Raw genomic sequence first — 55,715 nt, 5'->3', positions numbered from 1 at the left:
GTGACCACACCACCGGTCGTCCCCCGGCCGCGCGATGGCGGCGCGTCCGGAGGCCGGACGCGCGACCCGTACTTCGACAACGCGAAGTACCTCACCATCGTGCTGGTGGCGTGCGGCCACGCATGGGAGCCGCTCACCTACGGCAGCCGGGCGGCCACCGCGATCTACCTGATGGTGTACGCGTTCCACATGCCCGCGTTCGCCCTCATATCGGGCTACTTCTCGCGGAGTTTCGACATGGCGCCGGGGCGGGTGAAGCGGCTGCTCACGGGTGTCGTGGTGCCGTACGTGGTCTTCGAGGTGGCGTACACGCTCTTCTACCGCTGGGCGCAGGACGATCCGGGCTATCCGATCAGCCTGCTGGACCCCTGGTACGTGATGTGGTTCCTGGCCGCGCTGTTCATCTGGCGGGTCACCACCCCGCTGTGGCTCGCGCTGCGCCATCCGGTGCCGGTCGCGCTGGCGGTGGCCGCGCTGGCCTCCATCTCACCGGAGGCCGGCGGGGATCTCGGTCTCCAGCGGGTGCTGGCGTTCCTCCCGTTCTTCGTGGTCGGGCTCACCCTGCGCCCGGACCACTTCACCCGGCTGCGGACCCGGCGGGCCCGGTTGGTCGCCCTTCCGGTGGCGGCCTTCGCCCTGTGCACGGCGTACGCGGTGGCGCCCTGGATGGACGCGGAGTGGTTCTACCACCGCAAGAGCGTCGCCAAGCTGGACGGCGTACCGTCCTGGGCCGGTCTGCTCACCACGCCCGCCCTCTTCGGTCTGGCGCTGGTGCTGACGGCCTGCTTCCTTGCCTGGGTGCCGGGTCGCCGGACCTGGTTCACCGCGCTCGGCTCGGGCACGCTGTACGGCTATCTGCTGCACGGCTTCATCATCAAGTCGTCCCGCTTCTGGGACTGGTACGACCATCCGTGGCTGCACACCCCGCTCGGGGAGCTCACCGTCACGGCGGCCGCGGTGCTCATGATCACCGCACTGTGCACGGAACCGGTGCGACGGGTCCTGCGCGCTCTGGTGGAGCCACGCATGGACTGGGCGTTCCGGCGCACCGGTTCGTCAGCCGCTCCCTGAGGACGGCGAGGCGCTTCCTCGTCGGCGGACGGGAAACGCCGTCAGCGGCGGCGGACCTTCACGGTGTTGTCGGTACGGGTGGCCGGCTTTCCTTCGGGGTCGGTCACCTTCTCCTCGTGCACCTCGCTGACGAGGACGTCCCACTCCCCGTCCACGAGGTCCAGCCCGGCGAGCACCTCCTCGGGGGTGGGGAAGTGGACGTCCGGATCGGGGTCCGTCACCCAGGACGGGAATCCGGCGTGTCCGGTGATCAGCAGCACTCCGCCGGGTGCGACGGCGCCCGCGGCGCTGCGCAGGATCCGCTCCCGGGGCAGCTCGAGCCAGGAGTGGAGGAAGTGGGTGGAGACCAGGTCGAAGGTGCCGGCCGGGAAGGACACGGACAGGTCGTGCCGCTGCCATGCGATGCGGTCGCCGACGCCTTCCGACGCCGCGTGTCCGGCGCCGCGGTCCAGGGCCACCTGGGAGACGTCGACGGCGGTGACCCGCCAGCCCTGCCGGGCGAGCCAGATGGCGTCGGCGCCCTCGCCGCAGCCCAGGTCCAGTACGTGGCCGGGGGTCAGCCCGGTGACCTCACGCACCAGGGCGGCGTTGGGCTTGCCGCTCCAGACGCGGTCCTCGGCGCTGTAGAAGGTGTCCCAGAACTCCCCGGGCGTGGTGTCGGGCGAGATGTCGTGCGGCTTGGTGGTCATGTCGGATGCGCTCCCTTCGTTGGGTCAAGAGAGTGCGTCCGGCCGTGGCCACTTGACAAACTTCTTTGCCGGGGTGGCAAATGAAGGTATGGCTGACGAAGACCTCACCGAGGTGCTGACCGCCGTAGGACCCCGGCTGCGGGCGCTGCGGCGCACCCGCGGCACCACCCTCGCCCAGCTCAGCGAGACGACGGGCGTCTCGCTGAGCACCCTGTCACGGCTGGAGTCGGGGCAGCGCAAGCCGACCCTGGAGCTGCTGCTGCCGCTGGCCAAGGCGTACGGAGTACAGCTGGACGAACTGGTGGGGGCGCCGGCCACCGGGGATCCCCGCGTCCATCCACGGCCGTTCACCCGGTACGGCCAGACGTTCATTCCGCTGACCCGCTATCTGGGCGGGCTGCACGCGTACAAGCAGATCATGCCGCCCCGGCCGCAGGGCGCGCGCGATGAACCGCTGGAGCAGCGGGTGCACGAGGGCTATGAGTGGCTCTACGTGCTCTCCGGGCGGCTGCGGCTGGCGCTGGGCGAGCACGACCTGGTGCTCACGGCCGGTGAGGCCGCCGAATTCGACACCCGCACCCCCCATGGTTTCGCCAGCGCCGGGGACCAGCCGGTGGAGTTCCTCTCCCTGTTCGGGGCGCAGGGCGAGCGCATCCATGTCCGCGCCCGCCCCGCCGGTACCTGACCCGTCCCCGTGTCACCCGGGGCGTTCACCCCGAGGGCTCGTCCGGGACGGGCTGCTCGGGGTGCACGCTCCCGGTCTGCGGCCTCCCCTGCCGTCCGGTGCCGGACTCGTCCGTCTCGGGGATGTCGTCCACATCGTCCGGCTCATTGCCGGCGCCCGCCACGTCCAGGGGGTCGGGCCCGTCCTGCGCCTGCTGGTCGGGGAGGTCCCTGGGGATCCCGCCCCGCTCCTCGCGCTCCTCCGGTCGCCGGTCGTCGCTCACGATGCCGCTCCTTTCGTCGATGGAGGGGGCACAGCAGAGGCGATTACCCACGAGCGCCGGGCGGATGCACGGTCAGCCGGTCCGATACGGCCATCCGTGCGCGCGGCCGGTCACTCCCCGCGCTCCGGCACATACAGCTCCGGCAGGTTGACCACGATGGCCTCCTGGGTGCTGCGGGCGATGACCACCACCGCCTCGTCGTCGGGGTCCGGATTCTCCTCCCGGTGCGGCACGTAGGGCGGTACGAAGATGTAGTCACCCGGCCGGGTGCGCAGCCGGACCTCCTCGACGTGTCCGTCCCGCTCCTCGGCGAAGACGAACTCGGGGTGGCCCCGCACCACGAAGATGGCCGTCTCGGACTCGCCGTGGTGGTGGTTGGCGGAGGCGGTGTCCGGCGCCACATGGGTCTGGCCCATCCAGAGCCGCTCGGACCCCACCGACTGGCCGCTGATCGCGGCGAACCGCCGCATGCCCTCGGTCTGGGCGGTGCCGGGGTCGACGTCCTCGGTGCGGATGTGGTGCAGACGTGACCGCGATGGACCGTCGGGGGCGGTGGCCTTCAGATGCGGATGGAACGCGTCGTGCTGCTGCGCGGGGTCGCCGCCGGGCGTCGTCATGCCACCGACCGTAGAAAGCACCGGTAATGGATGTCAACAGGTGTCCTTTCGCTCACCAGGCACAACACCGTGAAATCCACGCTGCATAATGGCCGTATGCAGATCTCGGCGAAGGCGGACTACGCGGTCCGGGCGCTGGCGGAGCTGGCCGCGGACACCGGCAGGCCGCTCACGTGTGAGGCGATAGCGACCTCCCAGGACATCCCCTTCCGGTTCCTCAAGGCCGTCTTCCGCGATCTGCGCCAGGCCGGTCTGGTGCGCAGCCAGCGCGGCTGCGAGGGGGGCTACTGGCTCGCCCGGGACCCCGCCGAGACCACGCTCGCGGACATCGTGCTCGCGGTGGACGGAGCGTTCCTGACGCTGCGCGGCGAGCGGCTGGACGACGTCGGCTACCGCGGTCCGGCGGCCGGGCTGCCCGGGGTGTGGCGCGGGATGGAGGCGCATGTGCGCCAGGTGCTGACCTCCACCGCCCTGAGCGATCTGGTGCGCGAGCGGCTGGCCGCATGACGTCCGCGAGCCCGGACCGGCCCCGCACCGGACCGGCGCTCCGTGCTCGGACCCGCCCTGGGGGCGGGTGGCTCCCCGCTGCTGCCCGCCTGCGGCGGGGTGGCGACCACCCGCGCACGGTGGGCCGGGGGCGCACGGCCGCCCGCCACCGGGCGCCCGAGTGGCGTGGGCTGATCGCCGCCCCGGTCGCCGCGCGGCGGCCGCCGGAGACCGGGCTGCTGGAGGCGGCCCCGTAAAGATCTCCTAAACCACGCTGAACGCAACTCGTGCGCCGCCCGTATCCACTGCCGGGTCGTGCTCGTCGCGGATGGGCGGATCCCGCAACCCCCAACAGGAGGTCATGAGTTGAGCCATAAACGGGTACCCAAGCGAAAGATCGTGTTCGCGGGGGCCGGGGCCGCCGCCGTGGCGGCGGCCGCGATCATCCTGCCCAACGCCAACGCCTCTCAGGACGACAAGGCCGAGGCGGCCCAGCCCAAGAAGGTGGACGCCGCGTCGGCGGCGGACATCGCCGCGGAGCTCGCCTCGCGGCTGGGCGAGGCGTTCGGCGGGGCCTACTACGACAAGGACAAGCAGCAGGTCATCGTCAATGTCGTCGGCGACAACAACAATGTGAACGTCCAGGTCAAAAGCGCCGGGGCGGTGGCCAGAAAGGTCGACAACAGCACCAAGGCGCTGCAGACCGCCGCCAAGACCCTCAAGACCAAGGCGACCATCCCGGGCACCGCCTGGTCGGTGGACCCCAAGACGAATGAGCTGCGGGTCACCGCGGACTCCACGGTCACCGGCGCGAAGTGGGACACCCTCGAGTCCACCGTGAAGTCGCTGGGCGACGGTATGGCCACCCTGAAGAAGTCCACGGGCGAGTTCAAGCCCTTCGTCGCGGGCGGCGACGCCATCTTCGGCGGCGGCGCACGCTGCTCGCTCGGCTTCAACGTCACCACGGACAGCGGTGCCCCGGCGTTCCTCACCGCCGGTCACTGCGGCGTGGCCGCCGAGCAGTGGTCGGACTCGCAGAACGGCGCGGCGATCGGCACCGTGCAGGACGCCACCTTCCCCGGTGACGGCGACTTCGCGCTGGTCACCTACGACGACGCCAACACCGAGGCCCCCAGCACGGTGAACACCGGCGACCAGACCGTGGACATCGTCGGGCCGGGCGAGGCCACGGTGGGCCAGCAGGTGCAGCGCATGGGCAGCACCACCGGGCTGAACGACGGCTCGGTCACCGGTCTCGACGCGACGGTCAACTACCCCGAGGGCACGGTCAGCGGGCTCATCCAGACCGATGTCTGCGCGGAGCCCGGCGACAGCGGCGGCCCGCTGTTCAGCGCGGACGGCCAGGCCATCGGCCTGACCTCCGGCGGCAGCGGTGACTGCACCTCCGGCGGTGAGACCTTCTTCCAGCCGGTGACGACCGCGCTGGAGGCGGTCGGTGCGCAGATCGGGGACGGTGGCGCGGCCGGAGGCGGCGGCGCGGCGGACGACGGTGGCGCGGCGGACGGCGGCGCCGCTGACGGCTCCGGGACCGCCGGTGACGGCGCGGGCGCGGACGGCGCCGGTGGGGCAGCCGACAACGGCTGATCCCACGCGACCGGGTGTCCCGCGCCGTCACCGCGGGACACCCCGGGAGCAGCGACACCCCGGGCGGCCGCTCAGCGGGCGGACAGTCCCGCGGAGAGCCCCGCGCGCACCCGCTCCACCGTGATCGGCAGATCGCGGACCCGCACCCCCGTGGCGTGGTACACCGCGTTGGCGATCGCCGCCGCCGTGCCGACGATGCCCAGCTCCCCGATGCCCTTGCTGCCCATCGGGTTGAGCTCGTCGTCGTTCTCCTCGAGCCAGTGCGCCTGGACGTCCCTCACATCCGCGTTCGCCGCGATGTGATACGTGGCGAGGTCGTGGTTGGCGAAGTCGCCGAACCGCGGGTCCGGCTCCAGGTTTTCGTGCAGCGCCATCGACAGCCCCATGCACATGCCGCCGCGCAACTGCGAACCCGCCGTCCGGGGGTTGATGACACGTCCGGCGGCGAACATCCCCAGCAGCCGGTCGACCCGCACCTGGCCGGTGACGGCGTCCACCCGCACCTCCGCGAACTGGGCGCCGTAGGCGTGGCGCGAGAACGCCCGGCGCGCCTCCACGTCCTCGGTGGTGTCCGCCCGCTCCTCAAGACCGCCGGGCGGGATCGCGCCGGAGCCCTCCTCCAGCCGCTTGGTCAGCGCCCGGCACGCCTTGGAGACCGCCCAGCCCCACGAGCTGAGGCCCATCGAGCCGCCCGCCCACGGCGCCTGGCCGTAGGCGCTGCGGCCGATGTCGAGGGTGACCCGGTCGATCCCCACACCGAGTTCGTCCGCCGCCACCTGGGTCAGCGCGGTGCGGGCGCCGGTGCCGATGTCGGCCGCGGCGATCCGTACGATGAAGCCTCCGCCGGGCTCGGCGCGGGCGGTCGCGGTGGACGGCCAGGTGAGGGCGGGGTAGTTGCACGCCGCCACTCCGGTGCCGGCCAGCCACCGCCCCTCCCGGCGGCGCCCCGGCGCGGGGTCGCGGCCCGCCCAGCCGAAGCGCGCCGCGCCCTCCCGCAGACAGGCCACCAGATTGCGGCTGCTGAAGGGATGACCGGTCCCGGGGTCCACGGACGGCTCGTTGGCCACCCGCAGATCGATGGGGTCCATGCCCAGCTCCACGGCCAGCTCGTCCATCGCGCTCTCCAGCGCGAACATCCCGGGCGCCTCGCCGGGGGCGCGCATCCACGAGGGCGTCGGCACATCCAGCTGCGCCAGGCGGTGGGTGGTCCGGCGGTGGCGCGCGGCGTACATGACGCGGGTGCAGGTGACCGTCTGCTCGCAGTACGGGGTGAGCGTGGAGCTCTGCTGGAGCGCGTCGTGCCAGATGGCGGTGAGCCTGCCGTCCCGTTCGGCGCCGAGCCGGATGCGCTGGAGGGTGGGCGTGCGGTACGAGACCATGGTGAACATCTGCTGCCGGGTGGCCGCCACCTTGACCGGGCGGCCCACGGCGCGGGCGGCCAGGGCGGCGAGCACCGTGGGCGGGCGGGGAATCGCCTTGGAGCCGAAGCCGCCACCGGTGTGGTCGGCGACGATCCGGACGGCGCCCTCGGGCAGGCCGAACAGCTCGGCCACCCTGGCGGCCGTCATCCAGGGGCCCTGGTCGCCGTTGTAGAGGGTCAGCGTGTCCCCGTCCCAGACGGCGATGGTGGCATGCGGTTCCATCGTGGCCGTGTGCTCGGGGGGCGTGGTGTACGTGGCGTCGAGGACGACCGGCGCCGCGGCGAGTGCGGCCTCCACATCGCCGGTCTCCGTGTGCCCCGGATAGCCGCCGTTGACCGTGTCGGGGACGAAGATGCGCGGATCGCCGTCCATCAGCTCGGCGTCGTGGTCGTCCACGTCGTACTCGACCCGCACGGCAGCCGCCGCCTGACGGGCCGTCTCGAAGGTGTCCGCCACCACGGCCGCCACGATCTGCCCCCGGTAGGCCACCTCGGGGGACTGGAGAACGGCGAGTTCGGGGGTGTCGGTCGGGCGCAGCCGGACCACGTTGTGGCTGTCCAGCACCGCCACCACGCCCGGCAGGGACAGCGCCGCGACGGTGTCGACGGCGCGCACCGTGCCGCGCGGGACGGTGGACTGCACCGCCCACGCGTACAGGGCGTCCGGCACCGGGTACTCGTACGCGTAGAGCGCGGCACCGGTGACCTTCTCGCGCCCTTCGACACGGGTCACCTCCGCGCCCACGGTCCGCTGGAGCGTGGTCATCGCCGCTGCCCTTCCACGAGGTCGCGCACGGCCGCGGTGATGACGTCCACGGCGAGGTCGATCTTGAACGCGTTCCGCGGCAGCGGGCGCGCCGTGGCGAACTCGGCCCGGGCCGCCTCCCGCAGGCGCTCCTCGGTCGGCTGCCGGCCGGTCAGCAGCCGCTCGGTCTCGCGGGCCCGCCAGGGGCGGGTGCCCACTCCGCCGAGCCCCAGCCGGATCTCCCGCAGTGTGCCGTCGGCCTCGGTGGCCACGACGGCGGCCACCGACACCAGCGCGAAGGCGTAGGACCAGCGGTCGCGGACCTTGCGGTAGGACATGGCGGCGCCCTCGGGGGGCGGTGGCAGCTCGACACCGGTGATCAGGTCGCCGTGCTGCAGCACCGTCTCGCGGTGCGGGGTGTCACCGGGCAGCAGATAGAAGTCGTTCAGCGGCACCGTACGGGGGCTGCCGTTCACCCGCCGCAGATGGACGACCGCGTCGAGCGCGGCCATCGCCACCGCCATGTCCGAGGGGTGGCCCGCCACGCAGAAGTCGGAGGTGCCGAGCACGGCCAGGTCGCGGTGGAGGCCCTGGACCGCCGAACAGCCGGTCTCCGGCCGCCGCTTGTTGCAGGGTTTGGTCACGTCCTGGAAGTACACGCAGCGGGTGCGCTGCAGCAGATTGCCACCGGTGGTGGCCACGGTCCGAAGCTGCCCGGAGGCCCCCGACAGCAGCGCTTCGGCCAGCGCCGGGAACCGCTCGCGGATGCCCAGGTCGCCGGCGAGGCGGCTGCCCGGGACCAGCGCGCCGATGAGCACACCGCCGTCCGGGCGGTGCTCGACGGTGTCGTACGGGAGCCGCGTGATGTCGACGAGCAGGGCGGGCTCGGTCACCCCGAGCTTCATCAGGTCCACCAGATTGGTGCCCCCGGCCAGGTACACCGCCTCGGTGGAGTCGGCCACGAGCGTGGCGGCGGCCTGGGGGTCGGTGACGCGCTCGTAGCCGAAGGGCTTCATCGCGCCCCTCCCGCCACGCCGGCGCGGGCGGGCGGCCCGCCGCCGTCGGCCCCGGCGACCTCGCGGATGGCGGCCACGATGCCGGGGTAGGCCCCGCAGCGGCACAGGTTGCCGCTCATCCGCTCCCGGATCTCGTCGGCGTCCAGCTCACCCGGCGCGCCGACCCCGGCCGCCAGGTCCGCGGTGACATGGCTGGGCCAGCCGCGCGCGGCCTCGGTGAGCGCGCCGATCGCGGAACAGATCTGGCCCGGTGTGCAGTAGCCGCACTGGAAGCCGTCGTGGTCCAGGAACGCCCGCTGCAGCGGGTGGAGTTCCTCCGGGGCGGCGAGCCCCGCCACGCCCTCGATGGTGGTGATGTCCCGGCCCTGGGCGGCCACGGCGAACACCAGGCAGCTGTTGACGCGCTCCCCGTCGATCAGGACGGTGCAGGCCCCGCACTGCCCGTGGTCGCACCCCTTCTTGACCCCGGTCAGCGCCAGGTGTTCGCGGAGGGCGTCCAGCAGGGTCACCCGGTGGTCGAGGGTCAGAGGGCGGTCGGCACCGTTGACACGCAGCGCGAAGTCACTGTGAAACGCGTGAGCTGTCACACCCCTCAGCCTGGCATCGGGGCGTGCGCCCCGCATCTTCAGCGCCGGCCGTCGGGCCCCGGCTCCGGTGGGTCGTCGGATACCGGGGGCAGCCGCAGATGTGCCAGGTCCGGCGGGACCGGTGAGCTGGGGCGGTAGAACGGCGGGGCCACGTCGGCGGCGGGCGAGTCGGCCAGCCGGAAGCGGTCCCGCAGCCGGTGGTAGAACTGCGTCGGCACGAGCCGTACCAGCCGCAGCCGGACCGGTGCCCGGTAGGCCGCCACCCAGTCGCCCGGCTCCAGCACCCCGCGCAGCTGACCGTCGAGGCTGACCGCCACCCGCCCCGAGGTCGGCAGGACCCGTACGGCGATGGGTTCGTCCACCGCGGCCACCACGGTGCGGTCGAAGGCGATGTGCGGGGCGACCGGGGTGAAGACCACCGCGTCCATGAACGGGGAGACCACCGGCCCGCCGGCGGCGAAGCTGTAGGCGGTGGAGCCGGTCGGGGTGGCCACGATGATCGCGTCGGCCGAGTACGAGGCGAGCAGTTGCCCGGACACATACACACCAAGACCGGCCTGGCGGTCGCGGGCGAGCTTTTCGAAGACCACGTCGTTGACGGCGTTGACATCCAGCGGAATGCCCCAGCCCACCTCCTCGGGACTGCGGCCGGGACGGACCTTGGGCGGGGGCGGTACGGGGCCGCGCCCGTAGCGCAGCAGCGCCTCCATGCCCTCGGGCATCTCCAGCGGCCGGGACGCCCGCAGGGTGAGCAGCATGCGCTCCTCGATCGTGGCACGGCCCTCGTGGACGGCGTTCAGCGCGTCCTCCACCTGGTCGACGCTGATCTCGGTGAGGAAGCCGACCCGCCCCACGTTCACACCCAGCGCCGCGGCCCCGTTCCTGGCGGCGAGCCGGGCGCCGCGCAGAAAGGTGCCGTCGCCGCCGAAGGTGACGATCAGATCGGGGTGGCCGGCGGCCGCGGACTCCTCCTGGGCGCTGCGCCGGGGCTGGTCACCGCGCCAGACGTCCAGTTCGAAGCAGGAGATGTCATGGGCAGCGGCCCATGCGCGGGCGGTGCGGGCCGCCGCGAGCGCGGTGGGACGGGCCTGGTGGACGACCATGCCGAGCCGGTTGACAGCCATGGCCCTTCCACCGTAGATCGGCCGGCCCCGAAGCGCCCATCGGGCGGACGCGGAGCGGGTCGGGGCGGACGCGGGGCGGGTGCCCTGGAGCCGAACATCCGTCCTGATCTATGGTGTTCAGCGGCACAGAGACCCGCGTGGGAACCACACCGCATCCGTACGGAGCCAGGGGGATGGTGCAGCAGATGGCGAGTGAGAGACGAACCGCGCTGGTCGAGGAGCTGATGGGGCGTTTCCCCCAGGTGCCCCACGAGGCCGTGCTCAAGGAGGACCTGCTGCGCGGCGGCATGGCCTTCGACGAGTCCGCGCTCAGCGGCAACGAGGACGGCGACGTCAAGCCGAAGTCGTACTTCATCTTCTCGTTCGACCACCGCACCCTGCCGGAGCTGGGCGCCGCGGCCCTCAATCGGCCGCCCGAGGAGATCGTGCTCACCGGCGGGCCGTACGAGCTGCGCCGCACCGTGGTGTCCGTCCGCGTCAACCCCGCGTCGCCGTATGTGGTCCGGGCCGGGGAGGACGGTGCGCTGGGGCTGTATCTGGACGGTGCGCGCATCGCCGACGTGGGGCTGCCGCCGATGCCGGACTACTACCGCCACACCCTGTCGAACGGCAAGTCGGTGATGGAGGTCGCGCCCACCATCCAGTGGGGCTATCTGGTCTATCTGACGGTCTTCCGGGTGTGCCAGTACTTCGGTGCCAAGGAGGAGTGCCAGTACTGCGACATCAACCACAACTGGCGTCAGCACAAGGCGGCGGGCCGCCCGTACACCGGGGTGAAGCCGGTCGAGGAGGTGCTGGAGGCGCTGGAGATCATCGACCGCCATGACACCGCCCGCACCTCGCAGGCGTACACCCTCACCGGCGGCGCGATCACCTCGCATGTGGGCGGCCGTGACGAGGCCGACTTCTACGGCCAGTACGCGAAGGCCATCGAGGAGCGCTTCCCGGGGCGGTGGATCGGCAAGGTGGTGGCGCAGGCGCTGCCCAAGGAAGACGTCCAGCGGTTCCACGACTACGGGGTGCGGATCTACCACCCCAACTTCGAGGTGTGGGACCGGCGGCTGTTCGAGCTGTACTGCCCGGGCAAGGAGCGCTACATCGGCCGGGACGAGTGGCACCGCCGGATCCTGGACTCGGCCGAGGTGTTCGGCGCCCGGAATGTGATCCCCAACTTCGTGGCGGGCGTGGAGATGGCCCAGCCGCTCGGCTTCGCATCCGTGGCCGAGGCGATCGACTCCACGGCCGAGGGGCTGCGGTTCTTCATGTCGCACGGGGTCGTGCCCCGGTTCACCACCTGGTGCCCCGAGCCGACGACACCGCTGGGCAAGGAGAATCCGCACGGTGCCCCGCTGGAGTACCACATCCGGCTGCTGGAGACCTACCGGGCGACGCTCGAGGACTTCGGGCTGTCCTCGCCGCCCGGATACGGCCCGCCGGGGCCGGGCCGGGCGGTGTTCTCGGTGAGCTCGTTCATGGACAGCCTGCCCGCCGTGGACCCGGACCCGGAGCCGGTGGCACCCTGACAGACGCTGATGGCGCCCTGACACCGACGGCGCCCTGACGTGGCGGCCGCCCCGGCTCGGCGGGACCCGTTCAGCCGACGTGGACGTGGGGGCGGCGGCCGCGGTCGGGCTCGGCCTCGCGGAGCACCTCACGGGTGACGGGGGCGACCTCTCCCTGCCCGAAGAGGAAGAAGCGCAGGAAGTGGGCCAGCGGATGGCCCTCCGTCCACTCGAAGTAGATGTGCGGGTGCTGCCCGGTCATGTCACGCACCCGCAGCAACAGCGCCGCCAGCGCGTTGGGGATGGTGGCGCTCTGCAGGGTCAGCACGCGGTAGCGGCCGTGCACCACCTCGCCGCACACCCGCAGCTCGCTCTCGAACTCGGACGGGTCGGCCACCGTGACCTCGACGAAGATGATGTCGTCCTCGGGCGGGATGTCGTTGTCCGCCCGGATCTGATGCTGCTTCTCGCGGTATTCGGCCAGGTCTCGGCGTTCCGGTTTGTTGGCGATGAAGCGGATCCTGCGGTGGGCGGTGTCACGGACGAACCGCTCGGCCAGGGGGTCGAACGTCACGCTGGTGACCCGTAGCTCGAACGCCCTGGCCACCCTGGACAGCAGCGATACGGCCAGGATGCCCGCGATGAAGCAGGCGCCGATCTTGACGCCGTCGGGCCGCTCGATGACGTTGACCGCGGTGGTGTACAGGAAGATCAGCGAGATGACGCCGAAGCCGACGGTCCAGCCGCGCTGCCGGGCCCGCCGGGCGGCGATGGTGACGGCGATGGCGGCCGAGGTGATGAGCACGAGCACTCCGGTGGCGTAGGCGCCGCCCTGGGCGTCCACATCCGCCTTGAAGATCCAGGTCACCAGGAACGCGATGGCGATGAACACCAGCACCATGGGGCGGACCGCGCGCGCCCAGTGGGGTGCCATGCCGTAGCGCGGCAGGTAGCGGGGCATCAGATTGAGCAGTCCGGCCATCGCCGAGGCGCCGGCGAACCAGAGGATGGCGATGGTGGAGGCGTCGTAGACGCTGCCGAACGCCGAGCCCAGATACTCATGGGCGAGATAGGCCAGGGCGCGCCCATTGGCCTCGCCGCCCGGTTCGAACGCCCGCTGCGGGATCAGCAGGGTCGTGATGAAGCTGGAGGTGATGAGGAAGATGCTCATGATCACCGCGGCGGTGGTCAGCAGCTTCCTGGCGCCCCGGACGCGTCCTGCGGGGCGCTCCTCGGTGTCGCCCGGCTTGCCCTCGATATGCGGCATGACGGCCACGCCCGTCTCGAACCCGGACAGGCCCAGGGCCAGCTTCGGGAAGATCACCAGCGCCACGCCGACCATCACCAGGGGACTGCCGCGCTCGGCGACCAGCGCATGGGACCAGTCGGGGACCACATGGGGCGCGGTGCACACATGCCACAGCCCGGCCACCACCACGACGGCGTTGAGCAGCAGATAGGCGGCGACCAGCGCCACCGCGATCCCGATGGCCTCGGTGAACCCCTTGAGGAACACCGCGCCGAGCATTCCCACCAGGATCAGGGTGATGGCCACCTCGTGGCCGCGCAGGGTCGCGGTGAAATGCGGGTTCTCCACCAGGTGGGCGGTGGCGTCGGCCGCGGAGAGGGTGATGGTGATGAGGAAGTCGGTGGCCGCGAAGCCCAGCAGGGTGAGGACGAACAGCTTGCCCTTCCAGAAGGTCAGCAGCCGCTCCAGCATCGCGATCGAGCCCTGGCCGTGCGGGCTCTCCTCGGCCACTCTGCGGTACACCGGCAGCGCGCCCACCAGGGTCACCACCACCAGCACCACGGTGGCCAGCGGGGAGAGCAGCCCGGCCGCCAGGGCGGCGATACCGGGCTGGTAGCCGAGGGTGGAGAAGTAGTCCAGACCGGTCAGGCACATCACCCGCCACCACGGCCGCCCCCGGTGTGCGCTCTCCGGCTCGGCGTGCGGGCCGGGCTGGCGCTTGGCGATGTCGGTCAGGCCCTCCAGCAGCCATGCGCGCAGCCGGTCCCGTGCCCCGCCGTCGGAGGCGGCGCCGCCAGAGGTGGAGGAGACCACGAGGTGCTCCCGTCGTACGACGAGGGGGTCCCCGACCGTCGGTGAGACCCTTGGGCCAGCGTATGCGGCCCGCCCGGCCACCACCCGGCCGGTGCCGCCGCCCGAAGGACATCGCTTTCTCAGTGGGTTTTCATCTTCGGTCCGTACGGTTGCGGCACATGGACACCACCAAGACCGACCAACCGACCGACACCGCGGCTCAGCCCGCAGAAGCCGAGGAAGCCACGGCGGAAAGTGTCCCGAACGCTGTTCCGGACCAGCGGGAAACCCCGGACCCGCTGGAAACGTCCGGCCCCGCCGACGACATCGCGACCCCTCCCCCGGCCACCACACCGGGGGTCGTCCCCGGCGCCGCCTCGGTCGTCGCCGCGGGCCTCGGGCTCGCCTCGCTCTCCGGCACCTGGCTCGGCACCATGCTCCAGGAGCGCAAGCAGCTGACCGGCCAGATCAAGGCCCAGTCCGGGTCGGCCGCCGATCAGATCTCCGCGGTGTACGGCACTCCGTGGCACACCACGGCCCTCGTCAACGGGCTGTTCGCGCTGGCCGCCGTGGTGATCGCCGCCGTGGTGCTGTTGCGGCAGCGGCGGCCCGTCACGACCGGGGCACCCTGGGTGACCGCGGTGGCCTGGGGAGCGGTGGCGCTGGGCGTGATCGGTCTGCTGATCGCCGCCGCCATGGGGCTCGACGTCTTCAGCGACCTGCCGAAGGTGCCCGCGTCCCCGAACGCCCCGGCCGGCTGACCCATTCGAGCGCGCCCCGTGGACCGGATGGATCCGGGCGGGGTGCGCTCCCTCGGCGGGCACAGCACGATTGAGGTCCCGACATCGGGACACACGCGAAGGGGACAGGCCGTCCGGCCGCCCCGGCGGAGAGGGCCACAGGGACGGCACGGACTTCCCGCATACGGAGTTTCCCGCCGATGAGCCGTTCCACCACGCACTCCTCCGACCGGCACGGAACACCGCGTACGCCGGGTACGCCGCGTACATCGCATACGCCGGACCCGCCCGAGACCTCGCGCGCACCGGACGCGCCGAACGCACCGAACGCACCGAACAGGGACCACGGGCCGGACGGGTCGGGCGGGCGGCAGGGCCAGGACTCCCGGACCGCCGTCACCGTCTTCGTCGCGCTCGGCGCCAATCTGGTCATCGCGCTGGCCAAGGCCGCCGGCGGGATCTTCGCCGGCTCCCCCGCACTGCTCTCGGAGGCCGCTCACTCCGTCGCGGACAGCCTCAACGAGGTGTTCCTGCTCGCCTCCCTCAAACGCAGCAAGCGGGCCCCCGACGACCAGCACCCGTTCGGCTACGGCAAGGAGCGCTACTTCTGGGCGCTGCTGGCCGCCGTCGGCATCTTCGTCATGGGCGGCTGCTTCTCCTTCTTCCAGGGCGCCGAGGCGCTGAGCTCGGGCAGCTCCGAGGACCACAGCGGCTATCTGGTGGGCCTCGCGGTCCTGGGCGTGGCGCTCATCGCCGAGGGTTCCTCGCTGGTCCGGGCGCTGGTCCAGGTGCGCGGGCACGCCCGGGAAGCGGGCCGCGGCATGGTGACCGAGCTGCGCAGGGGTGACGACCCCACGCTGCGCACCGTTCTGGCCGAGGACTCCACCGCCTGTCTCGGCGTGGTGTTCGCCCTGCTCGGCATGTGGCTGCACATGGTGACCGGCCAGGTGGTCTACGAGGCCACGGCCTCCTTCCTGATCGGGGCGCTGCTGGTCTATGTGGCCTACCGGCTGGCCAGGGAGTCGAGCGGGCGGCTCATCGGCGAGGCGATCGACCCGGTCCAGCGCCGGGAGCTCCGCCGGTTCCTCGAGACGCAGCCGGAGATCGACACCGTGACCACGCTGCTGACGATGCGTCTGGGCAACGACTCGACGCTGGTGGCGGCCCGGATCGATCTCAACCCCGGTCGGGACAGCGAGGAGGTCGAGGAGGTCCTGGTGCGCGTCAAGACGGCGATGGCGGAGATCTGGCCGCATGCCGACCAGGTCTTCCTCGATGTCACCGACGCCTCGGCCGGGGACCGGGCGAAGGCGCGTGCGGACCGCCAGGCGCTGGAGGAGGCGGTGGCGGCCGTGGAGCGCGAGGACGGCGGGGCGTGAGATTGGCCCCGGCGGGCCTGGGTACTCGGTGACGACCAGCCCACAACAGCGAACTCATGTACGGAGGCAGAACTGATGGGCCTCGGCGGTTGCATTTTGATGATCGCGGTGGGAGGGATCCTCACCTTCGCCACCGACTGGAACGCCAACGGCTTCAACGTCCACTTGGTCGGCCTGATCCTGATGGCAGTCGGCATCATCGGCACATGCGCGTATGTGAGTGTCTACAAGCGCCGGCGCATCGTCGAGCCGGGCGCCGTGGCACCCCCGGTGGTCGAGGAGCCCGAGCATCACCGGCACCACCACCACTACGACTACTGAAGTCCGGCCAGTCCCCTTTCCGACGAGGTGGTCCCCGCCGCGGGCGGGGGCCACCTCGTCGTTCGTACGACTCCCCCGGGAGGACAGACGCGATGAACAGCGAACGCACCTCGGACCAGGACGCCCGTGGCCGCCGGGCCGCGCTGTTCGATGTGGACGGCACGCTCGTGGACACCAACTACCTGCACACCGTCGCCTGGTGGGAGGCGATGCGGCAGGCGGGGCACACGGTGGGCATGCGGGAGATCCACCACACCATCGGCATGAGCTCCGACAAGCTCATGGACCGTCTGCTGCCGGAAGACCGGGACCGGTCGGGGGACGAGCGGATCAGCACCGCTCACAAGACGCTGTACGCGGAGTACTTCCCCCGGCTGCCCGCCCTCGACGGCGCGTCGGACCTGCTGCGCACCCTGGCCGACCGCGGCTGGTACCTGGTGCTGGCCAGCTCCGCCTCGCAGGACGAACTGGCCGCGATGCGTGCCACGATCGGCGCCGACGAGGCCATCGGGGCCGTGCTCAGCTCGGACGACGTCGAGGAGGGCAAGCCCGCGCCGGATCCGGTCCAGCAGGCCCTGGAGCACGCCGGGGTGCCGGCCCGGGACGCGGTCTTCGTCGGTGACACCGTGTGGGACGCCGTGGCGTGCGTGAAGGCCGGGGTGCGCTGTATCGCGCTCCGGTCCGGTGGCATCCCGCCGGAGATGCTGCTGGAGGCCGGTGCGGACGAGATCTACCGCGATCCCGCGGATCTGCTCCACCACCTCGACGACAGCGCGCTGGGGCGCTGAAGGCCCCCAGCCCTCTGCGGGACCCTTGACAGTTCCCTGTTGGAAACTGTCAGAATCTGTTGCGCAAAGAGCTGTTGTGGTCGGTCAACGGCACTCCCGCATCGCACAAGCGCTTGCGCATCACACAATCGAAGAGAAGGGGATCGCGATGGCGGTCACTCGCAGATCGTTACTGATCGCAGGCACCGCCGCCCCGATGGCCGGGGCACTTGTCACGGCCGGTCCCGCCCAGGCCGCCACCGCGTCCCGCGCCATGGGAGGACGGACCATCCCGCTCACGGACGGCTGGCGCTTCGCACTCGTCAACCCCGGCGGCATCACCGACCCGACCGGCGCGTACGAACACGCCCATGACCCGGCGTACGACGACTCGGCCTGGCGCGAGGTCGCGGTTCCGCACGACTGGAGCATCGAGCTCACCCCCACCACCGACCACGGCACCAGCGGCGGCACCGGCTTCCTGCCCGGCGGCCTCGGCTGGTACCGCACCACCTTCACGCTGCCGCGCGCCCTCGAGGGCAAGCGGATCTCCGTCGAATTCGACGGCGTCTACATGGACTCGTCCGTGTACTGCAACGGACGGCTCATCGGCGAGCACCCCTACGGATACACCGGCTTCGCCCTCGACCTCACCGAGGTGGCCCACACCGACGGCGCCACCCCCAACGTCCTCGCCGTCAAGGTGCGCAACCGGCTCCCCAGCAGCCGCTGGTACTCGGGCAGCGGCATCTACCGCCACGCCCGGCTCCAGGTCACCGACCCGGTCCATGTGGCCCGGTGGGGCACGTACGTCACCACCCCCGGCCTGGCCACCACCCTGCGCGCCGGGCATGCCACGGTGCGGGCGCGGACCCTGGTGGTCAACGAGTCGGACGGCCGGAAGCCGGTGACGGTGGTCTCCACGGTCAAGGACCCCGACGGGCACATGGTGGTCCAGGCACACTCCACCCTCACCGTCGGGGCGGGTGACTCCCGTACCGCCACCCAGGAGCTGCGGATCGACCGGCCGCGGCTGTGGTCGTTCGACACCCCGCGGCGCTATGTCCTGGAGACCGAACTGCGGGTGGGCCAGGACACCACCGACCGGTACCGCACCCCCTTCGGGCTGCGCCACGCCACCTTCGACCCCGACCGCGGATTCTCGCTGAACGGCCGGTACGCCAAGCTCCAGGGCGTCGATCTCCACCACGACCTGGGAGCGCTCGGCGCCGCCGTCAACGCCGACGCCGTGCTGCGCCAGCTGACCATCATGAAGAGCATGGGCGTCAACGCCCTGCGCACCTCGCACAATCCGCCCGCGCCGGAGGTGATCGAGGTCTGCGAGCGGCTCGGCATCGTGATGCTGGTGGAGGCGTTCGACTGCTGGCGCACCGGCAAGAACACCTATGACTACGGGCGCTTCTTCGACGAGCACTGCGAGGCGGACATCACCGAGATGGTGCGCGCCGCCCGCAACTCCCCCGCCGTCGTCATGTGGTCCATCGGCAATGAGATCCCCGACTCCACCAGCGCCCCGGGGCTGGGGATGGCCCAGCGGCTCATCGACGCCGTGCGCGCGGCCGATGACACCAGGCCCGTGGTGATCGGCTCGGACAAGTACCGCACGCTGCCCGCCGAGGGCTCCCCCGCCGATCTGATGCTGACCAAGCTGGACGGGCTGGGCCTCAACTACAACACCGCCGCCTCGGTGGACGCGCTGCACGCCCGCTATCCGCATCTGTTCCTCTTCGAGTCCGAGTCCTCCTCGGAGACCTCCAGCCGAGGCGCCTATCAGGAGCCCGAACACCTCAACACGGGCGAGAACCACACCCCCGGCAGGCGCGAGACCTCCTCTTACGACAACAACCTCGCCTCCTGGACGATGAGCGGCGAGTACGGGCTGAAGAAGGACCGGGACCGGAAGTTCTTCGCCGGGCAGTTCCTGTGGTCGGGCATCGACTACATCGGCGAGCCCACGCCGTACGACGTGTTCCCGGTGAAGGCGTCGTTCTTCGGCGCGGTGGACACCGCGGGCTTCCCCAAGGACATGTACCACCTCTTCAAGAGCCAGTGGACGAGCGAACCGATGGTCCATCTGGTCCCCATGGACTGGACCGGCCACCGGCCGGGCGAGACCGTGGAGGTGTGGGCCTACTCCAACGTCGCCACGGTGGAGCTGTTCCTGGACGGCCGATCGCTGGGCGTCCGCGAGTTCGACACCAAGAAGACCCCGGATGGCCGCGCCTACCTGGAGACCACCGAGCCGACCGGCGACGACAAGACCGTCACCTCCGGCCCCTACCCCGGCAGCTACACCAGCCCGGGCGGCAGCGCCGGAAAGCTCCACCTCACCTGGAAGGTGCCGTTCGCACCGGGCGAGTTGAAGGCCGTGGCCCGGCGCGGTGGCCGGGTGGTGGCCACCGATGTGCTGCGCACGGCGGGGCGCCCGCACACCGTACGGCTCACCCCCGACCGCGAGACCGTCGACGCCGACGGCCGCTCCCTGTGCTTCGTGACCGCCGAAGTCGTCGACGCCCACGGTGTGGTGGTGCCGGACGCCGACCATCTGATCGCCTTCAAGGTCACCGGAGGTTCCCTGGCCGGGGTCGACAACGGCCGCCAGGAGAGCGCCGAGCGCTATCAGGCGAGCACCCGCACCGCCTTCCACGGCAAGGCCCTGGCCATCGTCCGCGCCGGCACCGAGGCCGGGCCGCTGACCATCACCGCCCGCTCGGCGGGACTGCGCACCGCCACCGCCACCGTCCGGGCCACCGGCGGGACCTCGGAGCCGGTCACCCGCCCCACGCCGTTCGCACCCGACCCCGGCCCCGGCGCTCCCCGCCACCCACTGGCCGACGCCAGCTATTCGGGCGCGCCGACAACCCTGCCCTCGGCGATGCTGGACGGCGATCCGGCCACCGGCTGGTCCAACGCCTTCCACAAGCCCGCCACGGCGCTGCTCCCCGCCTTCGACGGCGCCCGCAAGGCCGACTGGGTCTCGGTGACCTGGAGCGGGAAGCGGCGGCTGCGCCGTGTCGAGGTGTCCTTCACCGTGGACGCCAAGCACACCCTGCCCGCCTCGATCGAGGTCTCGGCGTGGAACGGCCACGCGTACGTCCCGGTGCGCGGTGCGTCCATCACCTGGGCCACCGCCTCCGACACCCCGACCGTCATCACCTTCGACCCGGTGCGCACCTCACGGCTGCGGCTGGACCTCACCAGCCGTCATCCGGACGCGGCGGACGGCGCCCAGCGCATCGTCGCCCTCGAGGCCGGGGACGGCTGAGAAGGCGGCTGAGTGAGCGGCCGAGTCACACGCTGAGCCGCGCCACGCCGGACGGGTGGAAGCCTCCCGCGGCCGTTTGTCCGCGATACGAAGAGGGCACCCGACTTCTCCGACGTCGTGCTGGAGGCGAGATGACTCTTTCCCGTAGCCCGGTGACCCGTGCCTGGCGGCGGTGGCGACGGCCACGCGATCTGGAGGTGCCGCGCGGCGCCGTGGACGTCGAGGACGCCAACCGGCGGTTCCTGATGTACGGGGTGATGCCGCTGTGGTTCGTCCCGGCGGTGGCGGACTGGCTCATGCATCGCCGGACCAGGATCGAGGAGACGTCGGGCACGAAGGAGTCGGCGATCCACGCCCTGATGATGACGGAGGCCGGTGTCCCCGTGGCGATGGGGCTGCTGGCCCGGGTCAATCCGCTGGTGCTGTCGGTGATGGGCGGAGCGGCCGTCGCCCACGGCGCCACGGCGCTGTGGGATGTGAGCCTGGCCACCGGGGAGCGCGAGGTGCGCCCGGTGGAGCAGCACATCCACAGCTTCCTGGAGGTGCTGCCGCTGTCGGCGATGGCGTTCACCTGCTGTCTGCACTGGGACCAGGTCCGCGCGGCGCTGCGCGGCGGGGACCGGCCCGAGGACTGGAAGCTGCTGCCCAAGGACAACCCGCTGCCGGTGCGGTATCTGGCGGCCATCGGGCTCGGCATCGGCGCCTGTGTGGTGCTGCCCTACGCCGAGGAGATGCGGCGGTGCCTCAGGGCCGCCAAGGCAGTCAAGGCGGTGTGAGCCCATGCCGCGCACGCGAGCCGGTACGCGGGCACGATCCCGTACGCGGACGGGCGTGGCGGCCGAACCGCTGCCGTGTCCACGGGTCCTGGCGCCGGAGGCGCACGGGCCCGAACACGTCGCCGTCGACGCGGAGGGCCGGATCCTCACCGGAACCGCGGACGGGGCCGTCCGGCGGCTGACGCTGTCCCCGGACCATGAGCTCGTCCGCTCGGAGGTGCTCGCGCACACCGGTGGCCGGCCGCTGGGGCTCGTCCCCTGCCCCGACGGCGGGCTGCTGGTGTGCGACGCGCGGCGCGGGCTGCTGCGCGTCGGGCCGGACGACGGGTCCGTACGGGTGGTGGCCGACGAGGTGGACGGCCGGCCGCTGCGCTTCTGCAGCAATGTCGCCACGGCGGAGGACGGCACGGTGTACTTCACCGTGTCCAGCCGCCGCCACGGGCTGGAGGACTGGCTCGGTGACATCCTGGAGAACACCGCCACCGGGCAGCTGCTCCGGCTGCGGCCGGGCGGCCGGCCGGAGGTGGTGCTGGACGGGCTGCGGTTCGCCAACGGGGTCGCCCTCGCCGCCGACGAGTCGTATGTGGCCGTGGTCGAGAGCGGCGCCTACCGGATCAGCCGGCTGTGGCTGACCGGTCGCCGGGCGGGGACACGGGACCTTCTCCTCCGCGATCTGCCGGGCTTCCCGGACAACCTCACCCGCGGCCCCGACGGCGTCATCTGGGTGGCCATGGCCGCGCCGCGGGAGCCCGCCCTCGATCTGCTGCACCGCGCGCCCGCCGCGCTCAGAAGGGCGGCGGTGCCCGTCGTCACCCGGCTCCGCCCCCGCCCGCGGCGCACCGTGCGCGCCCTGGCGATCGGCCCCGACGGCCGGGTCGTCCGCCATCTGGTGCGGCGCCGGAGCCCGTACCGGATGGCCACGAGCGTGTGTGCGCTCGGCGGCCTCCTCGTCATGGGCAGCCTCCTCGAACGGGGCATCGCGGTCTGCCCGCTGCCACCGCCCCGGGAGGCCACCGGGACGGCTCACCCCCAGCCGGTGGAGTAGCCGCGGTACCGGCGCCGCCGGGGCCGGATGGTCAGGGTGGTCAGCAGCCCCACGAACCCCACCACGATGACGGCCAGACCGGGGCCGAAGCTCTGGGCGTACGCCACGACGTCGTCGAGCGTCGAGACGCCGTCGCCGGTCCCTGAGCTGCCGGAGGTGCCGGAGGCGATGGACGGGTTGGGGCTCTGGGCCTTGGCGCCCGGGATGGACACCCCGAGCGCGGTCAGCGCCTTGGTCACGGGCTGGAAGAAGGTCACCCCGCCCCGGTCGCAGTCGCCGCTGCCGCCGGAGGTGACGCCGAGCGCCACGCCCTGCGCGAAGAGCGGCCCCCCGCTGTCGCCGGGCTCGGCGCACACGGTGGTCTGGACAAGCCCGGTGACCGTGCCCTCGGGGTAGTTGACCGTCGCGTTGAGCCCGGTCACCTTGCCCGAGCGCAGCCCGGTGGTGCTGCCGCTGCGGAACACCTCCTGGCCCACGACCGGATCGGCCACACCGGTGACCCGCACCGTCTGGCCGCCACCGACGTTGACCACGCTGCTCTGGTCGAGCGAGGCGTCGTCGTAGCGGATCAGCGAGAAGTCATTGCCGGGGAAGCTGCTCTGGACCGTGGTGCCGATGCGGGTGGAGCCGGTGCCGTCGGTGAACCAGGGGGTGCCGTTGGGGCCGCAGTGTCCCGCCGTCAGGATGAAACCGGTCTGGCCGTTGGTCACGTTGAAACCGGCCGAACAGCGGCTGCCGTTGGTGAACATGGGCGAGGCACCGGCGGTCCTGGTGGTGAAGGAGCCCTCCGTCCGCTGCGCGCGGACCTCGCCGCCCACCTCCGCGGCGAGATCCTTCATCTTCGACCAGCGAGCGGTGGAGACGGTGCTGTCGCCGACCAGCACCACCTGGTTGGACTTGGGGTCCACCATCCAGGCGGTGCCCGCCACCCGGGGCGCCGAGCGCAGCTTCTCGGTCGCGGAGTCCAGGTCCGCCATGCTGTAGCGCACCCGTTTGGCGGTGGCCCCGGCCCGGCTGACCTCGTCCGCCGCCGTGTCGTCCGTGACCGCGACCACCGGGCGGCCGTCGGCGCCGATCCAGTTGCCCGCCGTACGGGAGGCGCCGAGCGCGGACACCAGCCGTCCGCCCACATCGTCCGCCCGGTCCGCACTCAGGGCTCTCGGACCGTCGCTTCCGGTCGTCCCGTGGGCCGATCCGCCCGGCCCGGCCTGCGAGACCATCACCCCGCCACAGACCAGTGCCCCGACAGCCGCGAACCGCACGACCCGGCGCACGCCGCGCCGCATGTGCTTCACCACCCTGTCTCCTTACGTCGATCCAGCCGGGGGCCTCGGACGGCGAAGGCCCACCCCCTCATACGTAAGGAAGCGACGTCCTGCTCACTCCCCGGACGTAAGCCGCGGATCCCCGTGGGGCGGCCCGCGGCTCCCGGGATCAGCGCCGGTCGCCGTAGCGCTTGCCGAGGAACCCCCCGACCAGGGCGGCCGTGCCGCCGCCGAGAATGGCCGCGCCCTGGGTGGCGGCGTCGTGGGCGAGGAAGTACGTGGCCACCCAGATGTACGCCACGACCGTGCCCGCGCCCAGCAGCGAGCCGAACGCCTGCAGCCCGGTGTGGACCCAGTCCATGCGGCGGCGGTGTTCACGCTCCCGCTGGAGCTCGGTGAGCATCCACTCCACCGTGCCGGGCCTGACCGCCTCCCACTCCTTGGCCTGTTCCACCGGCAGCCGGTCGCCCCAGGGCACCGCCGTCTCCGGCGGGCTGCCCGGCGCGGGGTTCTCACTCGTGTTCTCGGTCACGGAGCCTCCCCCGGGCGGTCCGGACGGGGGGCGGGGGCCGGGCCCGCCGCCCGTGGCGGAGGCGGACCGAGCGCGGTGAGGAAGTCGGCCATGTCCCGCTCCATCTCTCGCTCCACCGGACGTCGCGCCCGCCGGGCCGGGGGCTGGGGCACCGCCAGGGACGCCAGATACCCCTCGCGCAGCGCCTGCCAGGGCCCGGCGGGGCGGGCGGGCCCCTCCCCGGCGTCCGGGCGCAGGGCGTCGAGCCAGCGCGCCCGCCGGTCCCGCTGTCTGGCCGACGCGAAGCCGCGCGCCGCGAGCCCCAGCCACAGCAGGCCGAGACATCCGGGCCCCACCCATCCCGGAACGTCGTCCCAGGAGCCCGGGCTCAGCGAGGGCAGGGCCACCGCCCCCGACACGGCCAGGAGGACCCCCAGCACGACGGCGATCGGGGCGAGGCTTCCGGCGCCCGCGCGGCTCACCCGGGGGGCCGGCCGCATGGCTTCCGCGGCCCCCGCGGGGGCCGGGAGGACCACTGCCCCGGCCCCGGGGGCGGACATGGGCTCGCCCCGGGCCACCTCGCGAAGCAGCCCCTCGGTCTGCTCGGCCGTCAGCCGTTCTCCGGGGTCCTTGACCAGCAGCCCCTCGATCAGCGGCCGCAGCGGACCCGCGTATCTCATGGGCGGCGGCGGGTCGTTGAGCACAGCGCTCATCACCTCGGACACCGTGTCCCCCTCGAACGGTGCGTGGCCCTCGACGGCCTCGTACAGGGTCACGCCCAGGGACCACAGGTCGGCCTTGAGCGGCGCTTCTTCGGTCGCCGGGGAGGGCGGGGACGTGAAGCGCTCCGGTGCCATGTAGCGGGGTGTCCCGACCATCATGCCCTCGCGCTCGAAGACCAGGCCGAGATGGTCCACCAACACCGGGCTGCCGTCCGGGCGGAAGAGGATGTTCAGCGGTTTGACGTCCCCGTGGGCCATGCCCATCGCGTACAGCGCGCGTAATCCGCTCAGCGCCCCCAGGCCGATCCGGGCGATCTCGGGCACGTCCGGCCGCCCGTCCCACTCCCGCAGCCGGTCCGCCAGCGAACGCTGGTCGAGGCGCTCCATGACGATCCAGACCCGGCGGTCCCGCTGGGCCAGGTCGTAGAAGGCGGGCAGGTGCTCGTGCGCGGTCCCGGCGAGGAGGCGCACCTCATGGCGCAGCCGTTCGAGCCACCGCCGGTACTCCGCCGGGTCCGGATCCTCGACCGGGTGCAGCTCCTTGACGATGACCGGGCGGCCGGACGTCACATCGTAGGCGTCCCACACCGTGCTCAGGCCGCCCCTGCCCACGCGCCCGCGCAACTCGTACCGGCCGCCGATCACCGTCCCATGGGGCGACCCCGGACCGTTCCCCCGCTCATCCCCACCGGAGGTTCCCCCGGTCGTCATCCGCCTCCCCCTCCCCAGCCGACTGACGCCCACAGTAGGGCGTCGGCCGGGCCGGGCGAAGGGGGCCGTGCGCACGGACACGCGTGCGGTGGAGCACCGGGCCTCATGCGCCGCCCTTGCCGTAGGGCGCGCTGGTGAACACCACCCTGTCGTCGGTGCCGTCGGTCACCCAGAACCGTTGCGGCTTCTCCCCGTAGAGCGCGAAGAGCGGGTCCGGTCCCCAGGCCAGCACGATCTCGTCCTCGCCATCGTGGTCGAAGTCCCCGGCGCCGTAGAGCTTGACGGCGCGTCGCTTCTTCGGCACCTCGCGGCCGTCCACGCGGGCCGGGACGGTGCGGTCGAGGGTGCGGCGGTGGGCGATCTCTCCGGGGGCGTCCGGGCGGATCGTCAGCAGTTCGGTGCCACCGGTGCGCAGCGAGACGGCCAGTTCGTCGGTGCCGTCTCCATCGGTGTCGGCGGCGGCGAGCACATCGCCGCCCAGGGCGGGGATCCTGATCGGCTCGGGGGTCGATCCGGCCGTGCGTTTGGTGTACACGCTCACCGACCGGCTGACGTCCGCGGGTTCCGTCTCATAGCCCGGTTCGTCGTTGCGGCTGCCGGTGTCGGCGACCGCCACATCCCGCTTCCCGTCGCCGTCGAAGTCGCCGAAGGCGATCGCGTTGCCCTTGCGGAGGGTGCGGCCGGTGCTGGCGAGGCCGTCAGGACCCGCCGTGAGCAGCGCGGACTTCGTCTGGTCGGCGTCGCCCTGCTCGTGCACCACCAGATCGGTGGGGCGGTCGCCGTCGATGGCGTCGGCGTACAGCTCCGCGATCTGGCCGCTGGGGCCGAGGGGGTTGGCGTACGTCTCGGTGCGGGCCGCCCCGCCGTCGCGGCCGAACGGGCCGTACAGCACGTGGAAGTCCTTGCCGCTCTGGCGCACGGCGGCCAGATCGTGGTGTCCGTCCCCGTTGAAGTCGCCCGTCGCCAGGGGCCGCGAGCTCTCGAGGCCGTCGTCGGCGTCGGCCAGCCGCACCGGAGTGGCGGGGGTTCCCCGGCGTGGCCCGTCGGGGGCGCCCCAGGCGATGTAGGGCAGCGTCTGGGTGGTGATGTGCACGCGCTCGCTACTGGCCGGGTCGCGCTCCTTGGTGGCGGTGACGATCACATCGGCGTAGCCGTCGCCGTCGAGGTCGGCGGTGGTCGCGGAGTCCATCTCGCCCGCGGTGCCCTTCCACCCGGCGCCGGCGGGCAGGCCGAGGTCGTCACGGCCGAGCACGGTGCGGACGGCGGGGTCGGGGCCCTTCGCCGAGCCGTACACATAGGCGATACGGCGAAGGCCGCCGAGTCCCTCGTCGTCGGAGGCGATCGGGATTCCGAGCTCGGGGCGGCCGTCGCCGTTGAGGTCGTCCGCCAGCGCACTGCCCTTGCCCCGGGGGACGGGAGCGGTCGCGGTGGGGGTGACGACGGGGGAGGCCGTGCTCTGCCCGGCCCCGTCGCCGCCCTTGGTCTCATCATCGCCACCGCCACCGCCGCACGCGGTGAGCAGCACCAGCGCGGCGGCGCAGAGAGCGGCGGTGGCGGGCCGGAGCCTGGTGGTGGGGGATGCCATCAGGACACGACAGCGCATCCGGCGGTGACACGCCATCGGAGAGATCATTTCGTTACGGCGCGCTCCCCGCCAGCGGGTGTCCGCAGCGCAGATTCCACCGTCCCGCGCGGCCACTGAGCTCCGTCGCGGTCAGCGGGGCGACGTCCAGCCGCCAGAAGGCGGGCGCGGGAAGGCCGAGGGCGTGGACGAGCGCGGCCCGGACCACGGCCGGTTCCACGACGGCGAGCAGTCGCGGCTCACGGGCGGGGGCGTACGGTGCGGGCGGGGGCGGATCCTCCCGGCGCGTCTCACGTGCGGGGGCGGGTGGTGCCGGTTCCTCCCGCCGCGCCTCCAGCCAGGCCCCGATCCGCTCCACCAGCTCCAGCAGCGTTTCGCCGCCGTGCGGCGCCGCGGCCGGGTCGGACAGCCACGCCGCCACCTCCTCCGGCGCCTCCTGCCCCACCTCGTCCAGCGAACGGCCCCGCCAGTGGCCCACATCGAGGTCGCCCAGCTCCGGAGCCACGGCGGCGTCGAGCCCCAGGGCCGCGGCGGTACCGCGGCAGCGCTCGGAGGGTGCGGTGAACGCCATGTCGTGGTGGGGCAGCGTCGCGGCCGCCGCCGCGGCCCGGCGCAACCCGGCCGCGTCCGGCGGGGCGTCGTCGAACCGCACCTGCCGCAGCGCCGCGTTGACGGCGGGCGCGACCAAGGTGATCCGGACCACCCAGCCCCTCCTCATCCGCACCCTTCGCCCACGTGGAGGGCGCCTTCCGGGATCCGCGGCGGAGCCGCGGACGACCATCGCGCCCACCGTCTCATGAAGGAGACACCGGCGTGACCCGGGTGGCGGATCGCGCCACCCGGCAAGCGCAGCCGCGGATGCGCACGGCCGCGAACCCCGACACGGTGGAGATATCGGACATCACCGACCGAGTTGGGGTGCTGTGGTATGCGCGTGACCGGACTTGGGCATGCTGGGCTGTTCATCGAGACCGCGGCGGGGTCGGTGCTCTGCGATCCATGGGTCAACCCCGCCTTCTTCGGCTCCTGGTTTCCGTTCCCCGACAACACCGATCTGGACTGGGCGCACTACGGGCGGGCGGCGGACTATCTGTATGTCTCCCATCTCCACCGCGACCACTTCGACGCGGAGAACCTGCGCCGGAACGTGCGCAAGGACATCACCGTGCTGCTTCCGGCCTTCGCCACCGATGAGCTGGAACGCGAACTGAGCGCGCTCGGTTTCACCAACTTCCTCCGCGCCCCCTGCGGTACACCGGTCGAGCGCGACGGTCTGCGCATCATGATTACCGCGCTGACCGGCCCCGGGGACGGCCCCATCGGAGACTCCGCGCTCTCGCTGGACGACGGCCGGAGCGTGCTGCTCAACCAGAACGACGCCCATCCGCTGGACATCGCGGCGATCCGGGAGTTCGGCGAGGTGGACGCGTACTTCGTCCAGTTCTCCGGGGCCATCTGGTACCCGATGGTGTACCAGCTGCCGCTCTCCGCCAAGAAGGAGTTCGCCGCGCGCAAGCGGCAGGGGCAGTTCGACCGGGCGCTGCGCTACATCGACGCGGTGGAAGCCAAGCATGTGTTCCCCAACGCGGGCCCGCCGTGCTTCCTGGACGACGAGCTCTTCGAGCACAACGGCACCGGCCAGGACGGGGAGAGCATCTTCGTGGACCAGCTGGAGTTCCTGCGCCGGCTGGGCCGGGAGCGACCGCAGGTGGCGGCGCATCTGCTGCTGCCGGGGACGGTGGCGGAGCCGGAGGGCACCGCGTGCAAGCTCACCCACCGCTACACCGAGACGGAGATCGAGCACATCTTCGGCGAGAAGCCCGCGTACTTGCGGGAGTTCGCCCGTCGGCAGCAGCCCGCGCTCGCCACCGAACGCGCCTCACGGTCCCCCGCACTGCCGCGCGAGCGGCTGCTGGCCGAGTTGAAGCAGTGGTGGGAACCGCTGCTGACCAGGGCCGACCGGATCTGCGCGGGCGTCGGCGGCCCGGCGCGGCTGGACGTGGGCGAGGTGCCGATCGTGATCGACTTCCCGGCGCGGGAGGTCCGCCTCTGGGACGGTGAGCGCTGCCGCTACACACTGTCCACCTCGGCCGATCTGGTGGCCACCAACATCGAGCGGCGCGAGGTGGACTGGTCCAACAGCCTGTTGCTGTCGATGCGGTTCACCGCCAGCCGGGTCGGGCCGTACAACGAGTTCCTGTATGTGTTCTTCAAGTGCCTGTCGATGGAGCGCATCGAGTACGTGGAGAACTACTACGACTCCTGCCAGGACGACGGCCAGGACATCGTGCTGGACGGCTGGCGGGTGCAGCGGCGCTGTCCCCATCTGCGCGCCGACCTCGGCCGGTTCGGGCAGATCGAGGGCGAGGTGCTCACCTGCACCCTGCACGGCTGGCGCTACGACCTGAGCACGGGCCGCTGTCTGACCGCGGACGGACACGACATCCGCGCCTCGGCCGTGTCGTAATCGGCCGGACCGGGCCGTGGCGACGACCGCCGCCACGGCCCGGCGAGTTGCCCTGGAGCGCTCTTCAACTCCTAGCGTCGGCGCACGTCACCACACACGACCGACGCAAGGGGACCACCATGCGCTGCACACTGTTCGGCAGGACCGGGCTCCGGGTGAGCGAGCTGAGCCTGGGTGCCATGACCTTCGGCGAGGACTGGGGCTGGGGGGCCGCCAAGGAGACCAGCCGACGGCTGCTGGACCTCTACGCCGACGCGGGCGGCAACTTCATCGACACCGCCAACAACTACACCGGCGGCAGTTCGGAAACCATCCTCGGCGAGCTGCTCGAGGGCGGCCGTCGGGAGAGCTTCGTCCTGGCCAGCAAGTACACCTGCGCGACCCGCGCGGGCGATGTGAACGCGGCGGGCAACCACCGCAAGAACCTGGTGCGTTCGGTGGAGGACAGCCTGGAGCGGCTGCGCACCGACCGCCTCGATGTCCTGTGGGTGCACGCCCGGGACAACTTCACCCCCGTCGAGGAGGTGATGCGGGCGCTCGACGATCTGGTACGGGCCGGAAAGGTGCTGTACATCGGGGTGTCCGACTGGCCCGCCTGGGAGATCGCCCAGGCCAACACGCTCGCCGAGCTGCGTGGCTGGACCTGCTTCGCGGGCTCACAGCTGCGCTACAACCTGCTGGAGCGCACCCCCGAGCGCGAACTCCTCCCCCAGGCGCGCGCCTTCGATCTGGCCGTGCTGGCGTGGGGCCCGCTCGCGGGCGGCAAGCTCACCGGTAAGTACCGCCGCGGTGAGCCGGGACGCCTGACCAACCATGCCACCTGGGACGACCGGACGGAACACAACGAGGAGGCCACCATCACCGCGGTACTGGAGATCGCCGAACAGGGCGGCTGGACCCCGGCCCAGGTGGCGCTGGCCTGGCTGCGCGGCCGCCCCGGCACCGTGGTCCCGATCGTCGGCGTCACCCGGGAGTCCCAGCTCGCCGACGCCCTCGGATCCGTCGGCGTCCGGCTCGACGCCGCCGCGGTGGCACGGCTGGACGAGGTCAGCGCGGTGCCGCTGGGCTTCCCGCATGACTTCGTACGGGACCCGGGCATCACCGAGAACATCTACGGCGATCGCTGGGCCGACATCGACGACCGCCGCTCCACCCACCGCCGCGCCACGAGCGGAATCCTCTAGGGGTGCCCGACGGATCGTGACGCCTGCGGCGGGCCGCTCCGCTCCCCGCCCCGGGGCCCGGGCCGGGGAGGGGACATCATCGCTATGCGGCTCCGCCGCGTGGTCCGCCGGACACCCCGTAGGAGCGCGTTCGGCGGCAGCGCGCGCCGCGCCCTGGTGGCACGGGCCGTCCCTACGATGGGTGGGGCCAGCGACGACCGGTAGACAGGAGCGATCCGCCATGCCCGAGGCCCCGAAGCCGACCGGCTCCCCCGCCCGCCAGAACGTCACCTTCCCCAGCGCTGGAGCCACCGCGCACGGCTATCTTGCGCTCCCGCCGTCCGGGCGGGGCCCCGGGTTGATCGTCATTCAGGAGTGGTGGGGCCTGGACCACCACATCGCCGATGTCACCGGCCGGCTGGCCCGCGAGGGCTTCGTCGCGCTGGCGCCCGATCTGTACGGGGGCAGCGTCGCCCATAACGCCGACGAGGCGTACCGGATGATGCGGGAACTGCCGGTGGGGCGCGGAGTCGAGCTGCTCTCCGGGGCGGTGGACCATCTCCTCGGCCGGCCCGAGGTCACCTCCGCCACCGTGGGGGCGGTCGGGTTCTGCATGGGCGGTGGCTTCGTGCTGTATCTGGCCGCCGCCGATTCCCGGGTCAGCGCGGCGGTGCCCTTCTACGGCGTCATCCAGGGCGACCTGCCGGACTTCTCAGGACTGCGGGCCGACATCCTGGGCCATTTCGGGGAGAACGACAACACCATTCCGCTGGACGGTCTGGAGCGGCTGCGCCGGGTCATGCGGGAGGAGTCCGGCGTGGAGCCGGATTTCCGGCTCTACCCCGCGGGTCACGCCTTCTTCAATGACGAGCGCCCGTCCTATCACGCGGAATCCGCGGCCTCCGCCTGGCGGAGCACGCTGGGCTTCCTGCACCAGCGGCTGGACTGACGAAATCGGCTTGCGCCGGAAAGGGCCTTAAGTCTTCATGAAGCCTTAAGGCCCTTTTAAGGTCGGGTCCGGAAACCCACCACCGTTCAATTCTCAACCACATTTCCCCGAAAAATTTCTGCCCAGCCCTGAGACGACTCCGGCATCCGCCCGTATGGCATGGCGGACAGCTCGAAAAGGAGTCGACATGACACGCAAAAGGACACTCAGCGGCAAGAAGAAGCTCGGCCTGCTGATCGGTTCGCTGGCGCTGGCGGGCACCGGCGCCGGGGTGCTGGCCGCCACCAGCAATGCCAGCACCGAGGGCGCGGCGCAGTCCTCGACGGCTTGCGCCGGGCTGGAGCAGGCGCTGGCCAACAACGAGAAGTTCATCGCCGATCAGCAGGCCGATCCGGATGCGCAGTCACAGGCGCGGATAGCCAACCGGCAGGCCGTCATCGAGGAGATCAAGCGGAAGCAGCAGGCTTCGGGCTGCGCCGCCGATGAGGCCGCGGGACAGGCGGAGGGGGCCGCGGGACAGGACGAGGCAGCGGCCCAGGCCGGGGGCGGCGCCTCCGCATCGGCCTCCGCATCGGCGGGAGCCTCGGACTCCGGTGCCAGTGACGCCGGCGCCTCGGGCGAGGTCGTCTGCGCGGGGTCGACCGTCACCCTGTCCGGCGAGGGCGGGGCCCCGGCCGCCTCCAGCAATGAGTTCCCGGTCGGCACCAAGCTCAAGGTGACCAATCTCGACAACGACAAGTCGACAACCGTCTCCGTCACCTCGACCTCGGGCAGCTGCGCCCTGCTCAACAACGCCGCCTTCGAGCAGGTCCGTGAGCCGGGCAAATTCCTGATCCGCAACGCGCGCATCGAGCGCGTGGGCTGAACCGGCCACACCGGCCGTCGCGCGGCGGCCGGTGTGCCGCGGGGGTGCGCACCGGCCGTTCGGCGGTCCGTCCCGCACAGGCGCGAACCGCCGATCTGACCGCCATGTCCGACTGTGACCGGTATCGCAGGGTGAGACCGCCGCACCTGGGTACCCGCCCGCCATGGACAGAAATGAGCAGCCAATGCTCACTCCCGATCTGCCGCCGGTCGTCGACGTTCCGGACCTGACCTTCTCTCCTCAGGGACGTCACTCCGATGAGTCGAAGCGCGCGGCGGAGCGGAACGGTGACAAGGAAACCCCCACCTCCGCCCCCACCCCCTCCCCCGACCGGCGCCGCTTGGCGGCGTGACGGACGAACCCCAGCTCGCGACCGATCCCCTCGCGTCGCCGCCCCGACGGCCGGAGCCGCCGGGATGATCTCGCGCACTCCCCGTGTTGACCATCGGCACGGGGAGACGCAAGGCGAGTTTTCGCACACGAGAAGAGGGGACGGACATCATGCCGTTGCAGGGTGAGTACGAGCCGAGCCCGGAGAAGTTCGTACGCGATCAGGTCGAGCTGATCGAGAGCTCCGGTGGCACCGAGGGAACGACCATGCGGGGCATGCCCGTGGTCGTCCTGACGACGCTGGGCGCGAAGAGCGGAAAGATCCGCAAGACCCCGCTGATGCGGGTGGAGCACAACGGCACCTACGCCGTCGTCGCCTCGCTGGGCGGCTCCCCCAAGCATCCGGTCTGGTACTACAACATCCTGGCCGACCCGCGGGTCGAGCTCCAGGACGGCCCGCTGCGGCAGGACATGACCGCGCGCGAGGTCACCGGCGAGGAGAAGGCCCGGTGGTGGGAGCGCGCGGTCGAGGCGTACCCGGACTACGCCGACTACCAGACGAAGACCGACCGCCAGATCCCGGTCTTCGTGCTGGAGCCGGCCGCCACCGCGCACTGACCCGCGGGTCCCGGCGCGCCCCAGCGCGCCGGGCGCCTGTGGATCACCGGAAGCCCCCCATGTGACCGACGTCAAAGCATGCCTGTTTGATAGATCGGGTATCCGGGAGCCGACCCGGTATCCGTACCCAAGGAAGTGCGCCACATGACCGCGACAGACAAATCAGACTTCGCGCCGATTTACGACAGCCTCGTGGCGGAGCACGGCGACGTCCCCGCGGAGGCCCGGGAGGCGGCCGAGGAAATCCAGCGCGAGGCCGCCGAGGCCCTGGACTGGAGCAAGGTGCGCGGCGGCGGCTGACGCGCTCCGGCCCCGTCGCCCGGGGCCACCGTATCCGGCTCCGTGAGCGGCCGTCCGTCATCTGCCCGGAAGGCCGCTCGACACCCCTCACCTTCGATAAGCTGCTGATGACGCACTGTGCTTGACGGCGTCGACACTTATCTCACGAGGGGAAACAGTTGACTACAGGGGTCGAGACTTTCGAGTTTCAGGTCGAGGCACGACAGCTTCTGCAGTTGATGATCCATTCGATCTACTCGAACAAGGACGTCTTTCTGCGCGAGCTCATCTCCAACGCGTCCGACGCGCTGGACAGACTGCGCCTCGAATCGCTCCGCGACGAAAACCTTCAGGCGGACACCTCTGATCTCCACATCACCATCGAGATCGACCAGGAGTCGCGCACGCTGACCGTCCGCGACAACGGCATCGGCATGTCGCACGAGGGGGTCGTGGAGCTCATCGGCACGATCGCGAACTCCGGCACCGCGAAATTCCTCAAGGAGCTGCGGGAGTCGAAGGACGCGGCCGCCTCCGCGGATCTCATCGGGCAGTTCGGGGTGGGCTTCTACTCCAGCTTCATGGTGGCCGACGAGGTGACCATGGAGACCCGTCACGCCGGGGAGAGCCAGGGCACCCGCTGGGTCTCCAGCGGCGAGGGCACCTACACGATCGAGCCGGTCGACGACGCCCCCCAGGGCACCTCCGTGACGCTGAAGCTCAAGCCGGAGGACACCGAGGACCACCTCTACGACTACGCCTCGCCCTGGAAGATCCGGGAAATCGTCAAGCAGCACTCGGACTTCATCACCTGGCCGATCAGGATGGCCCCCGTCCAGGCCCCGGCCACGACGGACGAGGCGGAGCAGGCGGAGGAGGGTGACGAGAAGGCGCCCGAGCTCGAGACCGTCAACTCGATGAAGGCGCTGTGGGCCCGTCCCAAGGACGAGGTCACCGACGAGGAATACCACGAGTTCTACAAGCACATCAGCCATGACTGGGCCGACCCGCTCGAGACCATCCGCATGCAGGCGGAGGGCACGTTCGAATACCAGTCGCTGCTGTTCATTCCGGCCCGCGCACCGCAGGACCTGTATATGCAGGACCGCAAGCGGGGTGTGCAGCTCTATGTGAAGCGCGTCTTCATCATGGACGACTGCGAAGCCCTGATGCCGGAATACCTCCGCTTCGTCAAGGGCGTGGTGGACGCCGCGGACCTCTCGCTGAACGTCTCGCGGGAAACCCTTCAGCAGGACCGCCAGATTCAGCTGATGCGGCGGCGCCTGGTGAAGAAGGTGCTCTCGACGGTGAAGGACATCATGTCCTCCGACGCGGAGCGCTACGCGACCTTCTGGAAGGAATTCGGCCGCGTTCTCAAGGAAGGTCTGCTCAGCGATCTGGAGAACCGCGAGGCGATCCTCGAGGTGTGTTCGTTCGCCTCGACCCATGACGCCGAGCAGCCGACCACGCTGCGCGGTTACGTCGAGCGCATGAAGGACGGGCAGGAGCACATCTACTACATGACCGGCGAGTCCCGGTCGATCGTGGAGAGCTCGCCCCATATGGAGGCGTTCCGGGACAAGGGCTTCGAGGTGCTCCTCCTCACCGACCCCATCGACGAGCTGTGGGTCGACGCGGTGCCGGAGTTCGACGGCAAGCAGCTCCGTTCCATCGCCAAGGGGCAGGTGGACCTCGACTCGGAGGAAGAGAAGGACGAGGAGGCGGAGGCCGAGCGGGAGCAGCGGCAGAAGGACTTCGCCGAGCTGCTCTCCTGGATGACGTCGACGCTGAGCGAGCAGGTCAAGGAGGTGCGGCTGTCCTCGCGGCTGACCACCTCCCCGGCCTGCATCGTCGGGGACACCTTCGATGTCACCCCGGCCCTGGAGAACATCTACCGCTCCATGGGCCAGAACCTGCCCCAGATCAAGCGCATCCTGGAGCTGAACCCCACCCATCCGCTGGTCAGCGGGTTGCGCAAGGCCCACGCCGAGCGCAAGGACGACAGCGGTCTCGCGGAGACGGCCGAGCTGCTCCACAGCATGGCGCTGCTCGCCGAGGGCGGTGAGCTGAGCGATCCGTCGCGCTTCATCAAACTGGTGGCGGAGCGGGTGCAGCAGACGCTGTAGCCACGCCGCCGTGAAGCACAGCGGGGCGGGCCCACTCGGGGCCCGCCCCGCGGGCGTTCGTCACCTTTTCACGCTCGTCATCGTGTGCGGCAGGCCGCCGCGGAGGCGTCGATCAGCTGCCGCAGCGCGCCGTGGTAGACCTCGTGGTCGGTCAGCGCGGGCAGGACGACGTCCAGGTTTCCGGTGAGGGCCGGGAAGTCCTCGGGGTCCAGCGCGGCGAGCGCGGTGCGCGCGGCGGTGCGCACCTGCTTCGCGTTGCGGTGGTCGACGAAGGCGACGGCGCCGAGGGTGAGCAGATACAGCCGCCGGTAGACCCGGATCGCCGCCTCGGGGGTCATTCCGGCGGCGATGCTGTGCGCCAGCTGCGGCTCCACGAGGCGGCTCAGCAGATGCGGGCCCCACCAGGCGCGGCCCGAGCGCAGCGCCACCAGCCCGGGGTGCTCGATCAGCACCTCGTAGAACGCGCGGAAGCGGGCCTCGGTGGCGGTGGCCCAGCCCTGGTCCTGCCCCACCAGCGGCATCCGCGCGGCCAGCCGGTCCGCGCACGCGTTCACCAGACCGTCGAAGTCGCCGCAGCGGCGGAAGACCGTGGCATGGGAGACCCCCAGCAGCTGCGCCACCCGGCGGAAGCTCAGCGCCTCGGCCCCCTCGTCGTCGACGACGGTCAGGGCGGCCTCGGCGATGGCCTCCAGGGTGGGCTGGTCGGCTCGGTCCCGGTTGTTTCGCACGGGCCGAGCGTACCAGTGGTTGTTACAGTGTTTCAGTGACTGTTTCCATTGAGGACGTAACCGCCGCGGCCCAGCGGGTCGCGGGACATATCCGGCCCGTGGCGCTCGCGCCGGTGGAGCAGGGGGCGTGGGGCGCCGCCGAGGGATGGCTGGCCCTGGAGTTCCTCCAGCACACGGGCACCTTCAAGGCGCGGGGCGCGTTCAACTTCATCAGGGCCCACCGGGAGGCGGGCACCCTGCCGGACGCGGGTGCCGTCATCGCCTCGGGCGGAAACGCGGGGCTCGCGTGCGCCTGGGCGGCCGCCCAGCACTCCGTGCCCGCCACCGTGTTCGTGCCCGAGACCGCGCCCGCGGTGAAGGTGGACCGGCTGCGCCGGCTCGGCGCCGAGGTCCATCAGATCGGCACCGAGTACGCCGACGCGCGCGATGCCGCCCAGAAGCACGCCGCCGAGACCGGCGCCCTGCTGTCGCACGCCTACGACCACCCGCTGATCGCCGCCGGGGCGGGCACCGTCATGGAGGAGATCCTCCAGGCCCGGCCCGACCTGGACACCGTGGTGGTGGCGGTCGGGGGCGGCGGGCTGTTCACCGGCGTCGCGGTGTCCGCCCTGGAGCACGGAGTGGGGGTCGTCGCCGTGGAGCCGTACGGCTGCCGGGCGCTGAACGCCGCCCTGGAGGCCGGTGCGGTGGTCGACGTCCCGGTGGACTCGGTGGCGGCGGACTCGCTCGGGGCCCGCCATGTGTCCTCGGCCGCCCTGGAGTGGGCCCGTAAGGACGGGGTGCGGTCCGTCCTGGTGTCCGACGAGGCGATCGTCTCCGCGCGCCGGGCGCTGTGGGACGACCGCAGGATCGCGGTCGAGCACGCGGCGGCCACGGCGCTGTCCGCCCTGACCTCCGGCGCGTACCTGCCGCGGCCCGGGGAGAAGGTCGCGGTGCTCCTCTGCGGCGCCAACACCGACCCCGCGGACCTCACCCACGGCCGCTGAGCGCTCCGCGGGAAGTGGCGCCATGCGTCGTTGGCCGACTACGGCGCCGTCGTGGCTGGTCGCGCCCGCGCGGCGGAGCCGCACATCGACACAGCCCCGCGCCCCTTCGGGGCGCTGCCCGAACCGTAGCGGACTTCCTCCGACCTGCTTGGCAGTTCGACACGGCCGGACGCGCCCGTACGGCAGCCTGACCGGATGCCGTGCGGGCGCCGCCCAGCCGCCCACCACGGCCGGCTACGCGCCGTCGTACGCCGCCTGAAGCGCGGCGATGTCGAGCTTGCCCATCTTCATCATCGCCTCGGTGGCCCGCTTGGCCTTCTGCGGGTCCGCGTCGGCGATCATGTCGATCAGGACGGTGGGGACGACCTGCCAGGACACCCCGAACTTGTCCTTCACCCAGCCGCAGGGACCCTCTTCGCCGCCCTCGGAGAGCTTGCTCCAGTAGTAGTCCACCTCGTCCTGGTCCGCGCAGTGGACCTGGAAGGAGATGGCCTCGTTGAAGGTGAACTCCGGCCCGCCGTTGAGCCCCACGAACTTGTGTCCGTTGGCCTCGAACTCGACGGTCAGCACGCTCCCCGCCGGGCCGCCGGGCTCGGCCCCGGTGTAGTGGGTGATCCGTCCGAGCCTGGAGTTCTTGAAGATCGAGACGTAGTGCTGCGCCGCCTCTTCGGCGCGGCCGTCGAACCACAGACACGTGGTGAATCCGTCGCTGGCCATCGGTACCTCCTGCGTTGGGGAGCGTGTACCCCTATAGACCGCTCCCCCTCCGGGAACTCATCGGTCCTCGGCCGACCCGTTTTCCGTGAGGTAGTGGTGCAGCCGGCAGGAGCCCTCGAGCATCGCCGTGGCGCGCTGGGCGAGCCCCTCCTGACGTCGGGCGATGACCGTGCGCAGGGCCTCGCTGCCGCCCGTGCGGCGCAGGCCCTCGAGGACGGGGCGGATCTGGGGCAGCGGATAGCGGACCCGCCGCAGCAGGTCGATCATCCGGGCGTCCCGGACGTCGGACGGCCCGTAGACGCGGTAGCCGGTGCTCCGGTCGCGCCGCGGGCGCAGCAGACCGGCGGACTCCCACACCCGCAGGGCCGAGGTGCGCACCCCCAGACGGGCGGCCACCTCGCCGATGCGCAGCGGCCCGGAGCGTGACGGCACCGCGGCGTCCGGGGTCTGCTCGGCGACCGCTTCGAGCGCCTTCCCCGCCGCTTCCAGGGAGAGCCGCTGGTCATGGAGCGCGGCATGGCCGGCGTTGACCAAGGTGAGCGCCAGGGCGATGTCCTCGTCGTGGACGGCCCGCATGACCGCGCGGGCGGTCTCCGCGCCGTACCCCGGCATCAGGGCCCGGTAGGTCACCAGGGCTCTGCGGTGGCGGTCGTCGAGTCTGCGGTATCCGGCCGGGGTGCGGGCGGCCGGGGGCAGGATGCCCGCGTCGACGTAGTTGCGGATCTGCTGGGTGGAGACACCCGCCATACGGGCCAGATCGACGGGGCGCAGGGCGGCGTCCGTACGGCTCACGGTTCGTCACCTTCAGGTCGAGGGTTCACGGGTGAGTTGAAGGTTAGCGTCGGCTCTATCCCGGTGCATCCGGCGGAGGTTGGGCAGAAGGCCGGGAAAAGTCTCAACGAGCACTTCAATGAAACACTTGAAGGCATGGATGTCAGCGAAATCAAGGTCCGTGGCGCCAGGGAAAACAACCTCCAGGGCGTGAGTGTGAACATTCCCAAGCAGCGGCTCACGGTCTTCACCGGTGTCTCCGGATCCGGTAAGTCCTCGCTCGTCTTCGACACCATCGCCGCGGAGTCGAGGCGGCTGATCAATGAGACCTATACGGCGTTCGTCCAGAACTTCATGCCGACGCTCGGCCGTCCGGACGTCGACTCGCTGCGGAATCTGAGCGCGGCGATCGTCGTGGACCAGGAGCCGATGGGCGCCAATTCCCGTTCCACCGTGGGCACCGCCACCGATGCCCACACCCTGCTGCGGATTCTGTTCAGCCGGATCGGCAGCCCCTACGTCGGCCCTCCCCTCGCCTTCAGCTTCAACACCGCCGAGGGCATGTGTCCGCGGTGCGAGGGGCTCGGCCGGGTCACCGACATCGACATCGGCCAACTCATCGACAGGGAGAAGTCGTTGAAGGAGGGGGCGATCACCGTCCCCGGATTCGAGGTGGACAGCTGGCATTGGCAGGTTATGGCGGCCTCCGGCCTTTTCGACCCCGATACCAAGCTCCGGGACTACACCCCGGCCCAGTGGGAGGACTTCCTCCACAAACCGGCCACCAAGATCAGGGCGGGGAAGAACAACCTCACCTACGAGGGGCTGGTGACCAAGGTCCGCCGGCAGTACCTGGCGAAGGACCGGGAGACGATGCAGCCGCGCATGCGCGCGTTCGCCGACCGGGCCATGACCCTGGCCGAGTGCCCCGAGTGTGAGGGCGCGCGGCTGTGCGAGGCCGTCCGGTCCTGCCGGATCGACGGCCGCTCCATCGCGGACTGCTCGGCCCTGCAGATCAGCGATCTGGCGGAGTTCGTGCGCGGGATCCGGGACGATTCCGTCGGGCCGGTACTGGAGAGCCTGCGCGCGCTCCTCGACTCACTGGTCGAGATCGGCCTGGGATATCTGAGTCTGGACCGGGAGTCCGGCACCCTGTCCGGCGGCGAGGCCCAGCGGGTGCGGATGGTCCGGCACCTGGGCTCCAGCCTCACCGATGTCACCTATGTCTTCGACGAGCCCACGGTGGGTCTGCACCCGCATGACATCGAGCGCATGAACCGGCTGCTGCTCCAACTGCGGGACAAGGGCAACACGGTGCTGGTCGTGGAGCACAAACCGGAGACCATCCGCATCGCCGACCATGTGGTGGACCTGGGGCCCGGCGCCGGAGTGGCGGGCGGACGCATCTGCTACCAGGGCGACCTGGCGGGCCTGCGCGCCTCCGACACCCTGACCGGGCGCTATCTGGACCACCGGGTGCGGCTGCGGGAGAAGGTGCGGCAGCCCACCGGGCAACTGCCGGTCCGGGGCGCCCGGTTGCACAATCTGCGGGATGTGAGCGTGGACATCCCGCTCGGTGTGCTCACCGTCGTCACCGGTGTCGCCGGATCGGGCAAGAGCTCCTTGATCCACGGGTCGCTGTCCGGACGGGAGGAGGTGATCGTCGCGGACCAGTCGGCGATCCGTGGCTCCCGTCGCAGCAACCCGGCCACCTATACGGGGCTCCTCGATCCGATCCGGACGGCGTTCGCCAAGGCCAACCGCGTCAAACCGGGGCTGTTCAGCGCCAATTCGGAGGGCGCCTGCCCGCGGTGCAAGGGCATCGGGCTGATCTACACCGATCTCGCCATGATGGCCGAGGTGGCCTCGGTGTGCGAGGACTGCGAGGGGAAGCGGTTCCGGCCCGAGGTGCTGACGTACCGGCTGCGCGGGCGGAACATCAGCGATGTCCTGGGCATGTCGGTGGCCGAGGCGCGGGAGTTCTTCACCACCGGCCAGGCCCGGGTGATCCTGGACCGGCTGGCCGCGGTGGGGCTGGGCTATCTGGCGCTGGGCCAGCCGCTCACCACGCTCTCCGGGGGTGAGCGCCAGCGGCTGAAGCTGGCCATCCACATGGCGCGGAGCGGCACGACGTACGTCCTGGACGAGCCGACCACCGGACTGCACCTCGCCGATGTGAACCAGTTGCTCGCCCTGCTCGACCGGCTTGTCGACACGGGCAACACGGTCGTCGTCATCGAGCACCACCAGGCCGTGATGGCCCATGCGGACTGGATCGTCGACATGGGCCCGGGGGCGGGGCACGACGGCGGTCAGGTGGTGTTCACCGGCACCCCCGCCGACCTCGTGGACAATGGCGGCTCCCTCACCGCCGTCCACCTGCGCGACTACGTCAAGCAGGCGTGAGCCCCCGCCCTGGTGGTCCCGTCGGCGGGACCACCGGGGCGGCACGGCGCGTCAGGGCGCGGGCGGGGGCGCTGGAGCGCCCGCGGGCGGCGGGATCTTGGCGTAGGCGGCCGTGGTGGTGCCCGCCTCCGCGGGCGCCACCGCGCTCTCGCGCGGCATCAGGGCGTCGCGCGCCGCGCCCGGGTCCCAGCCGGTGTCGACCACCCGCTTCTGCACCAGGATCGCGGCCCCGAGGACCGCGAGGCCGAGCAGCACGATGACCACGAGCCCGGCGGCGCCACCGGCCTTGCCCGCGTTGCCGATGAGTGCGCCGAACCAGCCGAAGTCGGCGTCGCCGAAGGTGGTGTTCTGGTCGCCGAACGCGCCGAGCACCTTGAGCAGCAGGGCGGGGAGGAAGGTGATGAGCAGCCCGTTGAGGAACGCCCCCACCACCGCGCCGCGCCGGCCGCCGGTCGCGTTGCCGTAGACCCCGGCCGCGCCGCCGGTGAAGAAGTGCGGCACCAGACCGGGCAGCACCAGGGCGAGGCCGAAGGCCGGATTGAAGACCCAGGTGAGCAGGGCCAGGCCGATCAGCCCGCCGGTGAAGCTGGAGATGAAGCCGATCAGCACCGCGTTCTGCGCGTACGGGAAGACGATGGGCGCGTCCAGCGCGGGCAGGGCGCCGGGGACGACCTTCTGGGCGATCCCCTGGAAGGCGGGGACCAGCTCACCGAGGATCGTGCGGACGCCGAAGAGGATCACCGCGACCGCGATGCCGAACTGGAGCCCCTGCATCACGGACTGCATCAGATAGTTGCCGGTGTCGGTGGCCACGGCGCCGCCGGTGCCCGTGGCGAACGCCTTGAAGGCGGTCTTCTGTCCCTCCTTGACGAGCAGCAGGACCGCCATGACCAGGTAGATCAGCAGCATCGACAGGGCGGTGGCCACCATCGAGTCGCGCAGGAAGCGCAGCCCCTCGGGGAGCTTCATCTCCTCGGTGGAGCGGCTGCGCTTGCCGACCACCCTTCCGGCCGCGCCCGCCACGATGTACCCGGCCGTGCCGAAGTGGCCGATGGCGACGGTGTCGCTGCCGGTCACGCGCTTGGTCCAGGGGTGGGCGAAGGCGGGCATCGCGACCAGCATGATGCCCAGCAGCACACCGCCGACGGCCACCACGGCGATGGTCGAGCGGCCGCCGCTCGCCAGGACCACCGTCAGCAGCGTGGCCATGAAGAGCATGTGGTGCCCGGTCAGGAAGACATAGCGGAGCGGGGTGAACCGGGCCACCAGCAGGCTGACCACGAAGCCCAGGATCATCAGCCAGGCGACCCGTGAGCCGAACTGGTCCTGGGCGATGCCGACGATGGCCTCGTTGGTGGGGATGACGCCGTGGGCGCCGGTGACGCCCTGGATCATGGTGCCCAGCGGGGCGAGGGAGTCGGTGACCAGCCCCGCTCCCGCGCCGATCAGCAGAAAGCCGAGGGTCGCCTTGATGGCGCCGCCGATGATCTGCCCGGTGCTCTTCTTCATCGCGATGAGTCCGACGGCGGTGATGATGCCGATCAGATACGCGGGCTCGCTCAGAATCTCATTGACGAGAAACGTGGCAAGGGTGACAAACCAGCCCATGGTGCTTCCTCTGTCCCCGTCGTTCAGACGTCGTACGTGTCCCGGAGCACCGCGTCCACCTCGGCGGTGCTGGTGAAGTCCTGGACGACCTTCACGGGCCGTCCCACATCCCCCAAAGTCCTGGCGATCTCGCGGGAGGTGAGCAGGGCCACGGCCTCGGACGCCTTGCCCTTCGCGGAGATGGTGTCGGTGGCCTCCACGGTGACGAACCTCGACCAGCCCCAGCGGTCCAGCACCTGCTCCAGGGTGTTCTTGAGGAACAGGCTGGTGCCCACGCCGTTGCCGCAGACGGTGAGGATCTTGTGCAGCGAGTCCGCCCGGGGCTCGGAGGGTTCAGGGGTGGTGGAGGGTTCGGACTTCTCGGGGCCGCCCTCCGGCCGCTCCCCGGCCAGTACGGCGTGCAGCGCCTCCGGGGTGGGCGCGGCCGCGAGGGCGGCCGCCGTGTCGGGGTCACCCAGGAGCCGCGCCAGGCTCGCCATCGCGGAGGTGTGCGCCGCGGAATCCTGGGCGGCCAGGGCGACGACGAGGGTGACGGGGTCGTTGGACTCATGCCCGAATTCCACGGGCTCGGCGAGCCGGACCCAGGACATCCCGGTGGACAGCACCGCAGGGGACGGCCGGGAGTGGGCGAAGGCCACGCCCGGCGCGATGACGATGTACGGCCCGTTCTCCTCGACGTTGGCGACCATCTCGCGGGTGTACTCGTCGGTGGTGGCTCCCGTTTCCACCATCAGACGGCCGGCGGCGCCTATCGCCTCACGCCAGTCGGCCGCCCGTACATCGAGCCGGACGGCCTCGACGGGGAGTAGGTCTTTCAGGTCTTCCATGCAGGTCATCATGCCTGACATGGCTCTGTCATACAGCCCCAGGGGGCGGCTGTCCGCGGCCCCCGGAGGCGAAAGCGGAGTGACGGCCTCCGCAGGGTCCGGCAAGCATACGAAGACCAGAACCGCGAGCGCCTCGCACCCCCCGGCGGCCACCAGGGCGCCGGGCAGCGACCAGGTGGTGAGTGGACCGGCGAGGGCCGCGCCCAGGGCGAAGCCGGTGATCTTCAGGCTGGCGCCGGTGGTGAAGACCTGGCCGCGCAGCCGCTCGGGCGCCTCCCGGTGGCGGATCGCGAACAGGGCCGTGAGCTGGGGACCCTCGGCGGCACCGGTGAGCAGCACGGCGGCGATCAGCGCGGCCGGGTGGCCGGTGGCCGCGAGCAGGGGCGCGAGGACGAGCAGCAGGGCTCCGCCGAGGAGCACGGCGTCCGGGCGCGGCGGCCGGGGGCGACGGAAGAGGACCGCGCCCGCCACGAGGGCCGATGCGGCGGTGGCGGACAGCAGCAGGGCGCCACGGTCGGCGCCGCCGAGCACGGCCGCGCCGAGCGGCGGCCAGCAGATGAGCAGCGCGCCCTGGCCCACGCAGGAGACGACGGAGGTGGCGGTCGCCCGGGCCAGGGGCCGGTTGCGGACGATGGCCCGCAGCCCGGCGGCGAGATCGGCGACGACCGACGTGCCCGGCGGTGGGGCCGACGGGGCGGATCGCGCGGGCGCGGGGAGCACCGAAGGCGACGGGGCCGGGGCGGATCGCGCGGGCGCGGGGAGCGCCCAGGCGGCAGGCAGCGCGAGGCCGATCAGCGCGATGGACAGCGCCACGGCGGCCGGCGCCCCGGCCACCCCCGCGACGGCCCCGGCGAGTGCGGGTCCCACCAGCGCGGCGAGGCTGAACGTCATCGCGTCCAGCGCGGTGGCGCGAGGGAGGCCCGGTGGCGGCGCCACTCGGGGCAACTGGGAGGTCCATCCACCGGACAGGGCCGGTCCCAGCAGCCCCGCGCCCACCGCGAGGAGAACCATGAGGGCGAACGGCACCCGCCCCAGGCCCAGGAGGATCGCGCCCAGCCCCGCCGCGTAGAGGGCGAGCGCCACGGCCAGCAGCCGGCCCGGCCGGGCGGAGCGGTCGAGCAGCACCCCGAAGAGGGGTCCGCCGGCCGCGGCCGCGGCCATGATGCCCGCCAGCAGCGCCGAACCCGAGGAGGCCGAACCGGTGAGCACCGGTCCGGCCAGCAGCAGCGCGGGACCGGACATCTCGTCCCCCGCACGGGCTGCGGCCGCCCCGCCCAGATAACACCCCATCGCGTAACGCCCCGGCATGCTCGAGCACGTTACGGGGCTAACGCAAAACTCCACCAGGTGCGTTACATTGGCGGCGTGTCACCGCCTTCGAACGACGACTGGTCGACCCGGCATTCGGTGCGGGCCACCGCCCGGCGCACCGCCGCCCTCGTCAGCGCCCTCACCGCGGAGCCGAGTCCGGACCCCGCCGCGATCGCCGGGCTCCTGCTCGACCACGGTGAGTCGGGCCCGCTCGAGCTCACCGCCGACGATGTCGCGGGGATGCGTGCCGCCGCGCTGCGGCTGCGCGAGGTGTTCGCCGCGGGCCATGTCGACGAGGCCGCCGGGGTGCTGAACCGGCTGCTGCGGGAGGGCACGGGCCCGCTCCGGCTCAGCTCGCACGACGGCCGCTCGCCCTGGCATCCGCACCTGGACAGCGATGACGAGGCGCCTTGGGGCGAGTGGTTCCTCGCCTCGTCGTGCCTGGCGCTGACCGTGCTGCTCTGGGAGGGTCAGCGCCCGCCGGGCGGTCTGTGCTCCTCCCCCGGCTGCGGCGATGTCTTCCTCACCGTGGGCAGCGGACCGGAGCGCCGCTACTGCTCACGCCGGTGCGCGACCCGCGAGCGGGTGGCCGCCCACCGGCGCGCCAAGGCCGGGGGCGGATCGCGGACTCCGTAAGGGATCGACGCGTCAGCCGGTGTGCGTCGCGTAGGGCGTGTCCCCCCGCGCCGGGTCCTGGACATGCCGGGCCCGCCGTCCGCGGCCTCCGATCCGGGAGCCGAGCCAGCCGAGCAGAAAACCGGCGGGAATGGTGATCAGGCCCGGATTGCGGAGCGGGAACCAGTGGAAGTCGCGCTCGGGGAAGACCGCGAGCGGGTTGCCGGAGATCGCCGGGGAGAAGGCCATGGCCACGGCGGTCAGCAGGAGCCCCCCGTACAGCGCCCAGCGCAGTCCGTTCACCGTGAAGCCGCGCCACAGGGTGCCGTAGAGGACGACCGGCAGCAGGGCCGAGGCGGCGGCCGCGAAGGTGAAGGAGATCAGGACCTGCCGGTTCCAGTGCTGGGTCGCGATGGCGAGGACGACGGCCGCGACGCCGACGACCACGATGGCCGTACGGGCGGCGGCCAGCTCCCGGTTCGCCGAGAGCCTGCCCTTGAAGACGACCTTGGCCAGGACGTCATGGGCGAGGGAGGCCGCGGCGGCCAGCGTGAGTCCGGCGACCGCCGCGAGGGTGGTGGCCACGACCGCGCAGGCCACGACGGAGAACAGCAGACTCTGGTCGGCATCCTGCGCCGCCGGGTCCAGGGCGAGGGTCAGCAGCAGCAGCGAGTCGCTGCCGGTGGGGTCGGAGGCGCGCAGGGCGCGGGCGCCGACGACGGCGGTGGCTCCGGCGCCCACGATCACGATGAGCCCGAGGATGGTGGTGACCGCGCCCACCGCCCAGGTGGTGGCGGCGCGGGCGGCCCGCATGCCGCGGATCGGGTGGAGCCGCATGGTGAGATGGGGCATACAGGCCGCGCCGAGGGCGAGGGTGAGCTGGACGCTGATGACGTCCAGGCGGCCGCTGAGGGAGTCCCCGTACTGGCGGCCGGACTGCCAGAAGCCGTCGCCGTAGCCGCTGGCGTCGGCCGCGGCGTCGAAGAGGGTGGCCGGGTTCCAGGAGAAGCGCTTCAGCACCAGACAGGCGAGCAGGACGAACGCGGCGAGCAGCAGCACCGTCTTGAGGATCTGGACGAATCCGGTGCCCTTCATCCCGCCGAGGGCGGCGTAGCAGACCATGAGCGAGCCGATGAAGATGGTGCAGCCGGTGACCGCGCCGCTTCCCGGGATGCCGAGCAGCAGCGCCAGCATGGCGCCCGCGCCGTTGAGCTGGACCAGCAGCAGCGGCATGACGACCACCAGCACCACGACGGCGGTGCCGGTGCGGGCGGGGCGCTCGCTCAGCCGCTCGGAGAGGACGTCGCCGAGGGTGAACCGCCCCCGTCCGCACAGCGGTCCGGAGAGGACCAGCATGAACATCAGGATGGAGAGCACGGTGGACGTGGCGATGAGCACGCCGTCGAATCCGGCCAGGGCGATGGTGCCGGTGGTGCTGAGCACGGTGGCGGCGGAGATGTAGTCGCCCGCGATGGCCAGGCCGTTCTGCATCGGGCTGAGCGCGCCGGTGCCGAGGTAGAACTCGGTGGGGTCGTCGTTGCCGGTGGCCGCGAGGATGCACAGCAGGAACGAGACGGCCATGAAGCCCGCGAAGAGCACGAACGCGAGCGTTCTGGGGTCCAGGAAGCTCACCGCTCCCCCTCCCCCGCGGCGTCGGCCCGGCGGTGGGCCCGGGCCAGGACGGTGAGCAGCACCGCCGTGTCCAGGCCGATCAGCACGGCGCCCACGGTGAACCCGCCGCCCGCGCCGAGGTTGACGACGCCTTCGGCGGCGCAGTTGACCACCACGGCGGCCACATGACAGGTGAGCGCGGCGCAGGCCGCCCGCGCCGACCAGGGCCACGGCCGCTGCCACGGTGAGCGCCGTGTCGGCGGAGGCGGCGCCGCGGGGCGGGGCGGGATGGTGGCGGTGCGGCGCACGGTGCGGGACGGGGCGGACGGGAACGGACCCCAGGGGTGGTCGTGGTCGGACATGTCGCGGCTCCTTGTGCGGGTTCCGTCCCGGGTCGCCGGGACGGAATCGCCACGACAGCAGGTCAGAAGGGTCGCGTACAGCCCAACCGGCGGACCGTGTGACGGGCGCACATGATCGGCGCGGGGCCGTTGTGCACGCCCACATCGGCTCAGGCGGACGGGCGGATCTCAGGGCGTCAGCAGCCGGTGCGCGGCCAGCGCGAGCGACAACTCCATGACCTCGCGCGGGTGGTCCAGCGAACGCCCGGTCAACTGCTCGTAGCGGCGCAGCCGGTTGAGCACCGTGTTGCGGTGGCAGAACAGCAGCCCGCCCGCGCGGCGGGCCGATCCCCCGGTCTCCAGCCAGGCGGCCAGCGTCGTCAGCAGCATCTCCCGGTCGGCCGACTCCAGGGCCAGGACCGGGCCGAGCATCCGCTCGGCGAGCGCGGTGCCGAGGTCCGGGGAGGACACCACGAGCGCCTCCGGATAGCGCTCGTCCAGCAGAGCCGCCGTCCCGGCGGCCGGGCGGGTGCGCAGCGCCGTATCGGCGAGCCGGCGGGCCGTGTTGATCGCGGCGAGGCCGGTCACGGCGGGGCTGACCCCGGCCCGTGCGCCGGGCGGCACCTCCAGCCCGCGCACCAGCCGCTCCGCGCCGGTGACGCCGTCGCCGTCGCCGTCGCCGAGCAGCACGATGGCGTGGGCGGTGCCCTCCGCCGTATGCCAGACCGTACGGAGTCCGTCGCCCACCTCGACGGAGTGCGGCGTCCGGCACGGGGCGTCGGCGTCCTCCAGCGCCACGACCGCGTAACGCCCCTGCTCGGGCAGGCCGAGGACCTGCTCCGCCTCGGGGAAGTCGCTCACCCGGGCGGTGCCGTCGAGCAGGGCCGCGACGATGATCCGGTAGCGGTTCTCCCGGTGCCAGGAGAGCTGCCGCTCGACCTCCTGGTACGCCGTGGCGACGAGGGTGCAGTGCTCGTCGACGAAGTTCCACACGTCGGCGGCGACGTGGACCAGCGACTGGGCGCCGAGCGGGTCCTCCTTCGACGCGGTCTCCAGGAGCTGCTCCCAGACGACGGTGCAGCCGATGCGGTACGCGTGCAGCAGCGCGTCCAGCGGAAAGCCCTGGGCGGCGCGGTCGGTGCCGATCCGCCACGCGCAGGACCTGGCCGATTCGCGCGTCTCCTTGGGGTGCACCAGCGAGCGCACATTGTGGCTGAGCGAGTCGTGGACCTCCCGCCACACCTCGTGCGGGTCCACGGCGGCGGAACGGTAGGCGGGCTCCCGCTCCTTCATCAGCGCGACGATACGGTCCGTCAGCCGTGGCACCTCCTCGATGAGCACCCGGGCGGCGCGGTGCAGCAGCGCCACGGTCTCGGCGTCGGCCCGCGACCGGATCGGCGGACGGGCGGCGGGCATCCGGGGCGGCGTCCGGACCCGGTCGGCGGAGAGGCGGGGGGCGCGGCCCATGGCGGGGACGGAAGCGCGGGAGCCGGTGACTGGGTGCATGAGCGTTCCTCCACCTGTGACGGGCAATGCGCAGCTCAACGCGGCAGCGTGAGGCCACGGCCAGGTTTGATACCAGAGCCTGCACGGCTATTGCACCATCGACATACCGGCGGGTCGGTGCCTTCCGCGAATTCTCCCGCGCGCTCGGCGGCAGCGAGGCGAACCCGCCGCGCGGTGGGGGCTGTGGCGGGGTCCCCGCCGACCGGAGGCGGTTCGACGTCCGCAGGATATGCTGTCGATCACTTGAATCTTCGGGGGAGAGTTCCGCATGCTCGATCGTCTGGCCGTCCATGAGCTGATCCACCGCTGGTGGTTCGCCTTCGACGAGGGGCAGTTCGACCTCTGGCCCGAGCTGCTGACCGAGGATGTCCGCATCACCTCCCGCTCGGACACCGGTGAGTCCCCGTACGAGGAGTTCATCGCCTCCGACAACCGGGGCCGCGAGCAGGTGATCGCCTGGCAGCGGCAGCACCGCGAGGCGGCCGGCTATCCGCTGCGCCACAACGCCTCGAACATCCACATCGAGCGGGTCGACGGCGATGACATCTCGGTGGTGTCCTACATGTACGCCACCAACATCACCGACGGTCAGGTGACCCCGATCGCCAGCGGTGTGGTCCGCTGCGTGGTCCGCTCCGACGGCGCCGCCTACCGCCTCGCGGAGCTCCACATCGTGCTGGACACCCACGCGGTGGCCTTCACCGAGCGCCAGGCGTAGCGCTCACATCCGCTCGGGCGCCGAAACCCCGAGCAGCCGCAGCCCGTTGCGCAGCACGACCCTGGCGGCCTCCGTCAGCCACAGCCGGGCCCGGGTGCGGTCGTCCGGATCCTCACCCGCCCGCGGCAGGACCCGGCAGGCGTCGTAGAAGACACCGGATATCCGGGCGGGGCCGCACGACGATCGCGGCGGCCACCTCGAAGAGGTGACCGCCGCTCCCCCGTGTGTTCCCCCGTCGGCTCTGCCTACCGTGTGGCTTCGGGCTTACCAGCCCTTGGTCACGCGGTACGCCTTCAGGGATCCGCAGTTCGATCCGTAGGTCCAGGTGGACTGGTTGTCGATGCCCCCGGCCCAGTCCACGCACTTGCCGCGCCCGTCGCCGTACACCGGGCCCGCGTACGAGGTGTACGCGCCGCCGTCCTCGGCCGACTCGTCGGCGCCCTGAACGTACAGGTAGGCGAACATGGGAACCGGCTTGCCCGTGGCGTTCCGGACGGTGACCACGCAGTTCTTGCCCTTGGCGGAGTTGTAGGTGAGGAAGACGGTGCCCTTGGAGCCGATGGGCGCCGAGTTCACCACCTTGTACCCGCTGCCGCACACCCCGTTGTACGCGGCCCTGGTGGCGGCCGACGCCTGCGGCGTCAGGGCCACGGTGCCCGCGATGGCGGTGGCGAGGACCGCGGTGGCGGCCATACGGCGAGAAAGATTCATTTGTCCCCCTTAATGATTCTTCATGGGCGTAGGCGCTGTTTGCGTCTGCCTAGGGAGACATGTAGGGATGACGGATGGTTGTACGCCGTCATGACACGGCTTACGGCGGCCCGTTGAACGCGCGGACCGGGCTTCCCGTACTCCTCGGGACGGGCGAGCCGCCCGTCGCCGCACCGACCCGGAGGGCCACACCGGATGATCTCGTACCGCACCGCCGCCGTGGGCGCTCTTCTCGGGGCCCTTCCCTGTCTGTTCACGGCGCTGGCCGCTCCGCCCGCGCAAGCCCACGGGGCGCCGACGGACCCGGTGAGCCGGACGTTCGCCTGCTCCCCCGAGGGCGGGGGCGCGGCGCGGTCGGCGGCGTGCCGGGCGGCCCGGGCCGCGGGCGACCCGGAGGCAGCGGACTGGGACAATCTGCGGATCGCGGGGGTGACGGGCGAGGACCGGGAGCGGATCCCGGACGGAAAGCTGTGCAGCGGGGGCCTGGAGGCGTACCGGGGTCTGGACCTGCCGCGCGCCGACTGGCCTTCGACGCGGCTGTCGGCCGGAGCGGATCTCACGCTCACCTACCGGTCGACCATCCCGCACACGGGGACCTTCGAGCTGTATCTCACCAAGGAGGGCTACGATCCGACGCGGCCGCTGAAGTGGTCCGATCTGGAGCCGAAGCCGTTCGCCACGGCCAAGGACCCCGCTCTGGTGGACGAGGCGTACCACATCAAGGCCACACTGCCCGAGGGCCGGACCGGCCGTCAGCTGCTCTACACGATCTGGCGGAACACCAGCACCCCGGACACCTACTACTCCTGCTCCGACGTGGTGTTGGGGGCCCCGGCGAAGGACTCCCCGGGCGCGGCCCCGTCGTCCGGGGCCACCGCCCCGCCGCCTCAGACCGCCACGGAGCCCACGGAGCCGTCCCGAGCCGCCGCCACGCCCTCCGGGGCCACCTCCCGCACCTCCTCCGCCGCCGACGAGGGCGACAGCAACACCACTCCGGTGCTGCTCGCCGGCGGCGCGTCCGTGCTGGTGCTCGGCGCGGGTGTCGCCGCCACCGTACGACGGCGGCGCCCGAGCCGCTGACCGGACTGACGCACCGTCACCGGTAGCCGTGCCGGGCCGTGACATGGCGCGGGTAGTAGCGCTCGTCGGGCGCGGGCCGGTACTCCTTCCAGCGCGGGGTGTCGCCGGTGGGCTGGTCGCCGAGGACCGTCACCCGCTGCCCCCTGCGGGGCCCGGTGTAGTCGTTGACGGCCAGGTGCTGGGTGGCGCGGTTGTCCCACATCGCGACGGCGCCGGGCTGCCAGCGGTAGCGGCAGTTGAACCGGGGCGACTCCGAGTGCTCGAAGAGGTACTGCAGCAGGGCGTCGCTCTCCGGGCGGCTGAGCTGCGGGATGTGCGAGGTCCACATGCGCGTCACGTACAGCGAGCGCCTGCCGGTCTCGGGGTGGATCCGCACCACCGGGTGTTCGGCGGAGTGCTCGCCGGTCTGCGGGGTGTTGAGGACGTGGACGGCGGTGAGCCCGTCGAGGAGTTCGCGCATCGGCTCGGAGAGCGTCTCGTAGACCAGGTACTGGTTGCTCCACATGGTGTCGCCTCCGGAGGCGGGGCACACCTGGAGATGGAGGATCGAGGCGACCGGCGGATTGGGCTGGAAGGTCACGTCGATGTGCCACTCGTCGGCCTTGGCGCCCTGGTCCGCGTCCAGCACGACGATCTCGGGATGGCCCTCGACCTTCGGCAGGAACGGATGGACCTCCAGCTCCCCCAGCCGCCGTCCCAGGGCGATGTGCGCCTCCGGGGTGAGGTGTTCCTGGTCCGGGAAGAAAACCACGAGGTGCTTGAGCAGCAACTCATGGATCCGCTCGAAGAGTTCGTCGGTGAGCTCGGTCAGATCGACACCGCGGATCTCCGCGCCGAGCGCTCCGGAGACGGGGGTCACGACCAGTTCGGGGGTGGGCATGGGGAAACCGTCCTCACATGGGTTGCGGTCGGCCGGCCGGTGCGGCCGGCACTCGGTGGGCGCGCGGATCGGGGAGGAGACCGAGCTGCTGAAGCCGGTCCAGCAGGGTCAGCGGGCGCGGGCCGAGGCCCGACATGTTGTGGGTGACGGTGTGCAGCAGCCGGGGGTTGGCACCGGTGTGACGGACGGCCCGGCGGCCGAGCAACCGGCCGCGCCACGACAGATCGGTCACCATCCGTGCCGCGTTGCCGCTGGTCGTGGCCGCCTGGGCGAGCAGGGGCAACTGCCGGTCGTGGTAGTCGCGCAGTGCGCCGTCCACCGCCGCGGCCGACATCTCGCCGGTGCGCTCCAGATGGCCCGACAGCCGCTCGGCGAGCGCACCGGCGCTGGTGATGGCGGTGTTCATGCCCTGCGCGGCCATCGGATGGACGGCGTACGCGGCCTCGCCGACCAGCGCGAGGCCGCGGCCGGCCAGCCGGGGCGACAGCAGCCGTCCGACGGGCAGCGTCTGGCGGCTGTCGAGATGCGCTAGCAGGGGCGCGGTCAGCGGCTCCAGGGCGGGCACCTGGGACAGCGCCCTGGCCGCCCACTCGGCCAGGTCCCCGCCTGCCGTGACGCCGCGCAGCTCATCGGGCCCGGCCTGGAGGTAGAGCCGCAGCCGGCCGCCCGGCAGCGGATAGAGCAGCCGCAGCCCGCGGTCGGTGACGTACGCGGAGAAGTCGTCGGCCCGCGCCGCCGCGTCGGCGTCGCCGATGTCGAAGGAGACCAGCCGGTGCGGGTAGTCGACCCGTTGGGCCTCGATGCCCGCCCAGGACCGCAGCCGTGAGGAGATGCCGTCGGCGGCGACCACGAGCGGGGCTCGCTCCTCGTGGACCCTGCCGCCCTCGGTCAGCCGCAGTCCGGTGATCCGGCCGGAGTCGTCGCGCAGCGGCGCCTCCGCGCGCACACCCCGGCGCAGTTCCACACCCGGCCCGAGGCTCTCGGCCAGGGCGGCGAGGATGGCCGTGTGGTCATGGGCCAGCAACCACTGGTCGGGGGCGGGCAGTTGGCCGTAGTCGAGGGACATCAGCGCGGTGCCGCGCGGATCGCGGACGGCCAGCCGTCCGAGCCGGACCGCGCCCTGGGCGTCGAGCCGCTTCTCCACGCCCCAGGAGCGCAAGCGGCGCAGCGCGCCCGGCTGGAGCACCTCGCCCTTGGCGATCGGGCGGACCCTCGGCTGCTTGTCGACCACCAGGACGTCGAGTCCCAGGCCGCCGAGGGCGCGGGCCGCCGCGAGACCGCCGACGCCCGCCCCGCACACCAGCACATCGGGGCTCATCGCCCGCCTCCTTCGCCAGTGCCGGTGTCACGAGCGCCGGTGTCACAAGTGCCGGTTTCGCGAGTGGCTTCCACGGCCGCCGCGGCCTCCGCTGAGCGGTAGTGGGCGAGGGCCCGCACCGCCAGGCCCGCCGCGATGCCGTCGTCGGCGTAGCGGGCACAGCCGCGGATGTACTCGTTGACCGGGGCCGGGGTCCAGCCGCCGTCCGCCCGCTGGGCGTCGACGAGCCAGCGGGCCGCCGCCGCGATGGCCGGGTCGGTGGGGCTCAGCCCGGCGGCGAGCAGCCCGCGCAGCGCCCAGGCGGTCTCCTCGACGGTGCCCCGCCGGGTGGTGCCCGGCCCGGTGCGCTCGCCCGTGCTCCACGAGCCGTCGGGGTGCCGGGTGCGCAGCAGCCAGTCCCTGGCCCGGACCGCCGCCCGGTGATGTTCCTCGGTGCGGCCCGCCCGGCTGAGCGCCTCCAGCGCCGCGGCGGTGCCGGGCGTGCCGCCGCGGTACCACATGGCCTCGTACGAGCCGTCGGGGCGCTGCCGGCTGACCAGCCAGCGCACCGCCCTGACCACGCGCGGGTCGTCGGCCCCGGCCCCGGAGTCGAGCAGGGCGCCCACGACCTTGGCGGTCATCTGGGGGCAGGGCCCGAAGCCACCGGGTTTGCTGTTCCGTACGGCGAGGCTCCAGGATCCGGCAACGTCCTGAGTGGCGGTCAGCCATGCCAGCCCGGCGCGCACATGGCGGTCGTCCGCACCGCCGGGCAGCCGCAGCAGAATCGCGCCGGCCTCGGCCGTCTCCAGGGCCATCGGCCAGCTGCGCGGGCTGGAGAACCCCCAGTAGCCGGCCGGGCAGCCGAGCGCGTCGAACGGCTCGGGCTGCTGGTGGCGGTGGAGCATCTCGCGGGTTCCGATCAGTTGGGGGTCGTCGGCGTGACCGGCCTCGATCAGCGCGGCGGTGGCGAAGTTCGTCCAGGTCACGTCGAGGGGCATCAGATCCCAGGAGCCGTCGGGGTTCGCCGCCGAGCGGAGCCAGCGGGCGGCGGCGCCCACCAGGTCGGGCGCCTGGCCGGAGCGGGCGAGGCCCAGGCAGATGAGTCCGGTGAGCCAGGGGTCGGTGCTGAACCCGCCGGTGGCGCCCTCGCGTACGTACGCGTCACGGACGATGGCCAGGGCCCTCGGCCGGGCCAGCCGGTCCAGGGCACGGCCGGCCGGGCCGCGGCGGCGGTGGGCGGACTGCGCGAGCGCCTGGCTCGCGTAGATCGGCAGCCGCAGGCTCAGCAGGCGGCGGCTGAGGCCGGGGAAGAGCAGCAGCTCCAGGGGGAGTCGGCGCTGGGCGCCCTCGTGGGGCAGTCCGGCGAAGGTGTGGAACTGGCGGATGAGGGCGGTCATCGCCGGTTCCGGGACGGCCGCCGAGCCGCCGAGCTCCTCGAACCGGGCCCGTGCGGCGCGTACGGCCGACGCCGCCCGGCGGGGCGCGAGCAGTTGGAGCGCCGCGGCGGCGAGCGCGGTGGTGAGGGGCTCGGTGGGCACCGAGCGCATCGCCCAGCCACCGTCGTCCCGCTGGGTCTCGCACAGCCAGGTGACACCGCGCTCGATGGTCTCCGCCGAGCCCTCGGGGTCGGCGAAGTGCAGTGCGGTGAGGGCTCCGGCGGTGTTCAGCGGGGAGGCGTGGTGCGCGCCGAAGACGAAGGCGCCGTCGTCGCGCCGGTGGGCGAGGAGCGCCTCGGCACCGGTGGTGACGGCCGTGCCGACGCTCTCGGTCAAGGCGGAAGCGGGCATGCGATCGGACCCTTCTGCTGGTGACGCGCCGTCTCAGGGGCGGGGATCGGGGAGGGTGGGCCC

At 72.0% G+C, this 55,715-nt stretch carries 52 protein-coding genes and 1 pseudogene (1 of these 53 running past the window's edge); 25 read left to right on the top strand and 28 right to left on the bottom strand.

All coding sequences use genetic code 11. From position 1 onward, the window contains the following. Positions 1–1,071, top strand: a complete 1,071-nt coding sequence (locus tag ACZ6TD_RS43880) for an acyltransferase family protein (protein ID WP_471347256.1) — start codon at positions 1–3, stop codon at positions 1,069–1,071. A gap of 41 nt (positions 1,072–1,112) precedes the next feature. Here ACZ6TD_RS43880 and ACZ6TD_RS43875 read toward each other — a convergent pair whose 3' ends face one another. After that, positions 1,113–1,760, bottom strand: coding sequence for a class I SAM-dependent methyltransferase (locus ACZ6TD_RS43875; RefSeq protein WP_471347254.1), 648 nt, complete (start codon positions 1,758–1,760; stop codon positions 1,113–1,115). 88 nt (positions 1,761–1,848) lie between these two features. On the opposite strand from ACZ6TD_RS43875, the gene ACZ6TD_RS43870 reads away from it, so the two are divergent. Then, positions 1,849–2,445, top strand: coding sequence for a helix-turn-helix domain-containing protein (locus ACZ6TD_RS43870; protein ID WP_471347252.1), 597 nt, complete (start codon positions 1,849–1,851; stop codon positions 2,443–2,445). 25 nt (positions 2,446–2,470) lie between these two features. Here ACZ6TD_RS43870 and ACZ6TD_RS43865 read toward each other — a convergent pair whose 3' ends face one another. After that, positions 2,471–2,707 carry a hypothetical protein gene (locus ACZ6TD_RS43865; protein WP_471347250.1) on the bottom strand — a complete coding sequence of 79 codons (237 nt, stop codon included), beginning with the start codon at positions 2,705–2,707 and terminating at the stop codon, positions 2,471–2,473. Positions 2,708–2,817: 110 nt separating this feature from the next. Further along, positions 2,818–3,324 (bottom strand): cupin domain-containing protein, encoded by a 507-nt coding sequence (locus ACZ6TD_RS43860; RefSeq protein ID WP_471347249.1) that lies wholly within the window; start codon positions 3,322–3,324, stop codon positions 2,818–2,820. Positions 3,325–3,420: 96 nt separating this feature from the next. Between ACZ6TD_RS43860 and ACZ6TD_RS43855 the strand changes: the two genes are divergently transcribed. Together ACZ6TD_RS43855 and ACZ6TD_RS43850 are read left to right on the top strand one after the other, a co-directional pair. Further along, positions 3,421–3,831 (top strand): RrF2 family transcriptional regulator, encoded by a 411-nt coding sequence (locus ACZ6TD_RS43855; RefSeq protein WP_470013684.1) that lies wholly within the window; start codon positions 3,421–3,423, stop codon positions 3,829–3,831. Positions 3,832–4,176: 345 nt separating this feature from the next. Beyond that, positions 4,177–5,415 carry a S1 family peptidase gene (locus ACZ6TD_RS43850; RefSeq protein WP_471347248.1) on the top strand — a complete coding sequence of 413 codons (1,239 nt, stop codon included), beginning with the start codon at positions 4,177–4,179 and terminating at the stop codon, positions 5,413–5,415. Positions 5,416–5,486: 71 nt separating this feature from the next. On the opposite strand, the gene ACZ6TD_RS43845 is transcribed toward ACZ6TD_RS43850, so the two are convergent. The 4 genes from ACZ6TD_RS43845 to ACZ6TD_RS43830 are packed head-to-tail and all read right to left on the bottom strand — an operon-like array spanning position 5,487 to position 10,307. Next, positions 5,487–7,601 (bottom strand): xanthine dehydrogenase family protein molybdopterin-binding subunit, encoded by a 2,115-nt coding sequence (locus ACZ6TD_RS43845; protein WP_471347246.1) that lies wholly within the window; start codon positions 7,599–7,601, stop codon positions 5,487–5,489. Continuing rightward, positions 7,598–8,596, bottom strand: coding sequence for an FAD binding domain-containing protein (locus ACZ6TD_RS43840; RefSeq protein WP_471347244.1), 999 nt, complete (start codon positions 8,594–8,596; stop codon positions 7,598–7,600). The genes ACZ6TD_RS43845 and ACZ6TD_RS43840 overlap by 4 nt, the downstream gene beginning before the upstream one ends. Further along, positions 8,593–9,219, bottom strand: coding sequence for a 2Fe-2S iron-sulfur cluster-binding protein (locus ACZ6TD_RS43835; RefSeq protein ID WP_471347242.1), 627 nt, complete (start codon positions 9,217–9,219; stop codon positions 8,593–8,595). The genes ACZ6TD_RS43840 and ACZ6TD_RS43835 overlap by 4 nt, the downstream gene beginning before the upstream one ends. Before the next feature lie 2 nt (positions 9,220–9,221). Then, the gene (locus tag ACZ6TD_RS43830; protein WP_471347241.1) at positions 9,222–10,307 is read right to left on the bottom strand and encodes an NAD(+)/NADH kinase; all 1,086 of its coding nucleotides are present in this window, start codon (positions 10,305–10,307) and stop codon (positions 9,222–9,224) included. Positions 10,308–10,492: 185 nt separating this feature from the next. Between ACZ6TD_RS43830 and ACZ6TD_RS43825 the strand changes: the two genes are divergently transcribed. Then, positions 10,493–11,830: a radical SAM protein gene (locus ACZ6TD_RS43825; protein WP_471347239.1), complete on the top strand. Its 1,338-nt coding sequence runs from the start codon at positions 10,493–10,495 to the stop codon at positions 11,828–11,830. A gap of 70 nt (positions 11,831–11,900) precedes the next feature. On the opposite strand, the gene ACZ6TD_RS43820 is transcribed toward ACZ6TD_RS43825, so the two are convergent. After that, a complete protein-coding gene (locus tag ACZ6TD_RS43820; RefSeq protein WP_471347237.1) occupies positions 11,901–13,871 on the bottom strand; it encodes an APC family permease in 1,971 nt (656 codons plus the stop codon). Between the two features lie 158 nt (positions 13,872–14,029). On the opposite strand from ACZ6TD_RS43820, the gene ACZ6TD_RS43815 reads away from it, so the two are divergent. The 7 genes from ACZ6TD_RS43815 to ACZ6TD_RS43785 all read left to right on the top strand — a co-directional run bounded on the left by ACZ6TD_RS43815 (position 14,030) and on the right by ACZ6TD_RS43785 (position 22,164). Further along, complete coding sequence (locus ACZ6TD_RS43815) at positions 14,030–14,611, top strand: hypothetical protein (RefSeq protein WP_471347235.1); 582 nt, start codon at positions 14,030–14,032, stop codon at positions 14,609–14,611. A 179-nt stretch (positions 14,612–14,790) separates the two neighbouring features. After that, complete coding sequence (locus ACZ6TD_RS43810; protein WP_471347233.1) at positions 14,791–15,969, top strand: cation diffusion facilitator family transporter; 1,179 nt, start codon at positions 14,791–14,793, stop codon at positions 15,967–15,969. Positions 15,970–16,044: 75 nt separating this feature from the next. Continuing rightward, positions 16,045–16,290 carry a hypothetical protein gene (locus tag ACZ6TD_RS43805; protein ID WP_137976290.1) on the top strand — a complete coding sequence of 82 codons (246 nt, stop codon included), beginning with the start codon at positions 16,045–16,047 and terminating at the stop codon, positions 16,288–16,290. 92 nt (positions 16,291–16,382) lie between these two features. After that, positions 16,383–17,078 carry an HAD family hydrolase gene (locus tag ACZ6TD_RS43800; RefSeq protein WP_471347231.1) on the top strand — a complete coding sequence of 232 codons (696 nt, stop codon included), beginning with the start codon at positions 16,383–16,385 and terminating at the stop codon, positions 17,076–17,078. Between the two features lie 148 nt (positions 17,079–17,226). Continuing rightward, a complete protein-coding gene (locus ACZ6TD_RS43795) occupies positions 17,227–20,343 on the top strand; it encodes a glycoside hydrolase family 2 TIM barrel-domain containing protein (RefSeq protein ID WP_471347229.1) in 3,117 nt (1,038 codons plus the stop codon). A gap of 131 nt (positions 20,344–20,474) precedes the next feature. Continuing rightward, entirely contained in the window at positions 20,475–21,119 is a 645-nt protein-coding gene (locus tag ACZ6TD_RS43790) for a diguanylate cyclase (protein ID WP_471347228.1), read from the top strand. Between the two features lie 4 nt (positions 21,120–21,123). Beyond that, positions 21,124–22,164, top strand: coding sequence for an SMP-30/gluconolactonase/LRE family protein (locus ACZ6TD_RS43785; RefSeq protein ID WP_471347226.1), 1,041 nt, complete (start codon positions 21,124–21,126; stop codon positions 22,162–22,164). On the opposite strand, the gene ACZ6TD_RS43780 is transcribed toward ACZ6TD_RS43785, so the two are convergent. From ACZ6TD_RS43780 to ACZ6TD_RS43760, 5 genes are all read right to left on the bottom strand, one after another. Beyond that, complete coding sequence (locus ACZ6TD_RS43780; RefSeq protein WP_471358593.1) at positions 22,143–23,459, bottom strand: S1 family peptidase; 1,317 nt, start codon at positions 23,457–23,459, stop codon at positions 22,143–22,145. The two genes, ACZ6TD_RS43785 and ACZ6TD_RS43780, sit on opposite strands and share 22 nt — an antisense overlap. Positions 23,460–23,598: 139 nt before the next feature. Continuing rightward, positions 23,599–23,961 carry a hypothetical protein gene (locus ACZ6TD_RS43775; protein ID WP_413812112.1) on the bottom strand — a complete coding sequence of 121 codons (363 nt, stop codon included), beginning with the start codon at positions 23,959–23,961 and terminating at the stop codon, positions 23,599–23,601. Continuing rightward, positions 23,958–25,373: a serine/threonine-protein kinase gene (locus ACZ6TD_RS43770; protein WP_471347224.1), complete on the bottom strand. Its 1,416-nt coding sequence runs from the start codon at positions 25,371–25,373 to the stop codon at positions 23,958–23,960. The genes ACZ6TD_RS43775 and ACZ6TD_RS43770 overlap by 4 nt, the downstream gene beginning before the upstream one ends. 103 nt (positions 25,374–25,476) lie before the next feature. Further along, complete coding sequence (locus tag ACZ6TD_RS43765) at positions 25,477–26,958, bottom strand: FG-GAP repeat domain-containing protein (protein ID WP_471347222.1); 1,482 nt, start codon at positions 26,956–26,958, stop codon at positions 25,477–25,479. Between the two features lie 52 nt (positions 26,959–27,010). Continuing rightward, positions 27,011–27,673 carry a histidine phosphatase family protein gene (locus ACZ6TD_RS43760; protein WP_471347220.1) on the bottom strand — a complete coding sequence of 221 codons (663 nt, stop codon included), beginning with the start codon at positions 27,671–27,673 and terminating at the stop codon, positions 27,011–27,013. A gap of 210 nt (positions 27,674–27,883) precedes the next feature. Here ACZ6TD_RS43760 and ACZ6TD_RS43755 point away from each other — a divergent pair, with 210 nt between their 5' ends. The 8 genes from ACZ6TD_RS43755 (at position 27,884) to htpG (ending at position 35,752) form a co-directional block, all read left to right on the top strand. Further along, a complete protein-coding gene (locus tag ACZ6TD_RS43755) occupies positions 27,884–29,422 on the top strand; it encodes a Rieske 2Fe-2S domain-containing protein (protein ID WP_471347218.1) in 1,539 nt (512 codons plus the stop codon). A gap of 119 nt (positions 29,423–29,541) precedes the next feature. Beyond that, positions 29,542–30,606, top strand: coding sequence for an aldo/keto reductase (locus ACZ6TD_RS43750; protein ID WP_471347216.1), 1,065 nt, complete (start codon positions 29,542–29,544; stop codon positions 30,604–30,606). A 220-nt stretch (positions 30,607–30,826) separates the two neighbouring features. After that, entirely contained in the window at positions 30,827–31,534 is a 708-nt protein-coding gene (locus ACZ6TD_RS43745; RefSeq protein ID WP_471347215.1) for a dienelactone hydrolase family protein, read from the top strand. A gap of 187 nt (positions 31,535–31,721) precedes the next feature. Beyond that, positions 31,722–32,399 carry a hypothetical protein gene (locus ACZ6TD_RS43740; RefSeq protein ID WP_471347213.1) on the top strand — a complete coding sequence of 226 codons (678 nt, stop codon included), beginning with the start codon at positions 31,722–31,724 and terminating at the stop codon, positions 32,397–32,399. A 184-nt stretch (positions 32,400–32,583) separates the two neighbouring features. Beyond that, on the top strand, positions 32,584–32,751 hold the full coding sequence (locus ACZ6TD_RS43735) for a hypothetical protein (RefSeq protein WP_471347211.1): 168 nt from the start codon (positions 32,584–32,586) through the stop codon (positions 32,749–32,751). 149 nt (positions 32,752–32,900) lie between these two features. Next, positions 32,901–33,347: a nitroreductase family deazaflavin-dependent oxidoreductase gene (locus ACZ6TD_RS43730; RefSeq protein ID WP_471347210.1), complete on the top strand. Its 447-nt coding sequence runs from the start codon at positions 32,901–32,903 to the stop codon at positions 33,345–33,347. A gap of 144 nt (positions 33,348–33,491) precedes the next feature. Further along, positions 33,492–33,647 carry a hypothetical protein gene (locus ACZ6TD_RS43725; RefSeq protein ID WP_413812102.1) on the top strand — a complete coding sequence of 52 codons (156 nt, stop codon included), beginning with the start codon at positions 33,492–33,494 and terminating at the stop codon, positions 33,645–33,647. Positions 33,648–33,865: 218 nt separating this feature from the next. After that, positions 33,866–35,752 (top strand): molecular chaperone HtpG, encoded by a 1,887-nt coding sequence (htpG, locus tag ACZ6TD_RS43720; RefSeq protein WP_471347208.1) that lies wholly within the window; start codon positions 33,866–33,868, stop codon positions 35,750–35,752. Between the two features lie 77 nt (positions 35,753–35,829). Here the strand turns inward: htpG and ACZ6TD_RS43715 are convergent, their stop codons facing one another. Further along, complete coding sequence (locus ACZ6TD_RS43715) at positions 35,830–36,480, bottom strand: TetR/AcrR family transcriptional regulator (RefSeq protein WP_471347206.1); 651 nt, start codon at positions 36,478–36,480, stop codon at positions 35,830–35,832. A 35-nt stretch (positions 36,481–36,515) separates the two neighbouring features. On the opposite strand from ACZ6TD_RS43715, the gene ACZ6TD_RS43710 reads away from it, so the two are divergent. Further along, a complete protein-coding gene (locus ACZ6TD_RS43710; protein ID WP_471347204.1) occupies positions 36,516–37,466 on the top strand; it encodes a serine/threonine dehydratase in 951 nt (316 codons plus the stop codon). A 234-nt stretch (positions 37,467–37,700) separates the two neighbouring features. Here ACZ6TD_RS43710 and ACZ6TD_RS43705 read toward each other — a convergent pair whose 3' ends face one another. Next, the gene (locus ACZ6TD_RS43705) at positions 37,701–38,183 is read right to left on the bottom strand and encodes a VOC family protein (protein ID WP_471347202.1); all 483 of its coding nucleotides are present in this window, start codon (positions 38,181–38,183) and stop codon (positions 37,701–37,703) included. Positions 38,184–38,240: 57 nt separating this feature from the next. Beyond that, positions 38,241–38,975: a MerR family transcriptional regulator gene (locus ACZ6TD_RS43700; RefSeq protein ID WP_471347200.1), complete on the bottom strand. Its 735-nt coding sequence runs from the start codon at positions 38,973–38,975 to the stop codon at positions 38,241–38,243. Between the two features lie 135 nt (positions 38,976–39,110). On the opposite strand from ACZ6TD_RS43700, the gene ACZ6TD_RS43695 reads away from it, so the two are divergent. Next, entirely contained in the window at positions 39,111–41,360 is a 2,250-nt protein-coding gene (locus ACZ6TD_RS43695) for an ATP-binding cassette domain-containing protein (protein ID WP_471347198.1), read from the top strand. A gap of 51 nt (positions 41,361–41,411) precedes the next feature. Here the strand turns inward: ACZ6TD_RS43695 and ACZ6TD_RS43690 are convergent, their stop codons facing one another. The 3 genes and pseudogenes from ACZ6TD_RS43690 to ACZ6TD_RS43680 form a co-directional block, all read right to left on the bottom strand. Further along, positions 41,412–42,968: a PTS ascorbate transporter subunit IIC gene (locus ACZ6TD_RS43690; RefSeq protein WP_471347196.1), complete on the bottom strand. Its 1,557-nt coding sequence runs from the start codon at positions 42,966–42,968 to the stop codon at positions 41,412–41,414. Between the two features lie 23 nt (positions 42,969–42,991). Next, positions 42,992–43,795, bottom strand: a complete 804-nt coding sequence (locus ACZ6TD_RS43685; RefSeq protein WP_471358590.1) for a PTS sugar transporter subunit IIAB — start codon at positions 43,793–43,795, stop codon at positions 42,992–42,994. A 102-nt stretch (positions 43,796–43,897) separates the two neighbouring features. Next, positions 43,898–45,085: pseudogene (locus tag ACZ6TD_RS43680) on the bottom strand (MFS transporter); the annotation flags it as partial. A gap of 75 nt (positions 45,086–45,160) precedes the next feature. Here ACZ6TD_RS43680 and ACZ6TD_RS43675 point away from each other — a divergent pair. After that, a complete protein-coding gene (locus ACZ6TD_RS43675; RefSeq protein WP_471347194.1) occupies positions 45,161–45,742 on the top strand; it encodes a CGNR zinc finger domain-containing protein in 582 nt (193 codons plus the stop codon). A 12-nt stretch (positions 45,743–45,754) separates the two neighbouring features. Here ACZ6TD_RS43675 and ACZ6TD_RS43670 read toward each other — a convergent pair whose 3' ends face one another. From ACZ6TD_RS43670 to ACZ6TD_RS43660, 3 genes are all read right to left on the bottom strand, one after another. After that, positions 45,755–47,353 (bottom strand): sodium/solute symporter, encoded by a 1,599-nt coding sequence (locus ACZ6TD_RS43670; protein WP_471347193.1) that lies wholly within the window; start codon positions 47,351–47,353, stop codon positions 45,755–45,757. Further along, positions 47,350–47,694, bottom strand: a complete 345-nt coding sequence (locus ACZ6TD_RS43665) for a hypothetical protein (protein ID WP_471347191.1) — start codon at positions 47,692–47,694, stop codon at positions 47,350–47,352. The genes ACZ6TD_RS43670 and ACZ6TD_RS43665 overlap by 4 nt, the downstream gene beginning before the upstream one ends. A gap of 168 nt (positions 47,695–47,862) precedes the next feature. Then, positions 47,863–49,179: a PucR family transcriptional regulator gene (locus ACZ6TD_RS43660; protein WP_471347189.1), complete on the bottom strand. Its 1,317-nt coding sequence runs from the start codon at positions 49,177–49,179 to the stop codon at positions 47,863–47,865. A gap of 268 nt (positions 49,180–49,447) precedes the next feature. Between ACZ6TD_RS43660 and ACZ6TD_RS43655 the strand changes: the two genes are divergently transcribed. Further along, the gene (locus tag ACZ6TD_RS43655) at positions 49,448–49,897 is read left to right on the top strand and encodes a nuclear transport factor 2 family protein (protein WP_471347187.1); all 450 of its coding nucleotides are present in this window, start codon (positions 49,448–49,450) and stop codon (positions 49,895–49,897) included. A 3-nt stretch (positions 49,898–49,900) separates the two neighbouring features. Here ACZ6TD_RS43655 and ACZ6TD_RS43650 read toward each other — a convergent pair whose 3' ends face one another. Beyond that, positions 49,901–50,026 (bottom strand): DALR anticodon-binding domain-containing protein, encoded by a 126-nt coding sequence (locus ACZ6TD_RS43650; protein ID WP_471358586.1) that lies wholly within the window; start codon positions 50,024–50,026, stop codon positions 49,901–49,903. A gap of 135 nt (positions 50,027–50,161) precedes the next feature. Then, positions 50,162–50,590, bottom strand: a complete 429-nt coding sequence (locus ACZ6TD_RS43645; RefSeq protein ID WP_471358583.1) for a spore-associated protein A — start codon at positions 50,588–50,590, stop codon at positions 50,162–50,164. A 213-nt stretch (positions 50,591–50,803) separates the two neighbouring features. Between ACZ6TD_RS43645 and ACZ6TD_RS43640 the strand changes: the two genes are divergently transcribed. Then, positions 50,804–51,688, top strand: coding sequence for a lytic polysaccharide monooxygenase auxiliary activity family 9 protein (locus ACZ6TD_RS43640; RefSeq protein WP_471347185.1), 885 nt, complete (start codon positions 50,804–50,806; stop codon positions 51,686–51,688). Between the two features lie 16 nt (positions 51,689–51,704). On the opposite strand, the gene ACZ6TD_RS43635 is transcribed toward ACZ6TD_RS43640, so the two are convergent. The 4 genes in view from ACZ6TD_RS43635 to ACZ6TD_RS43620 are tightly spaced (at most 33 nt apart) and all read right to left on the bottom strand, a layout consistent with a single transcriptional unit that may run on beyond the window. Next, complete coding sequence (locus tag ACZ6TD_RS43635; protein ID WP_471347183.1) at positions 51,705–52,568, bottom strand: TauD/TfdA dioxygenase family protein; 864 nt, start codon at positions 52,566–52,568, stop codon at positions 51,705–51,707. 13 nt (positions 52,569–52,581) lie between these two features. Next, positions 52,582–53,886, bottom strand: a complete 1,305-nt coding sequence (locus ACZ6TD_RS43630; protein WP_471347181.1) for an FAD-dependent oxidoreductase — start codon at positions 53,884–53,886, stop codon at positions 52,582–52,584. Then, positions 53,883–55,652 (bottom strand): prenyltransferase/squalene oxidase repeat-containing protein, encoded by a 1,770-nt coding sequence (locus ACZ6TD_RS43625; RefSeq protein ID WP_471347179.1) that lies wholly within the window; start codon positions 55,650–55,652, stop codon positions 53,883–53,885. Before ACZ6TD_RS43625 ends, ACZ6TD_RS43630 begins: the two co-directional genes overlap by 4 nt. 33 nt (positions 55,653–55,685) lie before the next feature. Continuing rightward, positions 55,686–55,715, bottom strand: the final stretch of a protein-coding gene (locus tag ACZ6TD_RS43620; protein ID WP_471347177.1) for a UbiA family prenyltransferase. Its footprint extends 972 nt past the window's final position; 30 of the gene's 1,002 nt are visible here — the last part of the coding sequence; the start codon falls outside the window, past its right edge; it ends in the stop codon at positions 55,686–55,688.

It is taken from the genome of Streptomyces yongxingensis, from assembly GCF_055597465.1.
Note: the sequence above shows the minus strand (reverse complement) of the source record. Positions and strands in the feature narration are given on the sequence as shown.

Excerpts from the sequence above, each read along its gene's own strand:
- ACZ6TD_RS43790 (WP_471347228.1), top strand. The coding sequence starts at position 20,475 with ATGACTCTTTCCCGTAGCCCGGTGACCCGTGCCTGGCGGCGGTGGCGA.
- ACZ6TD_RS43735 (WP_471347211.1), top strand. The coding sequence starts at position 32,584 with ATGCTCACTCCCGATCTGCCGCCGGTCGTCGACGTTCCGGACCTGACC.
- ACZ6TD_RS43640 (WP_471347185.1), top strand. The coding sequence starts at position 50,804 with ATGATCTCGTACCGCACCGCCGCCGTGGGCGCTCTTCTCGGGGCCCTT.
- ACZ6TD_RS43810 (WP_471347233.1), top strand. The coding sequence starts at position 14,791 with ATGAGCCGTTCCACCACGCACTCCTCCGACCGGCACGGAACACCGCGT.
- ACZ6TD_RS43635 (WP_471347183.1), bottom strand. The coding sequence starts at position 52,568 with ATGCCCACCCCCGAACTGGTCGTGACCCCCGTCTCCGGAGCGCTCGGC.
- ACZ6TD_RS43725 (WP_413812102.1), top strand. The coding sequence starts at position 33,492 with ATGACCGCGACAGACAAATCAGACTTCGCGCCGATTTACGACAGCCTC.
- ACZ6TD_RS43770 (WP_471347224.1), bottom strand. The coding sequence starts at position 25,373 with ATGACGACCGGGGGAACCTCCGGTGGGGATGAGCGGGGGAACGGTCCG.
- ACZ6TD_RS43830 (WP_471347241.1), bottom strand. The coding sequence starts at position 10,307 with ATGGCTGTCAACCGGCTCGGCATGGTCGTCCACCAGGCCCGTCCCACC.
- ACZ6TD_RS43795 (WP_471347229.1), top strand. The coding sequence starts at position 17,227 with ATGGCGGTCACTCGCAGATCGTTACTGATCGCAGGCACCGCCGCCCCG.
- ACZ6TD_RS43705 (WP_471347202.1), bottom strand. The coding sequence starts at position 38,183 with ATGGCCAGCGACGGATTCACCACGTGTCTGTGGTTCGACGGCCGCGCC.
- ACZ6TD_RS43755 (WP_471347218.1), top strand. The coding sequence starts at position 27,884 with ATGCGCGTGACCGGACTTGGGCATGCTGGGCTGTTCATCGAGACCGCG.
- htpG (WP_471347208.1), top strand. The coding sequence starts at position 33,866 with ATGATCCATTCGATCTACTCGAACAAGGACGTCTTTCTGCGCGAGCTC.
- ACZ6TD_RS43730 (WP_471347210.1), top strand. The coding sequence starts at position 32,901 with ATGCCGTTGCAGGGTGAGTACGAGCCGAGCCCGGAGAAGTTCGTACGC.
- ACZ6TD_RS43655 (WP_471347187.1), top strand. The coding sequence starts at position 49,448 with ATGCTCGATCGTCTGGCCGTCCATGAGCTGATCCACCGCTGGTGGTTC.
- ACZ6TD_RS43835 (WP_471347242.1), bottom strand. The coding sequence starts at position 9,219 with ATGCGGGGCGCACGCCCCGATGCCAGGCTGAGGGGTGTGACAGCTCAC.
- ACZ6TD_RS43855 (WP_470013684.1), top strand. The coding sequence starts at position 3,421 with ATGCAGATCTCGGCGAAGGCGGACTACGCGGTCCGGGCGCTGGCGGAG.
- ACZ6TD_RS43665 (WP_471347191.1), bottom strand. The coding sequence starts at position 47,694 with ATGTCCGACCACGACCACCCCTGGGGTCCGTTCCCGTCCGCCCCGTCC.
- ACZ6TD_RS43825 (WP_471347239.1), top strand. The coding sequence starts at position 10,493 with ATGGCGAGTGAGAGACGAACCGCGCTGGTCGAGGAGCTGATGGGGCGT.
- ACZ6TD_RS43760 (WP_471347220.1), bottom strand. The coding sequence starts at position 27,673 with ATGAGGAGGGGCTGGGTGGTCCGGATCACCTTGGTCGCGCCCGCCGTC.
- ACZ6TD_RS43660 (WP_471347189.1), bottom strand. The coding sequence starts at position 49,179 with ATGCACCCAGTCACCGGCTCCCGCGCTTCCGTCCCCGCCATGGGCCGC.
- ACZ6TD_RS43800 (WP_471347231.1), top strand. The coding sequence starts at position 16,383 with ATGAACAGCGAACGCACCTCGGACCAGGACGCCCGTGGCCGCCGGGCC.
- ACZ6TD_RS43630 (WP_471347181.1), bottom strand. The coding sequence starts at position 53,886 with ATGAGCCCCGATGTGCTGGTGTGCGGGGCGGGCGTCGGCGGTCTCGCG.
- ACZ6TD_RS43875 (WP_471347254.1), bottom strand. The coding sequence starts at position 1,760 with ATGACCACCAAGCCGCACGACATCTCGCCCGACACCACGCCCGGGGAG.
- ACZ6TD_RS43805 (WP_137976290.1), top strand. The coding sequence starts at position 16,045 with ATGGGCCTCGGCGGTTGCATTTTGATGATCGCGGTGGGAGGGATCCTC.
- ACZ6TD_RS43845 (WP_471347246.1), bottom strand. The coding sequence starts at position 7,601 with ATGACCACGCTCCAGCGGACCGTGGGCGCGGAGGTGACCCGTGTCGAA.
- ACZ6TD_RS43785 (WP_471347226.1), top strand. The coding sequence starts at position 21,124 with ATGCCGCGCACGCGAGCCGGTACGCGGGCACGATCCCGTACGCGGACG.
- ACZ6TD_RS43745 (WP_471347215.1), top strand. The coding sequence starts at position 30,827 with ATGCCCGAGGCCCCGAAGCCGACCGGCTCCCCCGCCCGCCAGAACGTC.
- ACZ6TD_RS43685 (WP_471358590.1), bottom strand. The coding sequence starts at position 43,795 with ATGGAAGACCTGAAAGACCTACTCCCCGTCGAGGCCGTCCGGCTCGAT.
- ACZ6TD_RS43765 (WP_471347222.1), bottom strand. The coding sequence starts at position 26,958 with ATGGCATCCCCCACCACCAGGCTCCGGCCCGCCACCGCCGCTCTCTGC.
- ACZ6TD_RS43740 (WP_471347213.1), top strand. The coding sequence starts at position 31,722 with ATGACACGCAAAAGGACACTCAGCGGCAAGAAGAAGCTCGGCCTGCTG.
- ACZ6TD_RS43840 (WP_471347244.1), bottom strand. The coding sequence starts at position 8,596 with ATGAAGCCCTTCGGCTACGAGCGCGTCACCGACCCCCAGGCCGCCGCC.
- ACZ6TD_RS43815 (WP_471347235.1), top strand. The coding sequence starts at position 14,030 with ATGGACACCACCAAGACCGACCAACCGACCGACACCGCGGCTCAGCCC.
- ACZ6TD_RS43645 (WP_471358583.1), bottom strand. The coding sequence starts at position 50,590 with ATGGCCGCCACCGCGGTCCTCGCCACCGCCATCGCGGGCACCGTGGCC.
- ACZ6TD_RS43625 (WP_471347179.1), bottom strand. The coding sequence starts at position 55,652 with ATGCCCGCTTCCGCCTTGACCGAGAGCGTCGGCACGGCCGTCACCACC.
- ACZ6TD_RS43860 (WP_471347249.1), bottom strand. The coding sequence starts at position 3,324 with ATGACGACGCCCGGCGGCGACCCCGCGCAGCAGCACGACGCGTTCCAT.
- ACZ6TD_RS43695 (WP_471347198.1), top strand. The coding sequence starts at position 39,111 with ATGGATGTCAGCGAAATCAAGGTCCGTGGCGCCAGGGAAAACAACCTC.
- ACZ6TD_RS43750 (WP_471347216.1), top strand. The coding sequence starts at position 29,542 with ATGCGCTGCACACTGTTCGGCAGGACCGGGCTCCGGGTGAGCGAGCTG.
- ACZ6TD_RS43870 (WP_471347252.1), top strand. The coding sequence starts at position 1,849 with ATGGCTGACGAAGACCTCACCGAGGTGCTGACCGCCGTAGGACCCCGG.
- ACZ6TD_RS43690 (WP_471347196.1), bottom strand. The coding sequence starts at position 42,968 with ATGGGCTGGTTTGTCACCCTTGCCACGTTTCTCGTCAATGAGATTCTG.